The following is a 57,671-nucleotide window of genomic DNA, read 5'->3' as shown; positions in this document are numbered from 1 at the left end:
AGCTAATAGTCCACCACGTGAATGGCTTAGCAGATCCAATTCTATTCCCGCTGGGAGGTATTGAACTAGTTTATAAATATTCTCCAAAGGACTTGTTGTCAGTGTTCTATGCTGAAATGCCAGTAAATGATCCTCACCATATGCTTTATTTAATTTTTGCCATTCCTCGGATTCTTTCAGATCGCCAAAAGAACTTACTGTTGAGGATGCTGTACCGTGTAGCAAAAGCAAATACCGCCTATTTACATCCAGGTCAGCCACATTATCCTCTTTAAAGTTTAGCGTGCTTAGCTCGATATTAGGTGAACATGCCGCCAATACACCATAATCCACTTTATTGAAATTTTCACCTGGAAAAGCCAACTGCTTATCCTCCAGGTTTTTGGCCATTTCCCTAATCTTAGGCTGTATGACATTCTTTTTCACAAAGACCTTCAACAGCTTAATGCCCATCTTCTTGAATACACCTCTATCCTGCTCATCAGATTCTAATTCACTTGGTAGATACAATTCATCTCCATCTGCTGAGCGCTTGAGTTCTTGGGGGAAAAGAGTTTTTAGCGTCTCATTGTCTCCCATCCAAACGGCACCGTCTTCAAAATCAAACTCAATAATATGGTTATCTCCAAGTTCAAGAATCTGTTCTGGAACATCCCCTCTGGTGGGACTTTCTACAGTGTATGCATGATCAAATTGGTAGAGTTCAAACCCGCTGTCATCTCCTTTATGGAATGATGAATGATCTTGTCCTTTAAGTTTGATTTTCAAAGTAGCCATAGGTAAAAATTAGTATTAAATGGTAAAATATCCTTTCAACAATGGGAGGCAATACATGCTAAAAAAGCCTTGCATACTGCCCAGTCTGTAAGCTAGAGATGAGAAAAAATCATCTCGGAATTTTCAAAAACCTAATGATAGTTGACGCAAAATTCACTGTGCCTCTAAATCTGAAAACTCATTACAAATTAAAATTTATTAACGTAAAAAAATCATTATCACCAAATAATCTGGCACTTATAGAAAATCACGTGGAAGAATCAGTGGGTTGGTAAAAACAAAAAATCTCCCCAAAGAACAGCTCTATGGAGAGATTATTTTAATAGTCAATTATGTGATTTATCGCTTCTCATACCCTGGTCTTGCAGGTACTTTAAAGCGGTCACTGCTATTCAGCAAACGCATCACTTCTTGGATCGCTGCTTCTAATTGAGCGTCGGTTCCCTTTGCAAGACTTTCGAAGTCTTCCACCACTTCTATGTCTGGATCCACGCCATGTCCTTCTTTGAACCAAGTGCCATCAGGATCATACATTCTAAAGGTCGGCACAGTCACAGAGCCGCCGTCGATCAAACTTGGAGCACCAGAAATACCGATCAAACCACCCCAAGTACGTGTACCTATCAATGGACCGATTTCTCTCTTTCGGAAATAATCGGGAAAGGCATCTCCGCCAGAACCTGCGAAGCCATTGATCAACATCACTTTTGGACCAAAGTTGCCTGATTGAGGCCAAGCCCAATCCTCACCGTCCCTAACCGCCCAAAATGCCAGCGGCTTGCGATCCAAGAGTTCTACGAAGCGATCCGGAATTTGACCACCGTTATTAAAGCGCTCATCGATGATCATCCCTTCTTTCTCCATCTGTCCGTAAAACTGGCGGAAAAGCTCATTCTGTCCATCTACTCCAGTGCTTGGCACAAATATGTAACCGATTCTTCCATCTGTAGCTTCCTCCACTCTCTTTCGAAAATCATTAATCCAAGCAAGATTTCTCAATCGGGCTTCAGATCCAAGAGGCTCTACCAAAAAAGTCTTGGCTCCAGTCATGGAGGCTGAGCTATTTACGGTTAGCTGTATTGTTTTACCTGCTAATCCCTGCAGTGCTGCATAAATTGATTTATTAGTATCAATAGCCTGACCGTTGATAGCCAAAATATAATCGCCTTCTTTCACTTCCACACCTGACTTGAGTAATGGAGATCGAACTTCTACATCCCAAGGGGCTCCCTGAATTATTTTTTCAATTTTATAGGCACCATTTTCCAGTTCGAAATTTGCTCCCAAGTATCCTACAGACAAGGTAGGTCCAGACTCCAGATCTCCTCCTCCATTATAGGTGTGAGAAGCATTCAGCTCTGCAATTAGATCGCCAATGATGATGTTCACGTCTCGTCTCGAACCTGCCTGCGCGACCAAATCCCCATAGCGCTTGCGCATCAACTCCCAATCTACACCATGCATATTCGGGTCGTAAAAGTAATCCCGCTCAAATCTCCATACGTCATTGAAAATCTGCTTCCACTCTTCGGCAGGAACAACAGTCATCTGCATATCTCCTAGCGGTACTGTTTCTTCGATTTTCTGATCAGGAGCAGGATCAATCACTGCTAGTTTGCCCATAGAGAAGACCATCACTTTCTTACGGTCTGCAGAAAGTGAAAATCCATTTACTCCATCTATTACAGTTTTGGATTCTTTATCTTCTAAATCATACAGCTGCAAACTGCTTTTAGAATCTTCTCCCACACCGGTATTAGGATGGCGAACATATAGAAGTTTTCCTTCCAGCGTAGCCAGTCCTCCTATGTTTCCATTTGGGATTTCAAGCATTTCAATTCTGTTTTCGAAGGATGAAGTCTCAAATTCCACTGATTCTGGTTCTTCTTTCTTATCATCCTTTTTATCATCTTCCTTGTCAGACTTTTCTTCTTCTACTTTGATCTCATCATTTTTTAGCGAAATAAGTGACGGGATCGATTGATTGAGCGTACCTACCGCTACGCCGGTAGTATTGGAGTAGATGAAGGTATTATCTATGTCAGAATATTGAGGATCAAAATTCCGGTTTGTCCTGAAGAAGAGGTATTTTCCATCCTCACTGAATGTTGGGCTTTGATCAGCATAGAAGCCAGAGGTGATTTGTGAAGTCTTGCCTGACTTGGTGTCAAAAACAAAAAGTGTTGAAGTAGCTCTATTATTTTTCGAAAGGCTGTAAGAAATGTATCTGCTATCAGGCGACCAACTCACTCCAAAGCCTCGCAAACTGCCTTCAAACATATATTTACCATTATCAATCACTTGCACATCTCCTGAGACAGCATCGATCAACAATACTTCCATTGCCTGATTTACACTCACAATCTTTTTACTATCCGGTGACCAAAAGATATTGTAGCCAAAACCATCTTTAAAATTCGTAAGTGTTTTAGTTTGAGAATCAACCCCCAGTGTTTTAATAGTAAGTTGATACTCTCCCGTAGCGTCTGACCAATATGCGATCTTCTTGGCATCTGGAGCAATCTCAGGATAGCGCTCTGCTACTCCAGATGTGTTTGTAAGATTGGTAACAAAGCCTTCTTTTGCTGGTAAATTAAAAAGCTCGCCACGTGCGTTAGCTATCACGCGATTTCCGTCAGGAGAAAGACTGGCAGCCATTAGGTCAGATTCTAAGCTGACAATTTTTGGAATCATCGCCTTTTGATCAGAAATAATCTGAATTCCCACCCGCTTAGCTTCCCCAGAGGCAATGTCATATAGATACAAGCTTCCACCAGCTTCGAATACAATTTCTTTTTCGCTATTGGAAGGGAAGGTGATGTCAAAATCTTTGAACTCTGTTAATTGTGTATTCTGCTTGCTGGTCAGATCATATTTCCAGAGGTTGTTTCTTTGCTCAGGTCCATTGTCCGACATGTAATAAACCGCGTCACCGATCCACATTGGGAGTTCGTCGTTTGCTGTGTTGTTGGTAATATTTTCTGTTTTGTAATCTACCAGATCGAAGAGCAAAATATCCGGAGCTGTACCGCCTCGGTACCTTTTCCAGTTTCTATTTACCCGACTTCTATCGGTATACGCAAATCTTTTTCCGTCAGGAGAATAGGAAGCAAACTCTCCATAGGGCACAGGTAATTTGGCAGGAAGCCCCCCTGTCGAAGAGACTGTGTAAAACTGTGAAAATCGCTCTTTGCCACTTTCACGACCTGATGTAAATAATACGGATTTGCCATCTGGAGTCCAGCCCTGAACTACATTGGGCATGCCATGATAAGTCAGGCGGGTCGGAACTCCACCTGAAGTAGGCATCACATATACATCATAATTTCCGTTGTAATTGGCAGAAAAAGCAATCTGATTACCGTCGGGTGAAAACCTAGGATACATTTCCGGACCAGCCGGAGAAGTGAGACGCTGGGCAACTCCACCCTGCTTTGGCACTACCCATATATCATCGCCATAGGTAAAAGTTATCTGCGTCTCAGAGACATCTGGCAGTTGCATTAGCCGAGCATCGGTCTGAGCCTGGCTTAGCAATGGGGCTGTCAAAATCGACAAACCAAGAATAAATTTTCTCATAATTAAGTAAACTATTTGGATTAAAAACTGCTTATTTAAGTGGTTATAAAAGAAGTAAGATCCCTAACCCGATTCCTAAAAGCATATGGATCTTAATTGATAAAATAAGTGGTAGTGATGCGTAAGAATTCTTTATACAGAAAAAACAGTACCATCATATGAATATTCAAGTTAAGTGATTGATTTCAAGTATACTAAAAAACCACACTTAAATCAGACTGTCTCAAAATCGCACAGTTTTTTTGTTCGTTTTCAGTCAAATCAATTTTGCTCAAATATAATATTCTAGCCAATTTTTCGTCTTGAGAACAAATTAATTCAAAGACCATTTTCAAAATATAAGCAAATTGACTTTACGGTTTCTCTCAATTTCCCTGCTTCTATTCTCGCACTCATTGCTTGCCCAAACCTGGATCTCTTCTGATTACAAACGCTTTACGCCTGAACAATTTTTCCAACTAGCTGCTGTAAACCAAACCATCAATTACAAAAAGATAGATCGTGGATTGTTACAGGCGGCGATGTTCTATGTAACTAATGAAGAGCGAATCAGGTATGGACTTACACCTTTTGAGTATTCCGATTTAATAGAAAAAGTAGCTTCCGATCATGCCAATGACATGGTCAGTTATAACTTTTATTCTCATGTGAGTAGAGTAAAAGGCAAAAAAACAATTGGTGAACGATTTGCGCGCGAGGGTATTCAGCGCATGCTAATAGGTGAAAATATCAGCTCCAGTATAGGCTTGCAATATCAAACTGGCAGACAAATCAATATTCCACGCAGCGGCGGGATGTACACCTATGCAAATTCCCGACATGAAGTCATTCTCCCTCATACATATTTAAGCTATGCACGGGAAGTGGTGCAGCTCTGGATGAATTCCCCTTCCCATCGGAAGAGCATTCTCAATCCACATTTCGAGCTGTTGGGATGTGGGGCTCAAGTATTCAATAACCGCGAATTTTTCAACGTACCCTACTTGATGGGTGTGCAATGTTTTGGAAGTAAAAACTAACCTCAACTTCTCTAATAGAGCGCACTTTGTTCTAGAGAAAAGTATAATCTGAATATGTTATAATTTTGTAAAATCCATATTTCTTATTGGATTACTTTTTCAATTTCAAGAAATTACATCAAACAAACTTTTATAATTATGTTAGATCAATTGTTAAAAATGGCCGAAGGCCCGCTACAGGAAATGCTCGCCGGGATGAATCAAGATCAGGCAGGAGCTTCAGCGTCAGTACTGAAAGATTCGATTGCATCGAGCGTACAAAAACAAGTAGCTTCAGGAGACCTGAACGCTATTAAAGAGATGTTTTCCGGAAGTGAAACCTCTCCAGATGCTCCAGTGATCAATAATCTCCAAGGCGATGTGTCCCAAAACCTGATGGATAAACTAGGAATCTCTAAAGAACAAGCCATGGGAATAGCTGCCGCTGCGCTTCCTATGATTATGAATTTTTTCAATAAACGGGTGAATGATGCTCCTCAAGACAATAACGACATTATGTCCTCCATGATATCATCCATGCAGGGCGGTCAGGGAAGTATCATTCCTTCGGATTTACTAGGTTCACTTATGGGCGGTGGAAAAGGCGGGATGGATCTAGGTGGCTTGATGAATATGGGCAAAGGTTTATTTAAATAAGGTGAAATTAAGCCGACTGAATCACCAAATCTTACTATTCACGATAATTTAAAAATTATGCACAAATTGAAATCGAGTATGACAAGCGACACACGGATAAATGATTATCATTCAGGCGAGATTCCTCCCGATAGCTATCGGGATGGCAATAAAATCAATTATGATCATATGAAATTATACCTAGGCATTGCCCTCTTTCTTGTCCTATCGACTACTATAAATGCCCAAGATGTTAAGCTGAAAATGGATCTTCCTGAGATGGATCTCTCCACTCAACTATTGGGAATTCTAAATGCTACTGATGGCCTTGATTTAAACGCAGACCAAAAAGACAAACTGATGATGAACAATTCCAGCTTTGTAGATCAACTGATAGATATCAACAAAAGTGAAAAATCGGATGATGATAAAAAGACTGCTTTTCTTGGTCTAAAAAACAACAGAACCAAATTCCTGACAGAGCTTCTCGGAAATGATATAGTTAAAAAATATTCTGGCAAGGTTCTGAAATCCATCAATCCGCTCAAATCGAAATTAGGCTTGGCTGCGCTGGCCTTTTGAAAGAAAATCAATTAAAAATTAGCCATGGATAAACCATGGCTAATTTAAAAAACTCTCCAAATTTCTTCGCAGGCTCTCTACTCCTTCAATCGTATTTCCAATTTATATTTTCGGCAATTTCCATCCATTGTGATACTGAGCTTTGATCAACTGATTAGCCTCAGAATCTGTGAATTGATTTTTGTCTGCATTCCAATAGATTTTCTTGCCTGTTTTATAAGCGATATTTCCCATTTGGGCGTTGATCGCAGCGATGCTTCCTGTTTGGATAGCGCAATTTAAAAGTTTTGGGTCATTGGCTGTCACTGCCTCTACAAAATTTACTGCGTGAAGATCCAGCGCAGATCCTACCCCGGAAGTATGTGGTACTTCAGGTACTTTTGGCTCTCGCTTACCATCTACAGTTTCAGATTCAGGAATCACTTTCCATCCTCCTCTATTCACTACAAGCGTAGCATTATTACCAATGAAAGCAATTCCTTCTGTAGTACCATAATTCCCTCCATCTATACCCGTAGCATGCTCCCAAAGCATATTGAAGCCATCGTATTCATATACCGTCTGAAGTGTATCAGGCGTCTCCGAAGCATCATCAGGATAGGCAAACTTGCCTCCGGAAGCCATCACAGATTTCGGTGCAGTCACACCCATAGCAAAAAGTGCAATATCAATCTCATGTACACCCCAATCCGTCATCAGACCTCCTGCATAATCCCAAAACCATCTAAAATTAAAATGGAATCGGTTGGGATTAAATGGTCTTTCGGGAGCTGGTCCCAGCCACATTTTATAATCTACTCCCGCAGGAGGCTGTCCATTGGGAAGCACTGGAACAGGTTTCATCCAACCTTGGTACGCCCAGCATTTCACTAGACGTATCTGACCTAGTTTCCCTGATTTCACATAGTCGATTGCTTCGGCGTATTGTGAACCAGAACGTTGCCACTGCCCTACCTGAACAATTTTGCCGTAGCGCTCTTGAGCTTTTACCATGAGCTGGCATTCCTCAATCGTATTGGCAATTGGTTTCTCTACATAGACATTCTTGCCTGCTGACACAGCATCGCACATAATCAGACAATGCCAATGATCCGGTGTTCCAACAATCACAATGTCAATATCCGGATCTTCTAAAAGTTTTCTGTAATCCTTATATTGCTTTGGGCGAGTTCCACGAAGTTTGAATACATCTTCTGTTCTCTGGTCCAGTACACTTTGATCTACATCTGCCAAAGCCACACAGTTCACCTGAGGCATTTTAAGATGCGCATTCATGTTGGACCAACCCATCCCTTTACAGCCAATCAAGCCGTAATTCAATTGGTCTGATGGTTTAATTTTCCGGGTAAAGGTTCCGAAATCTGCAGCTGTCAGGATATTCGGCATGCCTAATCCCGCTCCTAGCAGCATTGTGTTTTGGATAAATTTTCTTCTTGAGGACATAGTATCTTGGGTTATTGGGTTATTGATAAAATAAAAAAAGAGCAGAATTAATAAATCCTGCTCCTTTTAAATAACTAATTAAAGCTCCCTCACCCAGATATTTCTGAATCTTACTGGGTTTCCGTGATCCTGGAGTTTGATCGGTAACTTCTCTGGATGTGCCTTGTAATTTGGTATACCTATATATTCGGTTGGACCTTTTAGAATTACATGGTTTTGAACCAATACACCATTCATCAAGACTGTCACTGTCGCGGGTGAAGTTACTATCCCATCCTTGTTGAAGCGTGGTGCTTTGAAGATGATATCGTAATAATTCCACTCTCCTGCAGGTCTCAAGGCCATCGCCAATGGCGGATGCTGCTTATAGATACTACCTGCCTGCCCATTCGTATAGGTTTTGCTTTCGTAGCTATCCAATACCTGCACCTCATAGATTCCCATCAAGAAAAATCCGGAATTGCCTCTGCCTTGACCTTCACCTACGATCTCGGTTGGTGCAGACCATTCTACGTGATATTGAGCATCGCCAAAAGGCAACTTGGATTGGATATCACCTTTTCCTTTGGTTACCACCAATTCACCATTTTCGACAGTCCATTCTGCTGGACTGGAACCATCTCTTGCACTTACAAATCCATTTAAGTTATTCCCATCAAAAAGCACAATTGCATCAGATGGTGGCGCAGTATTATTTGCTCCTGGAGTTACTTTAGGCGGAACTGGAGTATAAAATTCCGTCGCTTCTGGTTTCATCGCTGGCGGAGTTTTTTCTTGGGCGATAGCTAAAGGGCTCAAAGTTAATGCACTCGCCGTTACTGCTAGCGCGAATATTCTCTTTTTCATATGGGTATAATTTGATTTTTAATGGCCATATGGAATCTCACATTTATAAAAACCCTGTATGAAGTTTGTTGTCATGATCGATTTCATAGGTTAGATTATTTAGGGAAAAGAACTTAGTGGGATAAATTACTCCATTTTGTCCTCAATCAAAAAACCATTGATGGATTTTATAGCAATGAAGCAGATACTTTGCTTATAATCAAGCCATAAAAACTTCCCAAACGTGATTTTATCTAAGATAGGACAAGGTAATTGTCCCCACTAATTGACCTTTTGGAGTATCTACAGACACATCATGTCTTATGATCAATTCCTTGTCTGTGACTTTAAGCAGCAGGTAAACTAACTCATTTCCGCTTTCACCTCTTGTGATCAATTGGTCATCCTCCAACACCCAGGTCCCTTTTCCATTATCATATTCACCCACCAGCTTCTCATAAGTCCCATTTTCGTTTAAAACCAATTTGCTATTCAGTTGTCTTTCTAAGCCTCCATTTATAGTGGCGACCAAATCCGGGCCTTCCGTCTTTTGAAAAAGAAAATCACTTCCCTTCCAAGTTCCGACTAGTTTCCCTTCAAGTCCACTGGTGCAGGAAAAAAGACCAAGGGGAAAAACTAGGAAAAGAATACACCATAAAAAATTGATTCTATATTGACTTTTTAGGTTGGTTTTGGTCATTGATTGAATAGACTTTTTCTTTGAAATTCTTCGAAATTACCAGAATTAACCTTAATCATCAAAAGGCTGTAAATATTGCTACGCAAAATGTGGGTCATCACCCTCTGATCAAACTAAAACAAAAGCGACTAAGAAAATCTCAGTAGCTTTAATTTGTTAAAATCTACGAAATGATCGTAGATTTTGATAAATTTTTTAACGAGAATAAGTCAGCGTAATTTTCCCAGCAACAGTACCCATTGGAGTATCCATTGTTACTTCATGAACTGTTTGTAACTTATCAGAGCTTAATTCTGTAATCTCATAAACTGTTACATTATCTCCTGAATCAGTAGTTATAAGGTTGCCCCCTTCCAATTTCCATACACCACTTCCATTCACATCATTTTGTCCTACAACTATTTCGTAAGTCCCGTCTTCTCTGATGATTAGCTTACCATCCTTATGGAGTTGTTTGCCGCCTTCTATCACCGCAGTCATATCTGGTCCTGTGGATTGCTCAAAAGAGAAATCGCTGCCTATCCATATACCGACAATCTTTCTGTCATTCCCAGCCATATCGCAGGAAAAAAGCCCAATCATAAGTACCAGAAGAGGTACTGTCAGCAGAAATCTGCTTTTGAGCATACTGTTTGATTTTGTTTTGTTCATCATAATTATTCTTTTTTTAGTTTGAAATTGATTGAAATTATTCATGAATTGAAGCCCACAGTCAGCACTGAGTTGCTTCAATAAAAGCCTTGAATATGAAATTGGAGAATACGATTGTGTTACAATTTGGTCGGCTTGAAACTCATGAATTTCACGCAAATATTTCTCCAACCGATATATCAATGGATTAAACCAAAAAACCACTTTGGTTAGCTGAATCAGCATAACATCTATAGAATGCCGTAGATCCACATGCACTGATTCATGCAAAATAATTTGTTGGTGCTCCTCATTTTCCGGATCAAAAGATGGAAGTAATATGCGCTTAAAAAAGGAAGAAGGGACAAATTTCGGATTCACCATAATGGTCATTCCGGCATATTGAGCTATGAAAGAATAACGGATCATCAGCATCATCTTGGCTACTCCCAATATAAGTCTGGTGAAAGTAAATAACACTCCAACAAAATATCCCAACATCAGGACAGACTGCCAAGAGAATGCAAATTCTTCAGAATCTAAATTATTTGTAATGACCTTAGTTTCTACCCATTGCATAGAACTACTCAATGTTTCTACTGAAGTGGTGTCTAAAAAAGTAAAATCCAATGTGATCAAAGGCAAAAACAATGAAACAAACACAATCCCAAGTAGTACAGCCCGATTGCCCTGAAAGAAAGTCAACCTTTCAAAAAACAGCTTATAACTGATAAGTCCAATCCCTATCATCAAACTCCCTTCAATCAAGTAATTCAGTAATCCATTCATGATTTATTGTTTTTCTCATAACTGTTTATCAGGTTGTGCATCTCCTGAATATCCTTTTCAGATACCTTTTTTTCTTTAACCAAATACGAAAGCACATTCTCCACAGATCCCCCAAAGAAGTTCTTTACCAAGTGATTAAAGCTCTTCTTTCGATAATCATTTTCAGCAATTAACGTATAATACTCATTGGTTTTCCCGTAAGACTTATGTCCGAGATAACCTTTTTTCTCTAAGACCTTGACAGTGGAAGCCAGTGTGGTATAAGGAGGTTTGGGATCTGGAATCTCATGCAATACATCCCGAACAATAGCCCGATTAAGTTTCCAGAATATCTTCATGATTTGTTCTTCGTATGCTGTTAGTTCTTCCATGATCTTAATGTAGAAAATGAATAATAAAAAACCTACGATTATCTCGTAATATTACGTAGTTATCGTAAATTTTAACATAAAAAAACACTCGAAGAAGCTCCGAGTGTTTTTCTAACTAATTAAAACTTAATTACAATTTAAAATTCACAGGTAGCATCATCTGTGTTTTCACAATTTCCCCGTCCTTTTTTCCCGGTTTCCATTTAGGCGATTCCTTCACCAAGCGCATGACTTCCTCATCACAGCCTTTCCCAATTCCCCTGATTATTTCCACATTGGAAATCTCACCGGTTTCCTGCACCACAAATGCTACTACTACTTTACCCTCTACGTTCGCTTCTCTTGCGGCCTTTGGGTACTTCATGTTTTTAGCCAAGTAGCTATTCCATCCATTAATTCCATTAGGAGGGGTTGGCATTTCATCTACTTCTTTATGGACTTTCTCGGATTCTGTTTGGGCAAAAGCTTCCTGATTTGGAAGAGTTGCGAAGAAAAACAGCGCAACCACAAGTAATAGGGTTGCTTTAAGTGGTAAATTATGGGCTGATAGTTTCATAATATGTGGTTTAGATATTTTTATGGTCTCTTGAATTCTAGTTTGTTAGGAACATGAATTGCTCCTTAACTTGACTTAATCGTAACCTACAACAATAGCGGATACAGGAACTTCTTCTACTTTAAAATCAAGCTTTATATCTTTCTCCGCTTCATCCCCACCAAGCTTAAACCGTATAGGTAATCTCATTCTGGTATTAAGGCTTTCACCACTTTTGCGTTTGCCAGGTATCCAATTTGGTGCATTTTCAACAACTTGAATCGCCGCTTCATCAACGCCTCCCCCGATACCTCTGATAACTTCGAAATCTGAAAGACTGCCGTCAGTATTGACTACAAAGGCTACGATCACCGTTCCTTCGATCCCCATTCTCCTCGCTTGAGCGGGGTATGTCAAATTTTTGCTTAAGTAGTTATTCCATCCATCCATTCCACCCTTAGGTTCTGGCTGATGTTCTACTACGTCATAAATAAGCTCTCCATCCTTAGCTAGTTTTCTTGCTCCTAGGTCAGCAGGACCTATTGTAGCTGCAGTTGATTCTCCCATCATGGTCGGTCCTTCTATATCTTCTTCTGGTGTTATTTCACAGGAAAACACAAAAAATAAAGCTGCTAATACGGGAATTGCAAGCAAGAACCTACGCATTTCCTTTTTCTGGGATTGTGGTTTACTCATCATAATAATTCGTTTTTTGGTTTGAAATTGGTTGAAGTTATTCATGAAGTGCCAGCCCTGTCCCCCGGTAATCATCTGAAGCAAAAGCCCAGAATATTCTTTCCTAGAGTAGGTAGAGGTCACTCCCTGATCAGCCTGATATTCATGCACTTCTCTGAGTGATTTTTCAAACTGATAAATCAATGGATTGAACCAAAAAATGATTTTAGCAAACTGAACAAGCAGTAAGTCCCAGCTATGTCTCAAGCGTACATGCACTGACTCATGTAGGACTATTTGTTTCTGTTCGGATCTATTAGGATCAAAATCAGGAAGCAAAATGTAGCTGAAAAATGAGGCAGGAATAAACTGAGGATGTACAGCAATCCAATAATCCTGGTACTGCATCAATCTGGACTTGCCTAGTAAGCGCTGGGAGGTAAAAAAGCCAAAGACCAAATGTATAGTCATCATTATCACTCCCGCTAGATAAGTGTAAAAGAGGATTTCCTGCCACGAAAAGCTTACTGATTCCTGCACGACTTCCTTTCCTACCAAAAACTCAGGAAGAGTAATTTCTCCTGTGCCTATGGATGTGATACCTAGGTTGAAAGAAAGCATCGGAATAATAAAGGAAAGCATCAGCATACCGATCAAAATCACCCGGTTCAGTGTAAAGAATGTCAACTCACTCAATACAAATCGGTAAAAGAGCACTGTAATAGCAACGCAGATACTTGCTTCGGCTAAATAAATTAGGATTGAATTCATGACTCCGTGGGTTTGTCCATATCATCTATCATCTTCTGTAGATCTTCAATTTCCTTGTCAGAAATCTTATTTTCCTTCACCATGAAAGAGAGGAAATTCCCCACCGAGCCTTCGAAATAATGCTTTACCAATTGATTCACGCTTTTTTTGCTGTAGTCAGCCTGTGATACCAATGGGAAATACTGGTGTGTGGTGCCGTACGCTTTGTGATCTAAATAACCTTTCTTCTCCAGTAGTTTGATAGAAGAAGCCAACGTGGTGTATGGCGGCTTTGGATCTGGCAGCTCTTCAAGTACATCTCGGACCAGCGCTTTTTCAAGTTTCCAAAAAATACGCATGATCCTTTCTTCGTTGCTATTTAATTCATTCATATCCCTAAGGTAAAAACGAATTTTTAATAATCCTACGAATTTTTCGTATTACTACGGAAAAAGTACAAGAAAAGAGAAAGATTCAATCTTAGACCATCATCATTTAACCCGGACTATGCATTAGGATTCGTAGCGAGGGTTCAAACTGCAAGAAAATCAGTCACTTTGGAGATCGAGTCGTAGCACCGCTACGGTGAAAGCGAAAAGTGAAGCATGGCGACTGATTTTGAGGCGGTTTGAAACCGTAGTAGATTTGCTAATGCATAATGCGGGTTAAAGTTATAAACTATTATTTATCAGGAACTTGACGAAGTCTATGGAAAGTAAAAAATCAATTTAGCCGTAGGTACTTAGGGGATTGTAGCTTCTTGCCAAGACCCTTTCGGAAAAATGCTTTTCTGCAAAAACCTATTCTTCCTCTGGTTCGATCACGACAGTTCTTTTAAGTACTGGGGTTACACTAAAATATCCCAAAACATCTGAAGTTCCATTTATCACGCTAATATTTGAATCTGGATTTTGTGGGGGCGGCGAGAATAATCCTCCGTCATTATATAACAAATTGACTAATTGAGAAAGATAATTGAAGGCACTCTCATTTAATCTAAAGAGTTCAAGCCTTACCTTATCTCCTTCGTCGAAAGAGTAATTCAATTCCAGACCTTCCTCAAAAAACCTTAAGCCGAAAGTATCATCGAAAAGCAAATAATCATCGCGGTTGTTTTTCAACGTATCGTTTTCTATTACTCTGATTCTATAATAATTATTCTCTACGAACGGGATTTCACCATACACTTTTATGTAATATCCCTCCTTTCGAAAAAGGCGATCTTCCTGGTATTCATAAGTCACACTATCTACAATAGGAGGAGCCAAAAGGGTCCCGGAAGACGTGAATTCATTCTCATTCCAGATTACATGTAATTGATAAGTCTCTCCTACTTTAGCTACTTCTCCAGAATTTACCAGTAGGTACCTTTGGGAAGTAGTATTGAATTCAAAAGGAATCCTACGTGTAGACGTGCTAATAAAGACCTCTGCATCAGAAATCACCTTGGTATCAACCGAGTCAAAATAATTTCGTGCCAGCGAAACATTTACCACATTATAAAAAGAATCATCAGTCCACATGGCTTCGATTATGGGAATTTCACCGTCAATTGTAGCCAATGGAAGGTTGACTTCCTCTTGACAAGAAAAAGCCGCTATTCCTAAAATCACTATCCAAAGTATCCTCATATCAAAACTGAAAATTATAGGTAATTGATGGTAAAAATGTAAACAAATACGTCATTACGATACCTTGCTTCGTCGACATGATCGGACCATCTTCGTCATTATCGTATCGGAAATCATCATTGTAGATCTCTCTGAATTCATAGGCAAAAGGATTTTTCCGACCATATAAATTATAAACGGAGAAATTCCAGCTCCCTTTCCATTTTCTTCCTTTATCAGCATTTTTCCACGTGACTGACGCATCCATTCTATGATAATCCGGAAAACGATCCTCATTTCTAAAATCTGAATACAACGGGACGGATTGATAATCCAAGTCATACACTCCAATAGGAAATGAAACTGCCTGCCCTGTAGTGTAAATAAACGTAAGGCCTGCCGACCAAGTCGGTGAGAATTCATGATTTAGCACCAGTGTAATATCATGTGGTCTGTCGAATCTCGGATTGTATTTTTGTCCCAAAGAAATACCTGTGATTTTTCTCCATGTTCTGGAATAGGTGTATGCCAACCAGCCTGTGGTTTTACCAATATTTTTTCTGAGTAAAAACTCAGCTCCATAAGCCCAGCCATTTCCAGTTAGAAGTTCAGTTTCTACATTATCTGTAAATAATACCTGTGCCCCATTTCGCAGGTCGATTACATTCCTTAAATCTTTATAGTATCCTTCTGCAGAAAACTCCCATCGGTTTTCATTGAAATTACGAAATAGTCCAAGCGAAATCTGATCAGATCGTATCGGTGGCACATAGGTTCCAGCCAGAATCCAGCGATCTATCGGCAAGCCTGCAGAGCTATTTGATGCTATTTGCACATACTGGAAATTGCGATTATAGGCTGCTTTCACAGAAAACTCATCGTTGATCAAATATCGAAAAGCTATTCTTGGCTCCAGTCCCTGATAAAACTTAATGTTTTCCAGCGCCTTGTAATTCACCGTATCTGTAATCGGAATTTCTGGACCTATTTCGCTGCCTTCATAGATATAGTCAACACCCTTTCCTATTTGATTGAAAAAACCCCATCGAAGTCCGGCTTCCGTGCTGAGTTTAGGGGTGATTTCGTAAGTGAGTCCTGCAAAAGCACTATTGAGCAAGCCATTTTTTGGAGTAGTAAATACGGGTTCAATGCTGCTATTTTCCGCAGGGTTCAATTCTATTGGGGCAAAGTGATACAACTGACTCTGGAAGCCCCAATAGCTTTGAACTTTATCACTTTTAAGTAATGTCCACTGACCTTTTACACCAGTTTCAGAAAGTTTATTTTTCCATTCAAACCCATTATCAGGATCATCAAATTCTACGCGATAATTATATCTGGAATGATATCCTTGCAGATCGAAAAACAGCTTCTTAGAAATATTCCTACTCCATTGAGCTGAGGAAATCCAATTTGTCCAACCCAAACCAAATTGTTCATCAAGACCAAGGAAATCGCTTCCCTGATAACTGGAGACTGTCAGCTTATCCTTTTCGCTTAGAATAAAAGACAACTTCCCGCTTAAGTCATGAAAATTCAGTTTGTTGTTTTTAATATCTGGGTTAGTTGAAAGTTTCAAAAATAAATCCGCATAGGTTCTTCTGCCAGAAATAACAAAGGTGGACTTATCCGAAATAAGCGGGCCATCCAGAGTCAAACGTGAAGAAATACTGCCTATCCCTCCTTCACCATGAATCTGCTCATTATTTCCTTCCCGCAAAGTCACATCAATCAGAGAAGAAAGTCTTCCGCCAAAAGAAGCTGGCATATTACCTTTGTAAAGCTCCACCTGATCCAGCGCATCGGGATTAAATACTGAAAAGAATCCGAAAAAGTGAGAGGCATTGTAAATGGGCGCACCATCTAATTGCACCAAATTCTGGTCCGCAGAACCACCGCGTACAAATAATCCAGTGGTACCCTCCCCAGCTGTCTGAACTCCTGGCAGCAATTGCAAACTCCGCAACAAATCTACTTCCCCAAAAAGAGCTGGAATATTCTTAATAGTTGCAATTGGAATAGTTGCTTTCCCTGTTTCCATATTTCTGACTTGCTCATCAGGTCTTCTCTCCTGAATGATGATTTCATCAAGAGACATTTCTTCAGGTTTGAGGAAAAACCGTTGGGATTTCTCCAAGTCTTTCTCGGTGACTACTCGTATTGAAGTTTCAAAGCCTACATAAGAAACTACTAAGCGGGCAGGCAAGGATTTAATTTTAATCTGAAAAAAACCATCTGCTTCTGAAACTATTCCTGAAGGCACATCATTTTCCCAGTAGACACTGGCTCCTGGGAGCGGAGAAGAGTTTGTTACATCTAGTACTTGTGCCTTAAAAACCTTTGCTTCCTGCGCTGTAAGACGAGAAAAAGGTAAAATGGAAAGGACAATAAAAATAAATTTACTCAATATGGCAGTCGGCCTCATGCTGCATTAATTAAAATTGTTTTCCCAAAGCTAGACGAATCGTAAAAATTAATGTTTGTTAATTATCAAGAACATTTGAATTTAGCTTCACCACTTATGGCATTCTCCCTTTTAAAGTAATCTTTATTTTATAATTTCAGGCCATGATTTGGGCATATCCGGATGTAAAACTCACCCTCTTGCTAGCCGGCATTTTCGGCTTGCTGTATTTTATTTATCTATTTCGCTATTGGAACATCAACCGCAAGCTGGAAGTGGAGAAGCGCAGGCTATTCTCAAAAATGGTCATAAGGACAGTCTATTTTGTACTGTTTCTCATTGCATTTGCAGGCCCTTCCATCGGCACTTCAATGAAGGAAATCCAGGAAGAAGGTAAAGACATTTTCATCGCAGTGGATTTATCCCAGTCTATGAATGCTACAGATATAGGTCCTAGCCGACTTCAGCGCATAAAATTTGAGTTGAAGAATCTAACCAAAAGTTTTCCTTCAGATAGAATTGGATTGATTATTTTCAGTTCTGAAGCCTTCATGCAATGCCCCCTCACCTTTGACCAAAGTGTACTTCAATTATACATCGATGGTTTAAATACAGGTTTGGTTCCAAATTCCGGTACAGATCTCAATGGCCCGCTTAGAATAGCTGAAGAAAGATTCATGAATGATGAGAGCCAGGAAGTAAAATCTAAATCAATTATTCTGATCTCTGACGGAGAAAACTTTGGAGATGATCTGGATGAAATTGGATCCCGATTGAATAGTGAAGGAATAAAAGTCTTTTCATTAGGAATCGGAACAGAAGGAGGAAGCAGCATACCAAGAGGTAACGGATTAGTAATTGATCCGCAAACAGGTAAACCTGCGCAAACTGTTCTTGACCGTGCACCTCTTCAACAAATTGCAGCCGAAACTAATGGCCAGTATTTTGAGATTTCTGATGAAGTTCAAGAAATCGGTGAATTGACTGCTGCCTTGGAGCGGGTAGAAGGCGGAGTAACAGGGTCTAGAATTGTGGAAGCTTCTGCAAATAAGTATTTTTATTTCCTATTGGCAGGTCTAGTCCTCTCTTTGCTGGATATGATGTTGCCAATCAAAACCATCAAATTATAAATGAGCTGGAGTAAGCTAACCTTGGCAATTTTCCTTCTGATTCCCGCATCTTGGACACGAGTTTCCAGGTTGAATTCGGCCATTGATTTGGCAGGAGAAAGCTATGCCAAAGCTGAATATGAGCAGTCAATCACACATCATCAAGTTTTAATTGACGAATTTGGATATGCTTCGCCTGAGCTAGATTACAATCTCGGATTGAGTAATCAGTATGCAGAGAAAGTAGATGAGGCTAATGGTTTTTACGACAAAGCTTCAATTGCTCCAAATAAGGTGCTTTCTTCCTTTGCGTTTAATCAAGGAGGGGTGATTTTGGGAAATAAGAAGGAATATGAGCCTGCCTTGAGCAAGTTCAAATCTGCTCTGATTCAAGATCCTAATAATGAAGTCGCCAGACACAATTATGAATTACTGGCAAGATGGTTGCAACGGGATGAGGAACGCAAAAATGAAGATCAAAACAAACCTGAACCTTCTGAATTTGCGAAGCGCAAAAAAGCAGAGGCTGACAGGCTAGTGGAACAATTCCGCTTCAAAGATGCGTTGAACCTTATGAATGAAGCTATGCAACAAGACGAAACAGTTGCCGCTTACCAAGAATTTATCACAAGTCTTCAAGAAATCACTGAGATCGATGAGAAATAAATTTCTATTAATTCTGGGATTTGCTTTTACCCTAAGCCTATCCAGCAGCATCGCCCAAACTTCCGGCGAATACTTCAATCGTGCAGCTCGCTCGTATGTCAAAACTGAAAAGGATCAGGCTTTAGCGACTGTTAACGATGGTTTATCCAAATTCCCAGGAGACACTAAGCTCCAAGCTTTGAAAGAAAAGTTGGAAAAAGAACAAGAGGAACAGGAAAAGCAAGATCAGCAAAACCAAGAGAACCAAGATCAGCAGAACCAAGAGGAAAAACAGCAGCAGGAAGATCAGCAAAGCCAAGGAGAAGATGGTGAGCAGCAAGAATCCAAAGAGGATGGAGACAAAACCAATGAGGATAAAGCCGAAGAATCCCAGGCTGGGGATCCTACTGAGCAGAGCGACGAAGAGCCAGGTGAGAATGCCAATGATCAGATGGATGCCAATCTAGCTGATAAGCAAAAAGCAATGGAGGAGTTTAAGGAAAAGTTAAAAGCGATGAATTTAACTCCTGAGCAAGCTTCTCAAATCCTAGAAAGCATGAATGCAGCTGAATTACGGTACATCCAGCAAAACAAGAAAAAAGCCACAGAACGACCTAAAAGAGGTATTCCTGATTGGTAAAAAATGCCGGATGCTGGATGTTTGAAGACCGATGAACCATATACACCGGGCATCTTACATTGGTCACCTAACATCAACTAAACCCAAATAATCATGATCAAAGAAGTATATATCGTTTCAGCTGTAAGAACTCCTTTGGGAAGTTTTGGAGGCAAACTAGCCGGACTTTCGGCAATAGAACTTGGTAGTACAGCTATCAAAGGCGCCCTAGAAAAAGCAGGAGTAAAATCAGAAGCAGTACAGGAAGTTTTTATGGGAAATGTGATTTCTGCTAATCTTGGACAGGCTCCTGCCAGACAAGCTTCTATTGGCGCCGGAATTGGCTATAATGTTCCTTGTACAACCGTTAACAAAGTTTGCGCATCGGGTATGAAGGCGGTGATGTTTGGGGCTCAATCCATCATGCTAGGCATCAATGATGTGGTAGTCGCAGGTGGAATGGAAAGCATGTCAAATGTACCTTTCTATGTTCCTAAAGCAAGATTTGGCTACAAATATGGAAATGCAGAATTTGTGGACGGCTTGGTAAAAGACGGGCTTTTCGAAGTGTATTATAAATTCCCGATGGGAAACTGTGCTGATAATACGGCTAAGGAAATGAATATCTCCCGTGAAGCTCAGGATGCATATGCCATTCAATCCTACCAGAGATCTGCTGATTCATGGGCAAAGGGATACTTCAAAGATGAGGTGGTACCGGTAGAAATGAAAGGTAGAAAAGGCGAAACTATTGTTATTGACGAAGATGAGGAATACAAAAACGTAATGTTTGATAAGATCTCTTCACTTAGACCTGTATTTGATAAGGAAGGAACTGTCACTGCAGCCAATGCTTCTACGATGAATGACGGAGCTTCCGCCTTGGTTTTGGTGAGCAAAGAAAAAGCAGAGGAACTAGGAGTGAAACCACTGGCGAAAATCAGAGGATTTGCTGACGCAGCAACTGATCCGCTTTGGTTTACCACCGCTCCTGCCTTGGCCATTCCAAAAGCAATAAAACATGCCGGATTGACGGCAGAAGACATAGATTTCTATGAAATCAATGAGGCTTTTTCAGCCGTAGCCTTAGCAAATCAAAAAGAATTAAACCTGGACAACGATAAAGTCAACGTATTTGGTGGAGCAGTTTCCTTGGGACACCCACTAGGAGCTTCAGGAGCCAGAATTATAAGTACGTTAAATTCTGTCTTGCATCAGAAAAACGGCAAAATCGGAGTTGCAGGGATTTGCAACGGAGGTGGTGGAGCTTCTGCATTAGTAATTGAGAAAATGTAATTTTCACCCATTATTTAACCACAAGATTTTTTGTCTTGTGGTTTCTTTTTACCCATGAATAAAACACTCTTTCTTATCGCGATTGCGTCCAGTTTTCTAGCCAATTTAGCATTGGCTCAGGATACTATTCGCACCTATTATGATGAGGAAGAAACCCTGGTAAAGGAATTGTATTTCACTGTGAACGGCAAAGCGAATGGGGAAATCAAACGCTTTGACGAAGAAGGAAATCTTGTTCAAATTGGTCAATTAAAAAACGATCAAAGAAATGGTCTTTTTGCTGACCTAGATCCCGAGACTGGTGATACGCTTAGAATTATTCCTTTTATAGAAAATGTTAGATCAGGAGAATCAAAAAGTTTTTTCTCTGGAGGAAAGTTAAAGCAGACTTCTACTTATATAGATAATCAGATTGAAGGGGAAGTGATTACCTACTATGAATCTGGGCAGATTAGTGACAAAACCAACTTTAAAAACAACAAGCCTGATGGGCTCAGCGAAACGTTCTATGAATCGGGAAAGCAAGCGTCCAAAGTGAATTTTTCTGAAGGTCGGTACGATGGACTTTTTGAAGAATTTTCTGAAAATGGGCAGCTTATCGTCTCTGCTAATTATGCTGAAGGAGAATTGGATGGGCGGGAAACGCAATATTATGAAGATGGACAGGTACTTTCCGTGATAGATTACTCCAAAGGTCTATTGGACGGGATCTATGAACTGAATTATCCAGATGGATTACCCGAGCGAAGGGGTACTTATAAGAAGGGCTTACCGGAGGGAGAGCAAGTAGAATATTATGAAGATGGAACAATCCGAGAAAAGTCTGTCTTTAAAAAAGGAATCAATATTCAACCACATGAAAAGTATTATTCTACAGCTAAGATTAAACAAAAAACGACCTTTGACAAGTCAGGAAATTCAGTTTTGGAAATAAATTACTATGAAAATGGTCAGGTTTACTTCGCAATCAATTACTTAAACAATGAGCCTCAAGGTGAGGTAAGAATTTACAGAGAAGATGGTTCTTTGGAGGAAATCAGACGTTTTCAAGCTGGAAAACTACAGGGCGAGCGTGAGTATTTTGATGAAAGTGGAAGCCTCGTGAAAACGGAAACCTACGAAAACGGAAACAAAACAGATAAATAATAGAACTGGGAAGAGAAGAAAGGCAATGCTTTTTCTATTTTTGCCCAAACAATAAAAGGATGAGTAACGCAATCAAAGAAACCCATTTTCAATTTCCTGGACAGCAGGGATTTTACAAAGGAAAAGTTCGTGATGTCTATATGTTTGACAAAGAATTGGTTGTGGTTGCATCCGATAGGATTTCTGCATTTGATGTGGTTTTACCTCGCCCAATTCCTTTTAAAGGCCAAGTTCTGAATCAAATCGCTGCCAAATTCCTTGCTGCTACTTCCGACATTGTACCGAATTGGGTGACTTCTATTCCTGATCCCAATGTCACGATTGGTATCCGTTGTGAGCCTTTCAAAGTAGAAATGGTGATCCGGGGCTACATGTCTGGCCATGCTGCCAGAGAATACAAGGCCGGTAAGCGAAGCATTTGTGGAGTTGCGATGCCTGAACACATGCGCGAGAATGATCCTTTTCCTAGCCCGATCATCACACCTACTACCAAAGCGGACGAAGGGCATGATGAGGATATATCCAGAGAAGAAATCCTGAGGCAAGGAATAGTTAGTGAAGCTGATTATGTACAGTTAGAGAAATACACTAGATCATTATTCCAGCGAGGTCAGGAAATGGCCAATGAAATGGGATTGATCTTGGTTGATACGAAATATGAATTTGGTAAAGTCGGCGATCAAATTCTCCTGATTGATGAAATACATACACCTGATTCTTCTCGATATTTCTACGCGGATGGTTATGAAGAAAACCAGGCGAAGGGAATCGCACAGAAACAACTTTCCAAGGAATTTGTTAGACAATGGTTAATTTCAAACGGTTTTCAAGGCAAGGATGGACAATCTGTGCCAGAAATGACGGACGAAATTGTAGAAAGCATCTCTGATCGCTATATTGAGCTATTCGAAAAAATAACTGGAGAGAAATTCCAAAAAGCAAACACAACAGAAATTGAGTCAAGAATTGAAAAAGCAATCCTTTCACATCTGGACTTAAAGAACAACTAATTCATACTATTATAAACACATGAAATATTCAATTGATAAAAAAGAACAGTACGTCATCTTCACTCCACAGGAAGAAAAATTGGATTCTTTACTTGCTCCGGTTTTAAAATCTGAATTGTTGACGATTCACGCTGAAGGCTTCGAAAATCTTGTTTTGGACATGAGCGAAGTAAAATATGTAGATTCATCCGGACTAAGCGCATTGCTTGTTGGAGATCGGGAATTTGGTAAAAACGGGGGTGTTTTCATCATTTCAGGCGTTCAAGATCACGTAATGAAACTGTTGAAAATCTCAATGCTTGACAAAAAACTAAACTTGGTAAGTTCCCTTGAAGAAGCAAGTGAAGCCATCTTCATGCATGCAATCGAAAGCGGGGAAGAAGAAGAAGAAGAGGAAGAAGGTTGAGACCGGATTTTGAAGTCACCATATTAGGAAACACATCTTCCATCCCTGTGCATGGAAGGCACCATACTGCCCAAGTCGTTAGATTTGGGCAGGATTTTTTACTACTGGATTGCGGAGAAGCAATGCAACTGCAGGCCAGTGCTTTCAAGATTAAAGTCTCCAAGATCAACCACATTTTCATTTCCCATCTTCATGGGGATCATTATTTAGGCTTGATTGGTTTGCTCTCCAGCTACAATCTCGCGAAGCGAACCGCTCCCCTGACTATTTTCGGCCCAAAAGGACTAGATGAGATTATTACAACCAATTTTAGATATAGCAACACCAAGCTAAACTACCCATTGAATTTTGTGGAAACACAGGATGATGGGCTGCATTTGATATTGGAAGATGAACGCTACGATGTGTTTAGCTTTCCGCTCAAACATAGACTTCCCACCACTGGTTTTTTGATTCGGGAAAAACCAGGACTTCGAAGTATGATCAAAGAAAAGTTACAGCAGGCTCCTATCCCATTCGCTGCAATTCAGGCGCTACGAACAGGAGAGAATTTTAAGGATGAAAATGGGAAGATTTTCAAAGTCAAAGATTACACCTATCCGCTTCCTCCTTTGCGGACATATGGCTACTGCTCTGACACGATTTTCGATCCTGCTTTAAAACAATATCTGAAAAATGTAGATTTACTTTACCACGAATCTACATTTATGGAGGATAATTTAGAAAGGGCTAAAACCACCTTTCACAGCACAGCAAAACAAGCCGCTGAAATCGCAAGGATGAGTAAGGTGGGGAAATTACTTTTGGGTCATTTTTCGTCAAGATATGTACATTTAGACCCACTGCTTGATGAAGCAAAAAGTGTATTTCCAGCTAGTATTTTGAGTGAGGAAGGTCAGACTTATGCAATATGAACAAAACTCAAAGCTCCAAAAAGACTAATCTTTTCATCATACTGGGAAGTATCTTTCTGACCAATGCAATTTTGGCGGAAATCATCGGCGTTAAGATTTTTTCTGCTGAGAAAACACTTGGTTTTGATCCTGTCAACTGGACATTTTTCGGAGAATATCTTCTGGATTTCAACCTGACTGCTGGTGCTGTAATCTGGCCGGTAGTCTTTATTACGACTGATATTATCAATGAGTATTTCGGTAAAAAAGGGGTGAAGAAAATCTCTTTTATTACAGCTGGATTGATTGCCTATGCATTTATCGTAATCAGCTTAGTCACGGTCTTAACACCGGCAGATTTCTGGTTGGATGTGAATGCTACAACTCCTGAGGGAGAGCCTTTTAATATCAGCTATGCCTTCAATACCATTTTTCGCCAGGGACTTGGTATCATCATCGGCTCACTTACTGCATTTCTCCTTGGTCAATTGATCGATGTCTATGTGTTCCAAAAGCTGAGAGCTATCACCGGAGAAAATAAAATTTGGCTCAGAGCCACTGGATCTACTTTAGTCAGCCAGTTCATCGATTCATTTGTGGTACTGGGTATCGCTTTTTATGTGTTTGGAAACTGGAGTATCAGCCAAATCATCGCGGTAGGAATAATGAATTACCTCTACAAAATGACGGTTGCAATTATTCTTACTCCTCTCCTATACCTTGCTCATGGTATTATTGACCGATACTTGGGCAAAGAACTTGCTGAGGAAATGACCGTGGAAGCGAGTGAGAATACATCGTTTTTATGAAAAAAGGATTGGAAGATTGAAAGTTGCTTCGATTAAAAAATCGTTAAATAATTGATTAACTTTTCCAGGATGGAAACAATAAAGCTAGATATATCAATAACTCACTTAAAACAATCTCTGAGGCGACTATCCAAAGAAGAAAAAAAGGAGCTATATTTTTTCTTGGAAGAGGAACTAGGTAATGATAAAGTAGAAGATCCCATATTTAAGTATTTAATATCGGAAAAATCATTGTCCAAAGATTGGCTCTTGGAGGAAGAAGATGAACAGTGGAAGGATTTGTAAAAGGTGATATCGTTGTAGTTTCTTTTCCATTCTCTGATTTAAGTGCATCGAAAAGAAGGCCTGCTTTTGTTCTAGCCTATGCTGAAAACGGCGACTATTTACTATGCCAAATCACATCAAAATCTATTAAAGATAAATGGGCTTTGGAACTACCTGAAGATAGAATCATTGAGGGCGCACTAGTTAAATCAAGTAATATTCGTCCAAATCGAATTTTCACTGCAGATCAACGGATCATACTCTATAAATAAGGCAGGAAGCATTGATACAGCATTTAGAAAAATAGTAGTATAAAAAATAATTCAATTAATTTCTTAATTAAAATAATTCCTTGAAAAATTATTTCTACTATACCACAACCAAATATTTTTCTCCAAAAACCTCCAATTTTTCACGATTATTCTAAATACTTCTGGAAGTAGTTTGGTGTTCCAAATAATTAATCCTACTTTTGCACCGTCAATAAGACAAATAACAATTTTTCGTGCCGTGAATTCCTTACTGTCGCTTGTCGGGATATTTATTAGGACCGAATGGCAGGGAAATTAAGGAAACATCATGGATCAAACACTCAAGTTCTCAGACTTGGGAATTTCTGCGGAAATTCTTAAGTCAGTGGAAGAGATGGGCTATACCCAACCTTCCCCAATTCAAATTCAATCAATCCCTTTTATCCTACAAGGTAGAGATGTTATAGGACAGGCTCAGACCGGTACAGGTAAAACAGCTGCTTTTGGTATTCCAATCATCGATTTGGTAGATGCTGATTTAAATAAGCCTCAAGCAATCATTCTTTGCCCTACCCGTGAACTTGCTGTTCAGGTAGAAGGTGAAATACAAAAACTTGCCAGATATCACAGAGCAATCAATTCTGTAGCTATCTACGGTGGCGAATCTATTGATCGTCAAATCAGAGTTCTCCGTAAGGGAGTTCAGATCGTCGTAGGTACTCCAGGGCGTGTGCAAGATCATATCAACCGTGGCACATTGAAGCTTGACTCAGTAGGCATCCTTGTTTTGGATGAGGCTGATGAAATGCTGGACATGGGCTTCAGGGATGATATCGAGGCAATTCTTCAGGAAATGCCAAAAGAAAGACAGACAGTATTCTTCTCTGCTACTATGGCCAAGCCAATTATGGACTTGACTAGAAAATATCAGACGAATCCTGAAATTGTCAAAATCGACAAAAAGGAACTTACTGTTTCTAACATCGAACAAACATTTTACGAAGTCAAAAATCCATTGAAATTGGAATTGATGGCTCGTCTGATGAATGTCCACAACATTAACCTTAGCGTAGTATTCTGTAATACTAAGAGAATGGTAGATGAGGTGACTGAAGGCTTGATCGCTAGAGGAATATCTGCTGATGCACTTCACGGTGATCTTTCTCAAGCTCAGAGAGACAAAGTAATGGGCAAATTCCGTAAAGGACATTGCAAAGTGTTAGTTGCGACTGATGTGGCTGCAAGAGGTATTGATGTGGATAGTGTTGAAGCAGTATTCAATTTCGACCTTCCATTGGACGAAGAATATTACGTACACAGAATCGGTCGTACTGGCCGTGCTGGTAAAAGCGGTAAAGCAATCAGCTTCGTGACGGGTAGAAGAGATAGCTTCAAGATGAGAGATTTGGAAAGATATACCAAAGCGACTATCACGAAGATGTCCCCTCCTTCCGCTGCTGAATTGATCGAATTGAAAAAAGCGAAATTCGTAAAAGACGTTACTGAACAAGTAGAGAAAGAAGAAGACAATCAAATCTTCGAAGCAACTATCGGACAGATGCTTGCTGAAGGACTTACACTTGATCAAGTTGCTATTGGTTTGATCAAACTAGTAATGGGTTCTTCTATTAAAGAAATGGCTGATCAAAACTTTAGCATAGACACATCCGGTGGAGACAGAAGAAGAGAAGGTGGACGTGACGGTGGAAGAAGCGAGCGATTCGGAAGAGGCGAACGCAGTGAAAGAGGTGGAAGAAATGAAAGAGGTGGAGAAAGAGGCGGTGAGAGAAGAAGAGAATTCGGAAGCCGTGAAGGTGGATCCAGAGATGGTAGTAAAAGACCTGAAAGAGCTCGTGAAGCTAACATGACCCGTCTATTCTTAAATCTTGGTGCAAAAGACAGAATCCGTCCAAATGATATCGTAGGTGCAATCGCAGGTGAAACTGGCGTACCGGGACGTAGCATTGGAGGAATTGATATCTATGACAACTTCTCTTTCGTGGATGTTCCTTCCAAAGATGCTGATCAAGTGATCAACGGAATGAAGAACAATACCATCAAAGGCAAGAGTGTCAGCATGGAAGTTTCAAAAGGTTAATAGATTATAAGGTTTATATGGTATTAAGGCACATTTCCTGAGGAAATGTGCTTTTTTTGTGTCTTAGTAAATTTACCTATGCAGCTCTTTTTTCAAGAAAACATAATACCTCCCCTTATTACACTTGAGCCAGATGAATCAAAGCACCTCTGTAGAGTGCTACGCAAAAAGCAAGGTGATCATGTCTTTGTGACTAATGGAGAAGGAACACTTTTCGAATGTGTAATACTTGAAGCCAATCCTAGGAAGACAAGCTTAAAAGTTCTTCACACCACTGAAGTAAAACAAGATAATTTCCATATTCATTTAGCTATTGCTCCTACAAAAAGTCCTGATCGAATGGAGTGGATGGTGGAGAAAATCACAGAGATTGGCTTCCATGAACTCACACTTTTGGAAACCATGAATTCTGAAAGAAGCTACCTTAAAACTGATCGTTTGGAGAAAAAAATCATTTCTGCATGTAAGCAAAGCCTCAAGTACCGAATTCCTACTCTTCATTCTATTTCAAAGCTAAATGAAGTTCTGGAGTCAAAAGAATTTGAAGATTATCAGAAATTCATCGCATACGTGGATGAAAACCATGATCATCATTTGTTTGATTGCGCCGATCCTAACAGGAAATACCTCATTTTGATAGGACCAGAGGGTGATTTCGATCCAATCGAAATTCAGAAAGCTTTAGATTTAGGGTTCAAGCCAGTATCTTTGGGAAGAGCAAGACTACGTACTGAGACAGCTGGACTTGCCGCAATTCAGATGCTTCAAACACTAAATCGTTAAAATAATCGTTTTTTTCTGAGTCAGTTAAAGTTCTTCTTGAAGAAACTATTGCATTTTCATTAATTTAGAGTCAAAGACAATTTTTGCCGTGCCATACAAAGAGCGAGAAATAGAAAAGAAATATCATTCCATCGGGGAAGTAGCGCAGATGTTTAAAGTTGCGCCTTCTCTGATTCGATATTGGGAAGGTGAGTTTGACATAATCCGTCCAAAGAAAGACAGAAAAGGCAATCGTCGCTACACCAAAATTGATATCCAGAAGATCAAATACATCTATCATCTGGTAAAGGAAAAAGGATACACCCTACAAGGAGCGCAGGACGTTATCAAATCTGGTAAAGAACAGGGATTTGATAAAGTTCAGGCAGTACAAAGGCTCCAAGAACTCAAAGATTTTTTAATAAATATCCGGGACGAATTCAATGCAAAATCAGGCACATGACGATTTACGATATCATCTGGCATTAGCTCTAGCTCCAAAAATAGGTCCGGGAGTATTTAAAGCTATTATAGCCTATTCAGGATCAGCATCACATTTTTTTAAATTACCCAAAGGAAAAGTTGCCAAGACTCCAAAAGTCGGAGAGAAATTACTGGCACTTCGAAATCAGGAAGAGGAATTGCTCCGCACTGCAGACGAGTTAATCAATGATTGTGAGAAAAAACATTTTCATATCCTCACTTCTCTTCACCCAGATTTTCCTCAACGATTCAAAATGCAGGAAGATAGTCCTGTCATGATTTTTGCCCAAGGCAATACCAATTTGAATTTTGATCGCACTGTAGGGATAGTGGGAACTCGAAGTGCAACCACCTATGGTAAATCAGCTACCCGGAAGATCATAGATGATCTGGCAACATATCAACCCGCTATTATTTCAGGACTTGCCTATGGCATAGACATCGAAGCACACCGGGCAGCACTGGCTGCCGGTCTACCTACTATTGCTGTGATGGGATCTCCTATCGGCCGTATTTATCCAGCTATTCATAGAAAAACTGCCGAGGCAATTTTGGAAACAGGTGCTTTGATCAGTGAATATGCACCGGGCAGTCCCATGGTTCCAGGGAATTTTCCAGCAAGAAATAGAATAATAGCAAGCCTTTCAGATGCCATTATTGTGGTAGAAGCAGCTGAAAAAGGAGGAGCCTTAATTACTGCCGAGATTGCTTACAGCTATGATAAGGATGTCTTTGCTGTTCCTGGAAACCTACAATCACAGTACAGTGAAGGCTGTAATTTGCTGATCAAAAAAATGAAAGCAAATATTTACACTGGCCCAAATGATGTAGCTGAAGCACTTTTTTGGAGCAAACCTGGAGAAATAAAAACGCAGAAACCAAAAATTGACTTGGCAAATCGGAATGAGGAAGAACAAATGATTTTGAAGTTTTTGCAGGAAAAGGGAGAGATGGAAATTGACTCCCTAAGTCTAACTACAGAAATCCCGCTTGGACTTCTTTCTTCTAAACTTCTAACATTGGAATTTGAGGGAATCGTCAAGTCACTTCCGGGAAAAAAATATAAGCTCCTAGTTTAGCTATTAAACCCTTTTCATGTGTTTATAATTTGTTTTTATAGGTCACCCCGATTGGTCGGGGCAGGCTATGGAATCTCGTATGCATTATAATCATCCCAGTGTGTGACTTTTTAGTCATGCTCGATTTCACGGGTTAAACACAAAGTTGGCCAACTTCAAAGTTTCTGCGAATTCCGTTTTATTCAGGTTAAGTTCGAAGCCTCTTTCCTCTAAGGTCTCAATCATCACTTCTGTTGCCATATTGCCGACTAACTCATCATCTGCCATTGGGCAACCGCCATATCCTTTCAGCGCTCCATCGAATCTTCTGCAGCCAGCTTTTTCCCCAGCTATTACCTTAGCCGCAATATCTTCTGGCCTGCTATGAAGATGAGCCCCAAATTCAATATATGGAAAAGAAGATATTTGAAGGCTTAACAAGCTTGTAATCAATTCTGTGTCAGCTATTCCGACTGTATCTGATAAAGATATTATCTTCACTCCCAGCTGATCCAGCTTCTCAACAAACTCTGCAATTAGTTCTGGGGAATAGGGATCTCCATAAGGATTTCCAAAACCCATACTTAGGTAAGTAACCAAGGTTTTACCCTTTACTTCACATAGATTCTGAATCTCCTCTACAGTAGTTAAGGCTTGGTTGATGTTAGCATTTGTATTTCTCTTCTGAAAAGTCTCCGAGACTGAAAGTGGAAAACCTAAATAATCAATTTCCGGGAAGTCCATCGCATCTTCTGCACCTCGTACATTGGCAACTATCGCCAAAAGCTTGCTCTTAGAATTGTGAAGATCCAATAAACTCAATACCTCTGCGGTATCACGCATCTGGGGTATCGCCTTGGGGCTCACAAAGCTCCCAAAATCAATGGTATCAAAACCAACTTCGAGTAATTGATTGATATACGCAGCTTTGATAGCGGTATCAATAAACTGTGGGACACCCTGCATCGCATCCCTTGGACATTCTATCAATTTAATCATGGCCCAAGTTACCAAAGATCATCAACTCCCCCACTGATGTTAGGAAGGAAGTAAATTCTCTGTCTATAAGCCATGGATATTTTCGATAGAAAAAGCATTAGCTATCATTGTCAAAATGCACAGATAATGGAAAAATTGGGTAATAATTATCATAAACTGGGGAAAATGACAAATCGTAGCGATTGAACTAGTATTGATAAAAATGACGAATAGAACGATTGAAAGCACTTTTTAGAGTCCATTATCGATCTAATGAAAGCTTGGAAACAGTATTGCAACTGTATCGATAGATTTAACCATCAACACCTTTAAGTGTTAAAACCAAACCAATCGAGAAAATGAAAACTAAAGCAACCTTAATTATCGGAGCAGCCGTAGTCGCAATGTATTCTTGTGATACTAAAAACTACACCGAAGCAGATCGTTTACAGGCCACCGAGAACCTTGAAAATTACGTAGATAGTGTAGAAACTGCTGTCAAGGTTATGCCCGTTCATAACTGGTCATTAATAGATGAACGTTATGACAGCTTAGATTCCAGAGCTGAGAAAGTCTATAATGACCTTGAAGCAGAGGATGATAATCTTGAAATGATTGAAGAACGCTACGAAATCGTAGTGAAAAATGCTAAAGCAGAAGCTGAAAACTTTGAGAGAACAGCCAACATGCACTTGGAAAATGTGGAGACTTGGTGGGATAAAGCATCTGAAAACATGGAATCAGGAGCTAAAAACACCACTGAGGAAATAGAAGAAACTACTCAAGAAAGCCTGGATTGGCTAGAGCAAAATTTTGATAAATTAGGAGATGAAACCAAAAAGAAATATGAAGAAATTACGCTAAACCTCCGTAAAGACTAAAAACTACCAATCAACCAAAGTAAGAAGGCCGCAATTGCGGCCTTCTTTTTATTCTTTTAGTCAGTTAGTTTAAATAAAACCGGAAGTCTAGTGTTGCACATTTCCGCCTTACCATTCACCGTATATGGAGCCCACATGTGTGGATAATTTTTCACAGCTCGTAATGCCTCTTTACCCAAAGAAGGGTGAATCTCCTCAGGATTAGCTATTTCAGGGTTTATAATTTCACCTACTTCAGTTAATTCAAAAGCAATTATCACTTTTCCTTCTTGATTAGCAGCTCTAGCATCCAACGGATAACGAAGTGTTTTTGCCAAATAACTATTCCACCCTGAAATACCGTCTTTGGGTAATCCCTCACTAACAATAGGTTTTGAAATTATCTCTCCTAAATCTGAGTAATAATTCTCTGAAATCACATCGTCCTCGACACACTTAATTTCTGACTTCAGTTGACCATTTTTATAATAGGTCTTTACAAGTTCTTCAGAAGTAGTTAAATCCCTCTTGCAGTTACTTTGAAGTTTTCCATCCTCATAAAAACGAAGCAAAAGTTCATTTTTCTCAGTACCATTTCCATCCTTGATCAGTGTGTATTGAGAGATTTTCACCTTACCGTCTTTCGTGTAAGTTTGGGATTTCATGCTAACAGAATCTTCATGAATTATTTTGAGGAATACATACTCATATTCCATTGTATCATACACTTGGAAATGATGCTTATTCAAAAACTCCAAACGTTGGGCATTCAGCGAGTTAAAACAAGTTGCGACCAACACAAAAGAAAGTAAAACTAGTTTCATAGAAGCAAAATTTTGCCTCAAATCTAGAATATTTCTTTGGCAATTTTATAGGTAGTATCTGCTTTACTCATCGTGTAGAAATGCACTGAAGGCACATTCGATTTCACCAATTCCTTACACTGTTGAATAGACCACTCTATCCCCACTTGTTTGACGTCAGCATTGGTTTTACACTTTTCCAATTCGTCCATAAGAGGATCTGGTAGATCTAAAAAGAAAGTCCTGGGAAGCATAGTGATTTGTCCCAATGTCGTGATCGGCTTGATACCCGGAATGATGGGAACTGTGATTCCAGCCGCGCGTACCTGATCCACAAATTCAAAGTATTTCTGATTGTCAAAAAACATCTGAGTCACGATGTACTCAGCTCCTTTGTCAATTTTTTCTTTCAGATATTTCAGATCAAACCTCATAGAAGGTGCTTCAAAATGCTTCTCCGGATAACCCGCTACTCCTACACAAAAATCAGTTTGGAATCCTATTTCGGTTTCCTCATGAAGATACCTTCCTTGATTCATTTTTAATATCTGCTCCACCAATTCACTTGCATACCCGTGTCCTTCAGTCTCACGAACAAATTTCCCTTCAGACTTAGGTGCATCTCCTCTTAGAGCAAGCACATTTTCTACTCCAATGAAGTTTAGATCGATTAGCGCATTTTCTGTCTCTTCTTTGGTAAATCCACCACAAAGCAAATGCGGAACAGCATCAATGTGGAAACGATTCATAATCGCCGCACAGATACCTACAGTTCCAGGTCTCTTCTTAGTACTGATTTTTTCAAGCAGTCCATTTGGATGCTTTTTGTAAATGAATTCCTCTCTGTGATAGGTCACATCTACAAATGGGGGCTTGAAATCCATCAGAGGAGCGATTCCTTCCAGTAATTCTTTCAGACTTTGGCCTTTCAGCGGAGGTAATATTTCAAAGGAAAACAGCGTGTTTTTGGTATTCGCTAAGTGTTCGGTTATTTTCATCTATTAATAATTGCTTTTTTAAGGTCAGATAGCCTGTCCCGAACTAGTTTCGGGAGAATCTCGCAAGGTAGATAATCATGCCGTTGGGTGGCATCTTTTTCATGCTCGATTTCATTCAGTAGGTTCTACTAGGGTTAAATTAGGTTGATAAGCTAGGTTTGGTGAGAGCAAACGCTCCGCATCCTTGAGAGATATTCCTTTTCGCTCCGCATAACTCGCCACTTGGTCCTCTCCTATTTTTCCTAGACCAAAATACTTACTCTCAGGATGACCGAAGAAATATCCGGAGACTGAGGAAGTGGGATACATCGCAAAGCTGGATGTCAATTCGATTCCAATTTCCTTCTCCATATCTAGCAGTTGGGAAATTGTAATCTTTTCCGAATGTTCTGGGCAAGCCGGATATCCTGGAGCCGGTCTGATACCGGGATATTCTTCTCTGATCAAAGAATCATTTTCAAGATTTTCATCCTGAGAATAGCCCCAATATTCCTTTCTCACCTGCTCATGGATGTATTCAGCAGCAGCCTCTGCCAGCCTGTCAGCGATGGATTTGAACATGATGTCATTGTAATCATCTCCATCTTTCTGAAATTCAGCAAGTTTTGCTTCCATGCCGATACCTGAAGTCACCGCAAAGCATCCCAAGTAATCTGTCTGTGTAGGATGTAAATAATCAGCTAATGAACGGTTCGGTACGCCTTTACCTTTTTTGCCTTGCTGACGCAAAAAATGAAAAGACGCTTTCTGATTACCTGCAACATCAAATACAGCTGCATCATCATCGGTTCTTTGTACTGGATAAAGGCCAAACACGGCATTCGCAGAAAGCCACCTCTCAGCAATCGCTTTATCTAGCATTTCATTCGCTTCATCGTAAACTTTCTTTGCTTCAGCTCCAACTACAGGATCGGAAAATATCTTTGGGAATTTCCCACTTAACATCCAAGTGCTGAAGAATGGAGTCCAATCAATGTAATTGCGGACTACATTCAAATCCAAATCCTTAAGGACTGTTCTTCCAAGTTTTTTAGGAACAACTGGCACATAGGATTCCCAGTTTATCTCTACTGGATTGGCTTTAGCTTCAGTATATGACACTAGTTGCTTTAAGGATTGTTTAGCTTCATGCTCTACACGGAGTTGCCTATATATTTCTTTATACTTTAACCGATAAGCTTCTTTGGTTTCTTCAGAAATAGCTTCTCCAGCGATAGGAACAGACTTACTTGCATCCATCACATGGATAACTGTACCGCTATACACTGGGTCAATCTTCACAGCTGTATGGATTCTGGAAGTAGTAGCACCTCCGATAAGCAATGGAATCTTGATTCCCTGACGCTCCATCTCAGAAGCCACATTCACCATTTCATCTAATGACGGGGTGATCAAGCCGCTAAGCCCGATGATATCCACCTTATTCTTCACGGCTTCGTCTATTATCTTCTGGGCATCTACCATTACTCCCAAATCAATGATTTGGTAGCTATTACATGCCAAAACCACACCCACGATATTCTTTCCAATATCATGCACATCGCCTTTTACAGTTGCCAAAAGAATCTTTTTCAAGGAAGACGCTTCCTGTCCTTCTTCAGGTAAAGGCATAAATGGTTCCAAATAGGCTACAGCCTTTTTCATCACCCGGGCAGATTTCACCACCTGAGGAAGGAACATTTTTCCCTCACCAAAAAGGTCTCCGACCACATTCATTCCATCCATCAATGGACCTTCTATTACCTTGAGCGGATTTTTAAGTTCTATTCTTGCTTCCTCTGTATCTTCTACAATGAAATCCAAAATCCCCTTCACTAAGGCATGTTCCATTCGCTTAGAGACAGGGTCAGAACGCCAAGCTTCATTTACTACTTCCTTCTTATCGGCCGATTTTACAGTTTCTGCAAAATCAAGCATACGCTCGGTAGCATCTTCTCTTCTATCAAAAAGAACATCCTCTACTCGGTCTAGCAAATCCTTTGGAATATCATCATAGATTTCTAGCATGGTTGGATTCACAATCCCCATGTCCATCCCACTTTTGATCGCATGATATAAGAATGCCGCATGCATAGCTTCCCTCACCGGATTATTACCTCGGAAAGAAAAACTAACATTACTTACTCCTCCACTAACTTTGGCACCAGGAAGATTTGCTTTAATCCATTTGGTGGCGTTAAAGAAGTCCAACGCATTTTTCCTATGCTCATCCATCCCGGTTGCTACAGGAAAGATATTTGGATCAAAAATGATATCCTGAGGATTAAACTTCACTTGATCCACAAGCACCCTATAGCTTCTCTCACAAATTTCTATACGTCTCTCGTACGTATCAGCCTGTCCGTCTTCATCAAAAGCCATAACTACTACAGCAGCACCAAATTTCTTTACGGTCTTGGCTTGCTGGATGAATTCTTCCTCTCCATTTTTCAAAGAGATCGAATTCACTATTCCTTTTCCTTGCACGCACTTCAGCCCTGCTACAATGATCTTCCATTTGGAACTATCAATCATAATCGGGATTCGGGAAATTTCCGGCTCTGAAGCAATCAGATTCAGGAATTTGACCATTGCAAATTCACCATCAAGCATTCCTTCGTCCATGCAGACATCCAGCACCTGAGCACCACCTCTTACTTGATCCAAAGCTACTTCTAGTGCTTCATCGTAATTCCCGTTCAATATCAATCGGGCAAACTTCTTCGAACCAGTGATATTGGTTCGCTCGCCTACATTGACAAAATTGATTTCAGGGGTAAAAACCAAAGGCTCTAAGCCTGATAGTTTCATGTAATTATTTCTTACCATCTTCTCAGTCCAACGTTTCTTCTAATTCTTCTTCTTGTAATTTTCTAGGCTGAAAATTGGCAGCCATATGTGCTAAAGCTGAAATATGCTCGGGCGTAGTGCCACAGCATCCTCCCAGGATATTTAGCATACCTTCTTTCAAAAAGTCTCTAACCTGATCGGCCATTTCATTGGCTCCTTGATCGTATTGGCCAAATTCATTTGGTAAGCCTGCATTGGGATAGGCACTCACATAGAATGGTGCTTTTTGCGCAAGCACTTTCAAATAAGGTCGTAATTCTTTGGCTCCCAAAGCACAATTCAATCCAACTGAAAGCAATGGTACATGAGATATTGAAATCAAAAATGCTTCTGTGGTCTGTCCTGAAAGTGTGCGTCCTGAAGCATCTGTGATTGTCCCAGAAATCATTATTGGAATTCCTCCATCTTTGGGATCTAAGGGAATATTTCTTTCCTCATATACATCTTGAATAGCGTATAATGCTGCTTTAGCATTCAGTGTATCAAAAATTGTTTCCACCAATATTATATCAACTCCACCATCTAGCAAGCCTCGAACTTGCTCAGCATAAGCTTCTGCCAGCTGATCAAAAGTAACCGCACGGTACCCTGGATCATTTACGTCAGGAGAAAGTGAGGTAGTTCTATTTGTTGGGCCAATAGCTCCAGCTACAAAGCGGGGTTTCTCCGGATTTTTGGTTGTGAATTCGTCTGCTACTTCCCTTGCCAGCTTCGCAGATTCGAAATTTATAGTATAAGCCAAATGAGAAAGCTCATAATCTGCTTGAGCTATGGTAGTTGCAGAGAAGGTGTTGGTTTCTATAATATCTGCTCCTGCCTTGAAGTATTCAGCATGAATATCCTTGATGATCTGAGGTTTACTCAAAGACAACAAGTCATTGTTTCCCTTTAAAGATTTAGGATGTGAGGCTAGTTCGGGTGTACGAAAATCCTCCTCAGTCAATGTATATCGTTGAATCATGGTCCCCATGGCTCCATCGAGTATCAAAATTCGCTGAGAAAGTTGTTGAAGTAGGGATTCTGTTCTGTTTTGCATACTAATTTTTTGTTTATCAAAAAGCTTGTCGAGCAAAACACGGAGAGAAGTACAAAGTACTAGTCCGCTCATCTGTTCCCGATGAATCGGGATGGGAGTTAGCACCTTGGCTACAGGTTGCTAAGACGTCATTGGGCCCTTCCCTCAGTCTTTCTCGATAAGCTGCCCAAAGTTAATATCATTTTGATAATAAAACAGGAGTTTTGCTTAAAAGGACACACTAAAAGTAGATTCGGATTAACCAAAGGAAAAAATCATGGCCTAACTCCTATTCCAAAACTCAGATAAGACCCTGACATATAATTTGCCATACTTAAATCGCCAAGTTTGTAGTTTGCCAAGGGAATTTCATACCCGGCAGCTGCTGTAAATACAAGTTTAAAAAGTTTTCGTTTTGTCATTGGGACACCATAGTCTACAAAGACCTCTGGCTTTAGCATTAGCCCGTTATTCTTCAAATATCCGTCAAACTCTCTTTGCTCAAATAGCTCCGGAAAATCGGGTTTCTGTTCTTTCAAAAGGGAGTACCGGATATTGCCAAAGCCAAGACCTGCTAATGCACCTAATCCAAAATTCCTATATTCAATCAAATTGTACCCCATATTTCCATAGACTCTTAAGCTATTTAAGGAGTGTTCTTTTTCAGCGTTTGCATTTTCACTAAGTGCAAGGTTATAGAGCTCTGCGCCATAAAGGAACCGCTCCGTATTTCCTAATATCCTCAAGCCCCAGTTGGACGGAGAACCATTCAATGGATTAAGACCAGCCTCTTCTAGCTTTTCATTGAATTGCTTAGCCGAGGTAAAGTGAATACTGCTAATCAATGAAATCCCAATGCTAGCATCTTTGTAAAAAAAGTTTCGATCTGGCAGTGAAATCCCAGCCCCTACTCTTACAAAAGCTCCATTTTGGGTATTATCAAATGAAATTCCATTCATATTCCATTTTCCTTCCAAAGGGCTGAATGCATACCCCACTTTGGTGATAAGTTGCAATGCCTCTGGTCTGCCGGGCAGATCAAAATCATAGCTCAACTGAAAGCCGATCTCAGTAAGGAAATTGCCATAATTGAATGTTCCCTGTTGAATATCCTTTTTTCTCAGTACAAACCCCTGCTCTGGATTAGCTAAAAAAGCACCCAAATCTTCACTACGCTCGGATGGTAACATTTGAAAGTTGAGAAAGCCAACCCCTAAAGACATGTAATGGATCAGCTGAAATCGAGATTCTTCTGTAAATGCGTAGCCAATGTTTAATAAGGCCCTTGAAGTCCTGTATTTTATCCTAAAATCATCCAACTCACTCACTCCACCTCTATTGTGCAATAAATCCATCCCAAGAACAAAATCATTTATTCTAGCTTGATAGCCCAATCCAATAGTCTGATATCTATTTCTTAGTCCCGACAATCCCCTTTGCGCAAGCAAATCATCAAATTGATTGAGTTTTCCTCCTGAAGTGCCCAATACCGCATAGAAGGTTGTTCGTTTGGTTATTAATTGTTGCCCGTCTGCTTTGGCAACAACAAAAAAGATAAACAACAGGACTATGTATCTATTAAAAAGGGGCATTGAATGGTCGATTTGGAATAAGCGGGGGAAAACCTACAGCTCTCAGGCAAAAGTAATGCTAAACCACTATCAACTGATATCTTTCGAATTAAGATATTCAGCTAATTTCCCATATAAATCTTCCGAAGTAAATGGTTTTTCTATAAAACCGTTAATTCCAAATCCCCCCATCTCTTCCTTAATCTCATGATAAGAAGAAGCAGATAGAATTAATATGGGTATTTGACTTTTGCTAGAATTCTTATTTTCACGAATTAATTTGGCTACAGAAAAACCATCAAGTAGAGGCATCTGAATATCCAAGAGTACAATATCAAATTCACCTTGATCAAACTCTTCAAGCGCCTCTTGACCGTCTGATGCAATAACTAAGTTGCCAACATGCCATTTTTTAAGGAATTTCTTAATCAAAATCTGATTCACCATATTGTCTTCTGCCACCAAAATCGATGCCTCCTCTATGGGTTTTTCCTTGTATTCTAATTGCTGAGTATGATCAAAATTATTTCTCTCCACACTAATAAATTTCATTTTAAACTCAAAGATAGTTCCTTTGTTCAGAGTTGTCCAGAAGTTAATTTTCGAACCATAAAGTTCAACTAATCTTCTTACAATAGCTAATCCAAATCAAGCACCTTTTAATTTTTAAGGCATCAAATCCTTAATAAATCACATTCCTTGTAGCACCTTGACAGATCAAAAGAAGTAATACAAGTTTTCCCGTAAACCTTTTTCCATAAATATTCGTGAACTCCGACAACAAAATATATTTTAAAACTAACAACACATCACTATGATAGTAACTACCACGAACACACTTGATGGCTACAGCGTGGATCAATACTTAGGAATTGTTTCTGGAGAGACCATTATTGGAGCCAATGTCTTCAAAGATTTTTTCGCAAGTATCACCGATATTGTCGGCGGTCGTTCATCTGCTTATGAGCGTGTTTTACGAGAAGCAAAAGCTACTGCAATGGCGGAAATGGAAATGCAAGCTAGAGCATTTGGAGCGAATGCTATAATCGGAATTGATCTGGATTATGAAACTATCCGTGACGGAATGCTGATGGTCACAGCAAGTGGTACTGCGGTGAAAGTGCTAAAACACTAAAATCTAGTCCTGAATTTTCAGGACTTTTTTATTTGTCCTAAGACTTTTTCAGCTGTTGTCTTTTTACAGAAATGATCTCCTACAATTACATTTGGAGCTGTCTTGCACATATCCATACACTTCGTTTTGATGAATTTACAACTCCCTTTCAGAGGAGCTTCATCTGTAATCTCCTTCAATTCTTTGTACAGCTTTTTGGCTCCGTCTTTCTTACAATCAGATCCATTGCATATAAAAACTAATTTTCTAGTATGTTTCATTACCCTATTGAAATAGCCTGCATCATCAATCCACAAAGATATGCACCATACGTACCCGCTGCATATCCTAACACTGCCAAAAGCACACCAACTGGTGCCAGAGAAGCATCAAAAGCTGCTGCTACTATCGGTGCAGATGCTGCGCCTCCTACATTTGCCTGAGACCCCACTGCTACATAAAAGAATGGAGCCTTGATAATAAATGCTACGATAAGCATTATGATGATATGGAAGAACATCCATACAATGCCAATTAGAAATAATACTGGATTATCCAATACGGCTCCCAAATCCATTTGCATACCCACTGTAGCTACCAACACATAGAGTAAGACACTTCCCATTCGAGAAGCTCCCGCTCCCTCAAGATTACGGGCTTTGGTAAACGATAATAGTAATCCTACTGTAGTGGCTATTACCACTATCCAGAAAAAAGTTGAATTCAGGGAATACTGTTCTAACTCCGGATAATTTTCTCCAATGTATGGAGCCACAAAATCAGCAATCAAGTGTGAAAACCCTGTAACCCCAAATCCAATTCCCAAAATAACCATCGTGTCTTTCAAGGTCGGAATTCGCATGATTCCCGCTCTGAATTTTTCTATTTTATCTCTCAGCTCATAAATAGCAGAGTTATCAGCCTTGAATATCTTATCTATCTTATCTGGTTTAGCAGCCCAATATAAAAGAAAAGCCATCCAAACATTGGCTACTAACACATCCACAGCGATCATCTGACTGAATAAAACCGGGCTTGGTTCGAATACTCTCAGCATTGCAGTCTGATTGGCACCTCCTCCGATCCAAGAACCTGCTATAGTGGATAATCCTCTCCAGATCTCATCGGGACCATTTCCTCCCAATAAATCAGGAAAGAAAAACCCTACAGTGAACAGGGCAAGAGGCCCACCGAGTATAATCCCCAATGTTCCTGAAAAAAACATGATAATTGCCTTTGGGCCAAGTTTGGAAATACCCTTGATGTCAATACTAATAGTAAAAAGAACTAAGGATGCCGGAAGAAGATATCTGCTGGCGACATCGTATAGTTTAGAGGTTTCCCCTGAAATCAGCCCAAAAGAATTAGCAAGTGCTGGTATGAAATAACAAAGCAAGACGGTGGGAATTACTCCGTAGAGTTTCTTCCAAAAAGGTTTATCACTGGCTGAAGTAGCAAAAATGAGTGCGAGTATTGCCATAAGCAACCCAAAAACTACAGCATCATTTGTAAGCAAGGGAGTATTTTCTTCCATTATATCTGGGATAATCGATTGCAACAATAGCAACAATTGTCCAAAAAGACCAGAACTCTAATTCTTTCCGTTTTCCAGAATCTGCAAAAACTCACTTAAAATCATAGCTGTAGCTCCCCAGACCATCTCTTGATCCACTTCAAAATATGGCGTATCCAAGCGGAAATTATTGCTGAATTCTAATATTTTCTGCTTACGAATAGCTGGCTCATAAAGTGTACTAACGGCTGTTTGGATGATTCTTGCCACTTCTTTTTCTTCTGGAACAAAATCCGGGACCACCTCAGAATAACCCAAAATAGGACTTACTAAAAAATTGCTGGTTGGTATAAACAAATCACTCATCCGGCCAATCAATTTGACTTGCTCAGGAAGGATCCCTACTTCTTCCCAAGCCTCTCGAAGAGCAGTTTCTATTTCGTCCTCGTCTTCTACTTCCATTTTCCCCCCAGGAAAAGCAATCTGTCCACTGTGAACACCAGGGTAAACAGGCCGTTTGATCAGAGGGAAAAATGCTTTGTTCTCATAAGGATAAATAAGTATCAAAACAGAACTTTTGCGATGATTTTTTGGAAGTTTTGGATCAAACCTCCTCATATCGACAGGATTGGGAGACATGGAAAGCTGCGCTTCTTGGCCGGGCAGTGGATGTTTCATTCCATTTTCCAACAAACTCAAAACGCTTCTAAAATCCATTTTTACCCTAAATCTATTTGTTTGATCTTCTTATTAATGTAGGATTGGGATTCATATGATGGAGACACTTTGTCAAATTGAAATTGCCTTAGCATATGATTTTCCACATTGATCAGCCAGGCCATTGGTCTATATCCAGACTCTTCCTGAAAAAATCCAAATACTAAGAACTCTCTTTCATTTAACCACATACCATCCTCAAACATCCCCGATGGGCCCATGAAAAGTAAGCGTTCCTTCATCCCATCTTCCTTATACCAAACTACCTCTGAATCTGGGTTTAAAAATGGATAATCAATTGTCTCTTGGGCTTCAATTTTATAACTATAAATATCTATAGTTCCATTACCAGTCGGATGAGGAAACTGATAAGGATAAAGTGGATCCCCCTTCAGGATAGGGTTTTTCTCAGGCATTTCCATGGGATCTATGGAATCAGTCATCACTAATTCAAATTGTGAAGCATCAAACAAACCAAGATCGGTACTCCAATGGCTATACCAGTTTTTATTTTGAGCTAATGCTAAATCTATAAGCGCTCTATTCCGGGTTATTTCTTCTTCAATATCCGAAATGTTTTCAATACGCTCATTAGCTTGTTGATCTTTAGAATCACAAGCTAAAAGAGACATGAAAGCAATGCCAACTGTAGTCAAATAATTAAACGTGGATTTTGGACTCCTCATAGAAGATTAAATTGAGAAGGTTAAGCTAAGTCAGGATGACTAAAAAACAAAAAAGGTTGGGACATTGACCCAACCTTTTCCTGCTCTCAAACCTATTAAACCTATTGTAGATATTCGTTTTATGAATACCTCCGAAAAGTATAAAATGTTTTCATATCCTCCAAACAATCGATTGCGAAAGATTTTCAAAATTTTATTTCCCCAAAGATTTTCTTTTATAAACCCTTAAAAATCAATGAAATTATATCTTAGCTAAACATTAAAATTTTATTAAATATTTTTTTGAATTTGCTCATCCCCTGAACAGTTTACTTTCTATGATCTTAACACTATCGCAACAAGTCGCCAAAAAAATTTATACCGGCTTCATTACTTACATGGAGCGTTTCAATACCTATACTCGATTGGCTCCAAAATATTTCAGCGAAAAAGCCTGGCATGACACACATCTTAACAATAAACAGCGACTTCGTCTATACAAGGATTTGCTATTTCCCCTTGCTAAGGAATGCTCAGAAATCTTGGGAGAGCAAGCATCTGATTCTTCCAGTTGGACGGAGATAAAACACATGTATCAATTGCTGATTTCTGAAAGACCTGACATGGAATTAGCTGAAACATTTTTCAATTCAGTAATCAGAAAAAGCTTTCCGAAAATGACCATTGATGAGGAATTGATGTTTGTCATGGAGGGTTTTGATTCCTGTGCCGTAAGAGAGTCAGATGAACTCCTGAGAACATACCCTTCTTTTTTTGGTTTGGAAAAAAACATCCGCCAAATCCTCGATGATTACGATTTTGGAGCACCTTTTATGGACAAAGAGCAAGACATCAAATTTCTGATAGCTGGTGTTCGCAAGGTGATTTTGACAAGGTACACGGTTGGTCCAGATACAAAAACCCAGATTTTGAAATCTGTCTTTTATAGAAATAAAGCAGCTTATTTAATCGGGAGAACATTTCTAGGGCATAAATGGATGCCTTTTATCATTCCTGTGCTGCACGGAGAAAAAGGTGTGTTTGTAGATACACTGATTTTTGATCCTAATCTTATGAGTAGTATGTTCAGCTTTACACGTTCATACTTTATGGTCGAAGCTGAGGTCCCTTCACAAGTAGTAGGCTTTCTCAACTCTGTCATTCCACACAAGAAAATCCATGAACTCTATAATGCCATCGGATTCAACAAACATGGGAAAACTTTATTCTATCGAGATTTTCTTCACCACCTGGATGCCAGCGATGATCAATTCGAAGTATCTGCTGGAATTAAGGGAATGGTGATGACTGTGTTCACTTTGCCATCGCTTAATATAGTTTTCAAGTTGATAAAGGATCATTTTGAACCGCCAAAAACCATGACTCGGCAAGAGGTTCGCGGTAAGTATAAACTGGTTTCTCTCCACGATCGTGTAGGGCGAATGGCAGACACCCATGAGTTTGAATACTTCAAAATCCCAATTGAGCGAATCAGTGGCGAGTTGATGATTGAACTGAGGAAGACAACTAATTCACTTTTGAAGGTTACCGATTCTCATTTAATTATCAAACACTTATACACAGAGAGAAGAATGGATCCTTTAAATATTTTCTTAGAGGATTGCAGTACGGAGGAAGGCATGAAAGCAACAGAAGACTATGGAAGAGCGATTTTACAATTGGCGCAGGCAAATATTTTCCCGGGTGACATGATGACCAAAAACTTTGGACTTACCCGTCAGAAGCGTGTGATTTTTTATGATTATGATGAGATCGAGTTTTTGACTGATATGAATTTCCGGGAAAAGCCAAAGGCACAAACTTATGAGCAAATTTACGCTCCTGAGCCTTGGTACTCCATTGCAAAAAATGATGTTTTTCCAGAGGATTTCAAGCGATGGATGATTGGTAGAAAGGATATTAAAGATCATTTTCTCAATTATCACAAAGATCTTTTTGATCCATTGTATTGGCAGGAAGTTCAGCAAAGAATTACAGATGGCGAACTAATTCATGCCTTCCCCTATCCAGATGAAATCCGTTTCAGACCTGAGGAAAAAATTTAAGATTTTAAGTTTATTTCATTGGTATGCCTGCAAAAGTTATTTTTGCAGTCTGGGCTATGCCCATAATCACCCACTGAATGAATTCTGAATCACAAGAAAATACATCCCTCACGGAAGTAAGCAATACGAAAACCATAATTCTGAACACCCCAGATGACGATCAAAGACCTGTTTATATATCAGGTAACTTCAATAACTGGATGACTCAAGATCGCCGTTTTCTAATGAAAAAAGTAGCAAAGGGAAAGTATGAATTTACTTTTCCCATTGGTGATAAGTTTGAAAAGGAGCTAATCTACAAGTTCACCAAAGGTGACTGGTCCGAGGTAGAAATTGATCAATTTGGAAACAGAACTCCAAACAGGCATTGGTATGACGGCAATGAGACCAAAGTAGAAAAAGTAGCCAAATGGCGTAAAAACTGGCTACCCTACCGACCAAGTCAATTACCTGAAATACATTTGATTTCTGAGGAATTTGAAATTCCGCAACTCAATAAAACCAGGAGAGTGTGGGCGCTATTACCGCATGATTATAGTACTAGCCAGGAAGAATACCCAGTTCTTTATTTACATGATGCCCAAAACCTATTCAACGAAAATGCTGAATTCGGGAACTGGCAAATAGACAAGAAACTAGCCGTAATGTCCGACTATGGAATTGGCAAAATCATAATCGTCGCTGTAGAACATGGGGAATCGGAACGCCTTCAAGAATATAACGTGGGCAAAACAGTACTCGGCGTAGGCAGTGGCAAGAAATACATTCGATTCATCACCGATACACTCAAACCCTTTGTAGATAAAACGTACAGAACAAAACCTGGGCGGGAATTCACAGGAATTGGTGGAAGCTCGATGGGGGGATTGGTGAGCATTTTCTCTGGCCTGATTTATCCAGAGGTTTTTGGAAAGTTGATGGTCTTTTCACCCTCGCTGTGGGTGATTCCAAAAATCAAACTGGGATTTCTTGATATTTTTGAACCTCAGGATACCAGACTTTATCTATATGCCGGTGGTGATGAAAGTGAAACGATGGTAAAGCATGTCACTAAATTCCGGAAGCGCTTACTCAAAAGAGAGAACCTGAAGGGAAAAATGAAAGTACATCTGAGCATCAATGAAGAAGGGAAGCACAACGAGATATACTGGAGCGATGAGTTTCCCAAAGCCATAGAATGGCTATTTTTCAGTACTAAAGAAGACTAAATCAGCGAAAGCGACCACTATGCAATTCAATATCCCTACCGAAACGAGTGAGAAGTCAGGACTTTTGATTATCCCCATCTTAGGTGATAATTATGAAGATACTTTAAAAGAAAAACTCAACGGCTATTCAGTTAACGCCTCACTTTTCAAAGGAAAAAAAGACTCTTCCTACCAGTTGGACATCAATGGAAAACTAGTTTTGCTTATTGGATTGGGAGACAAAACAGATGTTTCCAGCATTGAAAAGTCTTTCCGGAGAATACTATCTAAAAATAAAGAGCTGGTAGAAAACACTGTTACAATTGATTTTCCCGATGATTTCCCTTCAGAATTAATTGAAAGTGCTTTAGTAGGTATTCAACTTGGAGCCTATAGTATTGGCTTTTTCAAGCAAAAGAAAGAAGATCAGAAAGACTTTGAGAACTTAGAAGTAAATGTGATTTCTACAATCACTAATCTCCAAACAACATTTGATCGTGCAGCTAAAATTGCTGCCGCAAAAATTGAAGGATTCAAATTAGTTGATCTTCCCCCAAACGTAATTACCCCAGAATACTTGGCAAACTGGGCTGTGGAGAAGGGAGCTGTACATGGCTTTTCCGTTAAGGTTTTTGATGAAGGAAAAGCAAAATCAGTAGGTTTAGATGCCTTTTTGGCCGTTTCTCGCGGAAGTGCAAAGGCGCCAAAGTTCATCATCATGGAGTATAGAAGTCCAGATGCCAAATCTCACTTAGGCTTGGTGGGAAAAGGAGTTACATTCGATACTGGAGGTCTGAACATCAAAACTCAGGGCATGGTATATATGAAATCCGACATGGGTGGAGCTGCGGCAGTACTAGCTGCCACCCAACTTATCGCTTCGCTAAAACTTCCGGTTAATCTCACCGCCATCGTTCCAGCTGTAGAGAACTCAATAGATAAGGATGCTTACCTTCCATCGGAGGTCATAGGTTCACATGCCGGATTGAGTATTGAAGTGATCGATACTGATGCAGAAGGCCGTTTGATCTTGGCTGATGGGTTGTCTTATCTGGTGAAAAATTATCAAGTGGATCAGCTCATCGATCTGGCAACATTGACAGGAAGCAGTGTGGGTACCTTTGGCTACGAATGTGGTGCGCTTTTCTCCAATTCTGATGCTATTTCAGATGCCCTAAGGAAAGCCGGAATGCAATCCGGCGAGAAAGTATGGCCTCTCCCAATGTGGGAAAGCTACCGCTCCGAGATGGACTCTGAGATTGCAGATATCAAAAATTATCATGGCAAACCAATAGCGGGAGCCATTACCGCTGCCAAATTCCTTGAAGCTTTTATTCATGAACATCCTTCTTGGGCACATCTGGATATTGCAGGTGTGGCATTTGGGGATAGCGAATTTTCAAAAACCAAATCAGGGACTGCTTTTGGAGTCCAATTATTACTTAAATTCATCGAAAATCAAGTGTAATTATGGACGATCAGGGCAAGACTTTTCTTTGTATTTCTAATTTTTTCAAAGGAAATGCATTTTTGACTCAGCTAAAAAAACAAGGCAATCGGGTGTTTTTAGTAACGTCTGAAAAGTTGAAAAACAAGCCTTGGGCATTTGAATACATTGATGAGATATTCTATATGCCTGGACAGGATTTAGACTGGGATCTTGATCTATTGATTAAAGGCATCGGAGGATTGATGAAGAATCACAAAATAGAAAGTATAGTCGCCCTAGATGATTATGATGTAGAAAAAGCCACCTATCTACGTGAGAATCTTAGAATTCCAGGAATGGGCCAAACTACGGGACGATTTTTCCGTGATAAGCTAGCAATGCGTATCAAAGCACATGATTCAGATATAAAAGTACCCGCATTTGCTCCGCTATTCAATGACGACGACATCAATCAATTCGCTGACCATATCCCGGCTCCTTGGGTGCTAAAACCTCGATCTGAAGCCTCTGCTCATGGAATCATCAAAGTTAATGACAAAGAATCACTTTGGGAGAATATTAATGAATTAGGAGATAATAGACTGTTTTATCTGGTGGAGCAATTCAAACCAGGGGATGTTTATCATGCCGATGGATTGATGCTAGACGGGAAGAACCTCTTCTGCTCGGTATCGAGATACTTATCTACGCCAATGGAAATTTCTCAAGGTGGTGGGATCTTCCGTTCGGCAAATTTGCAGTATGGATCTGACGATGAAAAGGCAATCAAAAAAGCAAATGCTGCGATAATGAAAGCATTTGGGATGAAGTCAGGAGCTACACATACAGAATTCATCAAAAGCCGTGAAGATGGTGAGATTTACTTCTTAGAAACCTCCTCCCGTGTAGGTGGAGCACATTTGGCAGAAATGGTAGAAGCCGCCACAGACATTAATCTATGGGCCGAATGGGCCAAAATTGAAGATTCTCTGGCTAAAAACTATACATATCAATTACCAAAAGTTGCCAAAAACTACGCTGGTATCTTACTCACACTTTCCAAATATGAACATCCTGACTTGAGCAGTTTTGATGATCCAGAAGTTTATTTTCGAGTGCCGTTAGAATACCATGCTGGCCTAATCGTGAAGTCAAAAAACCAAGATAGAGTGATGCAGCTCTTAGATGATTATGCAGAGCGAATTGCTAGAGAATTCTCTACTGTGGCTGATTCGCCAGAAATCAAGAAGTTTCACTAAATCAGTTGACGAGAAACACCGTCATCCGTTCAAAACTTCTCCTCTACTCCCAAACCAAAAAGGGCAAAGTCGTACTTGACAGGATCTACCGGATCAAACTCCCGGAGTTTCTGGGTCAGTTCTAGCGCAGTCTGCCAGTCTGTTTGCTTTCTGGTGATCATCCCCAACTTCCTTCCCACCCGATCCACATGCAAATCGCAGGGACAAATCAGCTGTGCTGGTGAGATTTTCTTCCAAAGTCCAAAATCAACTCCCTTATCATCATCCCGCACCATCCACCGCAAGTACATGTTGATACGCTTGCAGGCAGCCTTACGACTCGGGGTAGCAATATGCTTTCTTGTTCGATGTGGAGAATCCGGTAATGAAAAGAAGAATTCCTGAAACTGCGTTAAGATCGATCCCATAGCATCTATCCCGCCTGTTTGTCCCAGTAAAAAAGCTTCCTCTAGAGATGCGTGCTTTTTATAATACCAACTCAAAAAGTGGATAAAATATAAAGTGTCCACATCATTGAAAGTTCGGTGCTTGAAGTTTAGAAAAGGTTTCAAATCATCTTCTTCATGATTCAGTAAAAAGTCATGTGGAGCATTGTCCATCAGTTGAAACAATTCTATGCATTTATTAATGATGGTTTTGCGCTGTCCCCAAGCTAAAATAGCAGCAAAAAATCCTGAAATCTCGATATCCTCTTTTTTGGAAAATCGATGTGGAATTGAGATCGGATCAAGCGTAATGAAACCGGGGCGGTTGTATTGCTCAACTTTCTCATCTAAAAAATCCTTGAGATTTTGCATCAAAGGGCAACTTTAACTTCGCCTCCCTGAGTACCATCAAACCATTTGAAGCAAAGCTCATTTTCTATTTTCTCTGAAACGTGCCAATCAAAACATTTGATATTCGTAAGTGAGCGGAGTGAATCCTGGTCTGGATCATACAAACAGATATCAAAATCCGGCAAATCCCTAGATTCTGTGCTATTCCATTTCTCCAGAATAAACCCCTCTTCGAGTACTCGGACTTTTCTCCCAAAAACATAATCTGAAAGAACAGAAGGAACACCATCTTTTCTCCTAAACTTAAATCCAGATGGCCCAAAAACGATTTGCTTGATCAATTTGGCCTCCAATAAACCTCCAGAATAAGGTAAATCCTCCCACTCTGATTCCAACAAAATTACCTTTTTCCCTTCAGGACGAAGCCTAGTCAGAAATCTGGAAAGCAACGAAAATACGTAGGTCACACCAATAAACAGCAAGCCAAAACTCGCCAGAATCGGGTAAGAAATAATAAAAATCAGATTCCAAATGAATCGGAAAATGTAGTGGAAAATGAGTTGGACTTTATTCATAGCTCGAATGCAAAATTAGCAGTGGCTTAGCGGAAACCAAAATTCAATCTTAAAACCTAAGGAGCTAACTATAGGTTCAAAACGAAAGAAGACCGCCATTTTTGACGGTCTTCCAGTTTTATTTAGATCCTGACTATTAGTACATCACCTCTACAGGGAATCTGCCATTCACAGCTTTCAACTGATCAAAAGCTGCCTGAGAAAGTTTGATTACCAATTTACCATTGTCTCCAGTTTCTGGAAGCGTCCCGACTACTCTAGCGAAAATCGTCACGTCATTCTCCTCATTTTTTACTCGCATGATCGTGCCCACTGGAGCAGTTCTATGAAGCACCAAGTATTTTTTGTGTCCACCAGTACCTTCAATAAGTTCAGCCTGACCGGTTTCCTTAATATTCTTAAAGCCGCCAGAGGTATTTGTGTCTGCAGGCTCCACCATCATTTCATCTACACTGGAAACAACTCTTGGAGTTCCTATTACAGGCACAGTAGATTCTTGCATTGCTCCGCGACCCACTTTCAATACTTGACCTTGCTGTAGATTATTTGATGTCAATGCATTCCAAGTAATGAGATCTTCTACCCGAGCGGAATATTGATTAGCTATAGAAAAAAGTGTCTCACCACTCTGAACAGTATGTGATCTCCAATCACCCGGTACCATCGGCTTACTGGTTTCCACAGCAGCCTCAGAGATTTCTGTTTTGATCGTCTCGGGCTTAGGTGATGGCTCTATTTTCTCATTAACTTTTGGAGTTTCTTCAGCTTTCTTTGCTGCTTTTTCTTTAGCCTTAGTTTCTGATTTACTTGTTGTTGTGGTTGTAGCAACGGCGATAGCTGGTTCAGGCTCCTTAGTCACTGCAATTGGCACCGCAGGCTCAATAATCAAAGACTGACCAACACTTAGATCATTTCCTTTCAAACCATTCTCCTTCATCACACTTTCTACAGATACTCCATACTTTTTGGAAATGGAGAAGAGTGTTTCCCCTGGAACTACATTATGCAGCACAGATCCAGCAGGAAGCTCAGCCATGGATACAAACGGAATTTTTATTGTCTGACCGATTTTCAATCCTTGTTTTAAGACAGGATTTGCTTCAATGATTTCACCTACTGGAGATTTATAGCGACGGGAAATCCCGAAAAGAGTCTCCTTTGGATCCACTTCATGCAAAATAAATGACTGATCTCCGATGCGCTGAACTCCTACCGAATCGACAGAAATAAGCTCGGAAGCCATTGACAATGAAGCCGAAAGCGAGAAAACAAGAAGAAAGGACCAGAAAAATTGTGATCTATTATTCATAGGGATTTACTGAGTTGTGAATAAACGAATTAGAAATACAAGATGATTTTCCAAAGTCAAGAAGCGCAAGAATTATGCTAGAAATCGAGCATGACGCAAGCAAAACTGAGAAATAGGAATGATTACAATTCCTGCGAGATTCCATAGCCTGCCCCGACTAATCGGGGTGGCCTTTTAAAGAAAGTTATAAACACATGAAATCGAGCATGACTCAAGCGTCACACACTGGGATGATTATAATGCATGCGAGATTCCATATGGCCTTTGAAAGAAAATTATAAACATATGAAAAGAAATGGAATAATATAGGTCATGAATTCCAGGCAAAGATCGAAGAATAGTCCAAGAATCGGAATTTATGCTTCAAAAATACTTACACTAATCGCAGCTATTTAAAGAAAACAATCACTTTTTGTGTCTATTTCGTATCTTTTATCATTCGAACCTGCATACCACAAATGAAAATCTATTTCAGCGCATTCCTCATCTTCCTTTTATTTTCTTCTCAACTAGTTCTGGCCCAAACCGATACTGGAATTGACAAGAAGGTTTTTACCTTCAAAATCGACACGGACATAGATCCTGCGATGACTCGTAGGGTAAAATTGGCGCTGGAGCAAGCAGAGCAAGACGATGTCGACCTGATAATTATTGACATGGATACATATGGGGGTGCGGTAAATGATGCAGATGAAATCCGGACCATGATACTCAATTCGACTATCCCGATTTATGTATTTATAAATAAAGATGCTGCATCAGCTGGAGCGCTGATTTCCATTGCCACGGACAGTATTTATATGGCTCCAGGAGCAAGTATAGGTGCTGCAACAGTCGTAAATGGTGCAGATGGAGCTGCGGCTCCTGACAAATATCAATCCTACATGCGCTCGATGATGAGAAGTACAGCGGAAGCTAAAGGACGTGATCCCAAAATCGCAGAAGCGATGGTAGATGAGAAAATCGAGATTGAAGGAATATCAGAAGCTGGATCAGTGATTACATTTTCTGTTTCCGAAGCTGAAAAGTATGGCTTTTGTGAAGGTCAATACAATTCGATTCAAGCAATTCTAGCTGATCAAAACCTGGCAGGGGCTGAATTGATTGAGTATGAAATTGGCGTTACAGAACAGATAATCGCCTTCTTCTTAAATCCCGCAGTGAGTGGATTTTTGATCTTGATTATAATCGGGGGTTTATACTTTGAGCTGCAAACTCCTGGGGTAGGTTTCCCTATTCTTGCTTCTGTAGTAGCAGTGATACTCTATTTCATTCCATTCTATTTGAATGGCCTTGCTGAGAATTGGGAGATTTTGGTCTTCTTCATTGGAGTAATTTTATTAGCTGTAGAACTGTTTGTAATACCTGGTTTCGGGATATTCGGCGTGCTCGGAATCATAGGGATTTTGGCGGGATTAGTTCTTGGCATGATTCCCAATCAAAATTTCAACTTTGATTTTGTCCCTGCCACCGATCTATTCGTTGCCCTACTCACAGTTATTTTAGCTGCAATCGCTTCAGTCGGCTTAGTTTTCTGGCTTACACCAAAGGTCAATGAATGGGGAGCATTCAAAACCATCACACTTGCTTCGACTCAGCAAAGAAGCGAAGGCTACACCTCTTCTTCCTACGCAGATACCCTTAAAGGAAGGACAGGCGTAGTTCACTCTAGATTAAGACCCAGCGGGAAAATTGAAATCGATGGTGATATTTATGACGCATATTCCCGAGGAGATTTTATAGATCAAGGTGAAAAAATAATTGTCATTTCCACAGAAGGCACTTCCCTGAAAGTGAAAAAATGGGAGGCTTAATAGAATTTGGTAAGTTTGCTCCATGAATACCTCTCAGACGATATACGACCTGATCGGCGAAGAACAAATCCGCATACTTACCAAGTATTTCTATCAAGAGGTCTCCAAAAATGAAGCCTTGAAAAATCTCTATCCCAAAGATCTGGAGCCTGCTGAAGAACGACTTTTCCTGTTTTTGCTTCAAGTATTCGGAGGACCTGAGACTTACTCACAACAACGAGGTCATCCACGTCTGAGAATGCGGCATGCAAAATGGAAAATTGATTCTGCTATGCGTGATCATTGGATGAATGCAATGCTTGTTGCACTCGATCATCTAGACTTAGATCCTACTATTCGCGAAGCTATGATGAGTTACTTTGTGAAGGCGGCTAATCACATGATCAACCATGAGTAACCTGCTTGCAAGGCTGTACTCAATTTATGCCATACTAATCTTTGCTCTTAGCTTTCTGCTCATTTTTCCATTTATTCTGATTTGTATCTGGATTCCCGGTTGGAAAAAATACGGTAGAAAGATCAATCGATACTGGGCAAGAGGATATTTCACTTGTATTTTCCTTCCTGTGAAGATTGAGAAAAGTGAAAAGATAGAAAAAGACAAGCCTTACATCTATCTGGCAAATCATTTCAGCTACCTAGACATTGCCATGATGGGATTTATTTCTGGAGATGTACTATTTGTAGGGAAAGCTTCCATTCGCAAAGCTCCTCTTTTCGGCTATTATTTCAAGAATCTTCATATTGCCGTGGATCGAGACAGAATGAAAAGTCGTGCTGAGACGATGAAACGTACAGATGAAGCACTGAATTCTGGTAGTAGTGTAATAATTTTCCCTGAAGGAGGAATCTTTACCAAAAATCCTCCTGAGATGATTCCCTTTAAAAATGGGGTCTTTCGATTGGCCAAGGAGAAACAAATCCCAATTATCCCTGTCACTTTATCCTATAATCACCTAATTTTACCCGACGACGGGAAATTATTACTTCACTGGAGAGCTGCGAAGATGACCCTCCACGAGCCATTACTTCCTGAGAGGTATGATTCTGAAAAGGCATTGAAAGAACAATGCTTTCAAGTAATTCAGTCTCAACTCAACCTAGATAACTCAAACATATGAAAATAGATACTAATTCAATCAAGAAAATCGCTCATTTGGCAAGATTAGAATTTGACGAAAGCAGTGCTGAGAAAATGTCAAAAGACATGAGTCAAATCCTCGACTGGGTAGAGCAATTGAACGAAATTGACACGGAAAATGTCGCCCCACTGACTACCATGTCTTCAGAGGTAAATGACATGCGTGAGGATAAAGTAGGACATCAGTTGGATCATGAAGCTGGGCTTAAAAATGCACCTAAGAGAGACTCTGACTATTTCCGTGTACCGAAAGTAATGGAATAGCACCTTTGAAAAACACCTTGAAAATCTCCATAATATTTAAAATAGTAGCCCTCCTATTCATTAGTTCAGGAGGGCTTTTTGCGCTGTATTACTTGATTTTTGACCCACAGCCTTACATCAATATTCAGGCAGGGTCATTTCTGGATACGATTGCAATCCCATTTGACTGGGTACAGATTGGGCCTATTTCATTCCCTATTAAAGTAGATAATTATCTTGTATTTCAGGAGTTTAAGGCTCTATCCGCAGAAATTCATTTAACAGAATCTTACATCTATGCTGGGATAGTCTGGCTCGCATCGGTGTCAGTATTAACCTTACTGTCTGAATTTAAAAAAGTCCCCTTCATAGTTGGAGGAATTATTTGGATTGTATTGCTCACCTTTAGCAATTTCAATGGTCTAAATATCGGAGGCCAAAGTGCCAATTATCCCTTGATCATTCTTCTTGCTGGGACATTAATTCCTTTGATCTACTTTCACCTCTGGGGTCAAAGAGTGCATCTGTTTGTCAAATGGCTTTCAATTTTCATCGGCACATTCTCTTCTCTTGCTATCCTTTTCACACAAAGTCCGCTAAGCAGTCCCGAAATCTACATCGCTGAGCATAGCTTAACTATTGGTTTTGCTCTTGCGCTGGCATGGGTCTTTTGGAATGGGCATGGAATACTTTCTGGGGTTTATATTTTGCTTGCCAGAGCCAATAGAAATCTCAACCTGAATATAACGGTCCAGATTAGTTTCATCGCTCTGATTTATCTAAGCACACTTTTCTTCATTTTTTTGGACTTGCAGGGAGATTTAAACATCTCTTTTCCTGCCTTCTCCCCTTTATTCCTCCTTTTGCCACTTGGTCTGTTTGGGTGGATTTCCATCGGAGAAAAAGTGACCCAAAGTGACAAATTAATTTCAACTCCAGCTGTCATCAAAGCGCTTCATTTAATTGGATTTGGACTTGCGTTATGGCTTGTTTGGAAATTGAAAATGTCCGGAAATCAACCTGCAGAAGAGCTTTTCAAACATCTGTTTGTCTATTCTCAACTTGGTTTTTCTCTATTTTTCTTCATCTACCTATTAGCAAACTTCTTGGATGTCATGAATTCAGGAAAGGCGATTGAAAAAATTCTTTACAAGCCATATTCTCTTGTATATTACCACATTAGGATAGGTGGATTAATTGTAATTCTAGTCATCACTACCTATGCTGGGGGAATTGTGGGTGTTCAGGCAAATGCCATGACCAGTAATATTTTAGCTGATTATTACTATCAGACTGACAAGAAACTTGAGGCGAGCATTCTATATGAAAATGCCTGGATGCGCTATCGCAAAAATCCAAAGGCCAAGTTTGCTACAGCCAAATTACTTCTAGATCTTAAGCAACCGACTTTGGCTAAGCAGCATTTGGAGGAGAGCTTTACAGAAAACCCACAAGTAGATAACATCCTGCTATTGAGCGAAAGGCTTCATGAAGAAAATAAGGTTTTCGAAGCTATATATTACTTAGAAAATGGGCTCAATATTTTTCCCAATGAACCTCATTTGCTCAATAATCTAAGTTTGCTGTATACCAAAGTCAACAAGTCAACTGAAGCGTTAGATTTGATGTCTAAGTCTGAAAGTGCTGATCCAATTTTAAATTCAAATCTCAGTGCTTTAAAAACCAAGCTTGGTCAGCCAGAAGTCAATCCAACCCATTCTTCAGATTTGATTTCTCAACTCAATGAGCTGGCTGCATCAAATGCATTAGCCAATATTCCATCTGAAGAACTCGTACAATCCATAAAAGATAAATTGCAGGCAGAGACCTCCCCCATGCTTATTAATGCTGGATGGAGGAATTTAATATCAGAGATTAATAGAAATGACCCGAGTAATGACTTAGAATTATTAGATAGTTTGGGGCACAAACCTGAAATGACAGAATATCTAATGGATCTTCAGGAAACTGCTGTGATTAGAAGCTTGTCAGCTGGAAGAGTAACCGAGGCAGTGAAAAACCTAAATGGCTTGGCCTTTAGAAACCCAAATGACGCGGCTTACTATTTGCAACTCTCCGGAAGCATTTTAGCTCAAAATCTTGATTTCCAAAAAGCAGCCAATGAATTTATAGCTGCAGAGGAAAAAGGCTTCCAAGGATTCAGTACACATCACTGGAGTATTTTTGGACTTGCTGGAATGCCTGAAAAAGCAGTAGAAATGCGAGAAAAGTATCAAATTCAACTACCAACTTATCTAGCTAATAAGGATACTGCAATTCCAGATTACTTGAAAATCATCAGTAGATTTCACCAATCCTTGCCTCAAAATTCACTGTCTCAATGGCGGGCACTAGCTGAAAGTGAATTGAAAACGGACATAGCAATTCGCCTGATTGCCTACAAGGCCCATGGCTTGGCAAAGCAAGATTTAATCGAATTAGAGAAGTTTATTTCTGCTAAAATAGGTACTCAAGCAGACCTTAAAGCCTTTGTAGATAATCCAGATTTAAAGAATAAAAGCTCAGCAAACTCATTTATTGCTTGGATCAAAGCTAGCGATGAACTGACTGCAAACCCATACCTTAGCCCACTGATTATTAGCACAGTAGAAATAATAAGCGACCCATTAGATCAATATGAAATCTTGAATTCTGC

Annotated in this window: 55 protein-coding genes and 1 riboswitch (2 of these 56 cut by a window edge); of the genes, 29 read left to right on the top strand and 26 right to left on the bottom strand. The window is 39.9% G+C overall.

Going from position 1 to position 57,671, the window contains the following annotated elements; genetic code table 11:
- Together SYJ56_RS17940 and SYJ56_RS17935 are read right to left on the bottom strand one after the other, a co-directional pair.
- On the bottom strand, positions 1–777 hold the 5' portion of the coding sequence (locus tag SYJ56_RS17940; protein WP_323836493.1) for a DUF7379 domain-containing protein. It extends 4,566 nt beyond the left edge of the window; 777 of the gene's 5,343 nt are visible here — the first part of the coding sequence; it begins with the start codon at positions 775–777; its stop codon lies beyond the left edge, outside the window.
- A 339-nt stretch (positions 778–1,116) separates the two neighbouring features.
- The gene (locus SYJ56_RS17935; protein WP_323836491.1) at positions 1,117–4,356 is read right to left on the bottom strand and encodes a S41 family peptidase; all 3,240 of its coding nucleotides are present in this window, start codon (positions 4,354–4,356) and stop codon (positions 1,117–1,119) included.
- 347 nt (positions 4,357–4,703) lie between these two features.
- Here SYJ56_RS17935 and SYJ56_RS17930 point away from each other — a divergent pair, with 347 nt between their 5' ends.
- The 3 genes from SYJ56_RS17930 (at position 4,704) to SYJ56_RS17920 (ending at position 6,572) form a co-directional block, all read left to right on the top strand.
- A complete protein-coding gene (locus SYJ56_RS17930; RefSeq protein WP_323836489.1) occupies positions 4,704–5,375 on the top strand; it encodes a CAP domain-containing protein in 672 nt (223 codons plus the stop codon).
- 138 nt (positions 5,376–5,513) lie between these two features.
- Positions 5,514–6,011: a hypothetical protein gene (locus SYJ56_RS17925; RefSeq protein WP_323836487.1), complete on the top strand. Its 498-nt coding sequence runs from the start codon at positions 5,514–5,516 to the stop codon at positions 6,009–6,011.
- Positions 6,012–6,068: 57 nt separating this feature from the next.
- Positions 6,069–6,572, top strand: a complete 504-nt coding sequence (locus SYJ56_RS17920) for a hypothetical protein (RefSeq protein ID WP_323836485.1) — start codon at positions 6,069–6,071, stop codon at positions 6,570–6,572.
- Positions 6,573–6,674: 102 nt separating this feature from the next.
- On the opposite strand, the gene SYJ56_RS17915 is transcribed toward SYJ56_RS17920, so the two are convergent.
- The 10 genes from SYJ56_RS17915 to SYJ56_RS17870 all read right to left on the bottom strand — a co-directional run bounded on the left by SYJ56_RS17915 (position 6,675) and on the right by SYJ56_RS17870 (position 17,325).
- Complete coding sequence (locus SYJ56_RS17915; RefSeq protein WP_323836483.1) at positions 6,675–8,015, bottom strand: Gfo/Idh/MocA family protein; 1,341 nt, start codon at positions 8,013–8,015, stop codon at positions 6,675–6,677.
- Between the two features lie 78 nt (positions 8,016–8,093).
- A complete protein-coding gene (locus tag SYJ56_RS17910; protein WP_323836481.1) occupies positions 8,094–8,861 on the bottom strand; it encodes a 3-keto-disaccharide hydrolase in 768 nt (255 codons plus the stop codon).
- 229 nt (positions 8,862–9,090) lie between these two features.
- Complete coding sequence (locus tag SYJ56_RS17905; RefSeq protein ID WP_323836479.1) at positions 9,091–9,540, bottom strand: hypothetical protein; 450 nt, start codon at positions 9,538–9,540, stop codon at positions 9,091–9,093.
- Between the two features lie 195 nt (positions 9,541–9,735).
- Entirely contained in the window at positions 9,736–10,959 is a 1,224-nt protein-coding gene (locus SYJ56_RS17900; RefSeq protein ID WP_323836477.1) for a M56 family metallopeptidase, read from the bottom strand.
- On the bottom strand, positions 10,956–11,330 hold the full coding sequence (locus tag SYJ56_RS17895) for a BlaI/MecI/CopY family transcriptional regulator (RefSeq protein WP_323826344.1): 375 nt from the start codon (positions 11,328–11,330) through the stop codon (positions 10,956–10,958). Before SYJ56_RS17895 ends, SYJ56_RS17900 begins: the two co-directional genes overlap by 4 nt.
- Positions 11,331–11,460: 130 nt before the next feature.
- Positions 11,461–11,886 (bottom strand): energy transducer TonB, encoded by a 426-nt coding sequence (locus SYJ56_RS17890; RefSeq protein ID WP_323836475.1) that lies wholly within the window; start codon positions 11,884–11,886, stop codon positions 11,461–11,463.
- Positions 11,887–11,961: 75 nt separating this feature from the next.
- Positions 11,962–13,311 (bottom strand): M56 family metallopeptidase, encoded by a 1,350-nt coding sequence (locus SYJ56_RS17885; RefSeq protein ID WP_323836473.1) that lies wholly within the window; start codon positions 13,309–13,311, stop codon positions 11,962–11,964.
- Positions 13,308–13,682: a BlaI/MecI/CopY family transcriptional regulator gene (locus SYJ56_RS17880; RefSeq protein ID WP_323836471.1), complete on the bottom strand. Its 375-nt coding sequence runs from the start codon at positions 13,680–13,682 to the stop codon at positions 13,308–13,310. Before SYJ56_RS17880 ends, SYJ56_RS17885 begins: the two co-directional genes overlap by 4 nt.
- A 408-nt stretch (positions 13,683–14,090) precedes the next feature.
- Positions 14,091–14,921: a DUF4249 family protein gene (locus SYJ56_RS17875; RefSeq protein WP_323836468.1), complete on the bottom strand. Its 831-nt coding sequence runs from the start codon at positions 14,919–14,921 to the stop codon at positions 14,091–14,093.
- A 1-nt stretch (position 14,922) separates the two neighbouring features.
- On the bottom strand, positions 14,923–17,325 hold the full coding sequence (locus SYJ56_RS17870; RefSeq protein WP_323836466.1) for a TonB-dependent receptor: 2,403 nt from the start codon (positions 17,323–17,325) through the stop codon (positions 14,923–14,925).
- Positions 17,326–17,468: 143 nt separating this feature from the next.
- Here SYJ56_RS17870 and SYJ56_RS17865 point away from each other — a divergent pair, with 143 nt between their 5' ends.
- From SYJ56_RS17865 to dprA, 15 genes are all read left to right on the top strand, one after another.
- A complete protein-coding gene (locus SYJ56_RS17865) occupies positions 17,469–18,434 on the top strand; it encodes a VWA domain-containing protein (RefSeq protein ID WP_323836464.1) in 966 nt (321 codons plus the stop codon).
- Complete coding sequence (locus SYJ56_RS17860; protein WP_323836462.1) at positions 18,435–19,079, top strand: hypothetical protein; 645 nt, start codon at positions 18,435–18,437, stop codon at positions 19,077–19,079. It abuts the gene before it with no gap.
- Positions 19,069–19,698 carry a hypothetical protein gene (locus tag SYJ56_RS17855; protein WP_323836460.1) on the top strand — a complete coding sequence of 210 codons (630 nt, stop codon included), beginning with the start codon at positions 19,069–19,071 and terminating at the stop codon, positions 19,696–19,698. Before SYJ56_RS17860 ends, SYJ56_RS17855 begins: the two co-directional genes overlap by 11 nt.
- A 96-nt stretch (positions 19,699–19,794) precedes the next feature.
- On the top strand, positions 19,795–20,973 hold the full coding sequence (locus SYJ56_RS17850; RefSeq protein ID WP_323836505.1) for an acetyl-CoA C-acyltransferase: 1,179 nt from the start codon (positions 19,795–19,797) through the stop codon (positions 20,971–20,973).
- A 54-nt stretch (positions 20,974–21,027) separates the two neighbouring features.
- Entirely contained in the window at positions 21,028–22,119 is a 1,092-nt protein-coding gene (locus SYJ56_RS17845) for a toxin-antitoxin system YwqK family antitoxin (protein ID WP_323836458.1), read from the top strand.
- A 59-nt stretch (positions 22,120–22,178) separates the two neighbouring features.
- Positions 22,179–23,129 carry a phosphoribosylaminoimidazolesuccinocarboxamide synthase gene (locus tag SYJ56_RS17840; RefSeq protein ID WP_323836456.1) on the top strand — a complete coding sequence of 317 codons (951 nt, stop codon included), beginning with the start codon at positions 22,179–22,181 and terminating at the stop codon, positions 23,127–23,129.
- A 19-nt stretch (positions 23,130–23,148) separates the two neighbouring features.
- The gene (locus SYJ56_RS17835) at positions 23,149–23,535 is read left to right on the top strand and encodes an STAS domain-containing protein (RefSeq protein ID WP_283414366.1); all 387 of its coding nucleotides are present in this window, start codon (positions 23,149–23,151) and stop codon (positions 23,533–23,535) included.
- Positions 23,532–24,449, top strand: a complete 918-nt coding sequence (locus SYJ56_RS17830; RefSeq protein ID WP_416377811.1) for a ribonuclease Z — start codon at positions 23,532–23,534, stop codon at positions 24,447–24,449. Before SYJ56_RS17835 ends, SYJ56_RS17830 begins: the two co-directional genes overlap by 4 nt.
- Positions 24,446–25,237, top strand: a complete 792-nt coding sequence (locus SYJ56_RS17825) for a queuosine precursor transporter (protein WP_323836451.1) — start codon at positions 24,446–24,448, stop codon at positions 25,235–25,237. The genes SYJ56_RS17830 and SYJ56_RS17825 overlap by 4 nt, the downstream gene beginning before the upstream one ends.
- Positions 25,238–25,306: 69 nt before the next feature.
- On the top strand, positions 25,307–25,522 hold the full coding sequence (locus tag SYJ56_RS17820) for a hypothetical protein (RefSeq protein ID WP_323836449.1): 216 nt from the start codon (positions 25,307–25,309) through the stop codon (positions 25,520–25,522).
- Positions 25,507–25,773 (top strand): type II toxin-antitoxin system PemK/MazF family toxin, encoded by a 267-nt coding sequence (locus SYJ56_RS17815; protein ID WP_323836447.1) that lies wholly within the window; start codon positions 25,507–25,509, stop codon positions 25,771–25,773. The genes SYJ56_RS17820 and SYJ56_RS17815 overlap by 16 nt, the downstream gene beginning before the upstream one ends.
- A gap of 307 nt (positions 25,774–26,080) precedes the next feature.
- The gene (locus tag SYJ56_RS17810) at positions 26,081–27,850 is read left to right on the top strand and encodes a DEAD/DEAH box helicase (protein ID WP_323836445.1); all 1,770 of its coding nucleotides are present in this window, start codon (positions 26,081–26,083) and stop codon (positions 27,848–27,850) included.
- 78 nt (positions 27,851–27,928) lie between these two features.
- Positions 27,929–28,633, top strand: a complete 705-nt coding sequence (locus SYJ56_RS17805) for an RsmE family RNA methyltransferase (RefSeq protein WP_323836443.1) — start codon at positions 27,929–27,931, stop codon at positions 28,631–28,633.
- 88 nt (positions 28,634–28,721) lie between these two features.
- Positions 28,722–29,075, top strand: a complete 354-nt coding sequence (locus tag SYJ56_RS17800) for a MerR family transcriptional regulator (protein WP_323836441.1) — start codon at positions 28,722–28,724, stop codon at positions 29,073–29,075.
- On the top strand, positions 29,056–30,174 hold the full coding sequence (dprA, locus tag SYJ56_RS17795) for a DNA-processing protein DprA (protein ID WP_323836439.1): 1,119 nt from the start codon (positions 29,056–29,058) through the stop codon (positions 30,172–30,174). Before SYJ56_RS17800 ends, dprA begins: the two co-directional genes overlap by 20 nt.
- Before the next feature lie 126 nt (positions 30,175–30,300).
- Here dprA and SYJ56_RS17790 read toward each other — a convergent pair whose 3' ends face one another.
- Positions 30,301–31,152 carry a hydroxymethylglutaryl-CoA lyase gene (locus tag SYJ56_RS17790; protein ID WP_323836437.1) on the bottom strand — a complete coding sequence of 284 codons (852 nt, stop codon included), beginning with the start codon at positions 31,150–31,152 and terminating at the stop codon, positions 30,301–30,303.
- A gap of 338 nt (positions 31,153–31,490) precedes the next feature.
- Between SYJ56_RS17790 and SYJ56_RS17785 the strand changes: the two genes are divergently transcribed.
- Positions 31,491–32,012, top strand: a complete 522-nt coding sequence (locus SYJ56_RS17785; protein WP_323836436.1) for a hypothetical protein — start codon at positions 31,491–31,493, stop codon at positions 32,010–32,012.
- A gap of 56 nt (positions 32,013–32,068) precedes the next feature.
- Here SYJ56_RS17785 and SYJ56_RS17780 read toward each other — a convergent pair whose 3' ends face one another.
- The 6 genes from SYJ56_RS17780 to SYJ56_RS17755 all read right to left on the bottom strand — a co-directional run bounded on the left by SYJ56_RS17780 (position 32,069) and on the right by SYJ56_RS17755 (position 39,759).
- Positions 32,069–32,815 carry an energy transducer TonB gene (locus tag SYJ56_RS17780; protein WP_323836435.1) on the bottom strand — a complete coding sequence of 249 codons (747 nt, stop codon included), beginning with the start codon at positions 32,813–32,815 and terminating at the stop codon, positions 32,069–32,071.
- A 23-nt stretch (positions 32,816–32,838) separates the two neighbouring features.
- The gene (gene metF / locus SYJ56_RS17775; protein ID WP_323836433.1) at positions 32,839–33,792 is read right to left on the bottom strand and encodes a methylenetetrahydrofolate reductase [NAD(P)H]; all 954 of its coding nucleotides are present in this window, start codon (positions 33,790–33,792) and stop codon (positions 32,839–32,841) included.
- Between the two features lie 111 nt (positions 33,793–33,903).
- Positions 33,904–36,600 (bottom strand): methionine synthase, encoded by a 2,697-nt coding sequence (metH, locus tag SYJ56_RS17770; protein WP_323836431.1) that lies wholly within the window; start codon positions 36,598–36,600, stop codon positions 33,904–33,906.
- A gap of 4 nt (positions 36,601–36,604) precedes the next feature.
- Positions 36,605–37,657, bottom strand: a complete 1,053-nt coding sequence (locus SYJ56_RS17765; RefSeq protein ID WP_323836429.1) for a homocysteine S-methyltransferase family protein — start codon at positions 37,655–37,657, stop codon at positions 36,605–36,607.
- A gap of 65 nt (positions 37,658–37,722) precedes the next feature.
- Positions 37,723–37,821: riboswitch (SAM riboswitch) on the bottom strand.
- A 90-nt stretch (positions 37,822–37,911) separates the two neighbouring features.
- Positions 37,912–39,228 carry a hypothetical protein gene (locus SYJ56_RS17760; protein WP_323836427.1) on the bottom strand — a complete coding sequence of 439 codons (1,317 nt, stop codon included), beginning with the start codon at positions 39,226–39,228 and terminating at the stop codon, positions 37,912–37,914.
- 69 nt (positions 39,229–39,297) lie between these two features.
- Positions 39,298–39,759 carry a response regulator gene (locus SYJ56_RS17755; RefSeq protein ID WP_323836425.1) on the bottom strand — a complete coding sequence of 154 codons (462 nt, stop codon included), beginning with the start codon at positions 39,757–39,759 and terminating at the stop codon, positions 39,298–39,300.
- A gap of 262 nt (positions 39,760–40,021) precedes the next feature.
- On the opposite strand from SYJ56_RS17755, the gene SYJ56_RS17750 reads away from it, so the two are divergent.
- Entirely contained in the window at positions 40,022–40,342 is a 321-nt protein-coding gene (locus SYJ56_RS17750) for a YbjQ family protein (protein WP_323836423.1), read from the top strand.
- 17 nt (positions 40,343–40,359) lie between these two features.
- Here the strand turns inward: SYJ56_RS17750 and SYJ56_RS17745 are convergent, their stop codons facing one another.
- From SYJ56_RS17745 to SYJ56_RS17730, 4 genes are read right to left on the bottom strand one after another with little or no spacing between them, the layout of a single operon-like run.
- Complete coding sequence (locus tag SYJ56_RS17745) at positions 40,360–40,602, bottom strand: (2Fe-2S) ferredoxin domain-containing protein (protein ID WP_323836420.1); 243 nt, start codon at positions 40,600–40,602, stop codon at positions 40,360–40,362.
- Positions 40,602–41,855 carry a DUF819 family protein gene (locus tag SYJ56_RS17740; protein WP_323836418.1) on the bottom strand — a complete coding sequence of 418 codons (1,254 nt, stop codon included), beginning with the start codon at positions 41,853–41,855 and terminating at the stop codon, positions 40,602–40,604. Before SYJ56_RS17740 ends, SYJ56_RS17745 begins: the two co-directional genes overlap by 1 nt.
- A 57-nt stretch (positions 41,856–41,912) precedes the next feature.
- The gene (locus SYJ56_RS17735; protein WP_323836416.1) at positions 41,913–42,551 is read right to left on the bottom strand and encodes an NUDIX hydrolase; all 639 of its coding nucleotides are present in this window, start codon (positions 42,549–42,551) and stop codon (positions 41,913–41,915) included.
- 2 nt (positions 42,552–42,553) lie between these two features.
- Positions 42,554–43,237 (bottom strand): hypothetical protein, encoded by a 684-nt coding sequence (locus tag SYJ56_RS17730; RefSeq protein ID WP_323836414.1) that lies wholly within the window; start codon positions 43,235–43,237, stop codon positions 42,554–42,556.
- A 317-nt stretch (positions 43,238–43,554) separates the two neighbouring features.
- On the opposite strand from SYJ56_RS17730, the gene aceK reads away from it, so the two are divergent.
- The 4 genes from aceK (at position 43,555) to SYJ56_RS17710 (ending at position 49,157) form a co-directional block, all read left to right on the top strand.
- Positions 43,555–45,282, top strand: a complete 1,728-nt coding sequence (gene aceK, locus SYJ56_RS17725; RefSeq protein ID WP_323836412.1) for a bifunctional isocitrate dehydrogenase kinase/phosphatase — start codon at positions 43,555–43,557, stop codon at positions 45,280–45,282.
- 77 nt (positions 45,283–45,359) lie between these two features.
- Positions 45,360–46,490, top strand: coding sequence for an alpha/beta hydrolase (locus tag SYJ56_RS17720; RefSeq protein ID WP_323836410.1), 1,131 nt, complete (start codon positions 45,360–45,362; stop codon positions 46,488–46,490).
- A gap of 19 nt (positions 46,491–46,509) precedes the next feature.
- Positions 46,510–47,937, top strand: coding sequence for a leucyl aminopeptidase family protein (locus SYJ56_RS17715; RefSeq protein ID WP_323836408.1), 1,428 nt, complete (start codon positions 46,510–46,512; stop codon positions 47,935–47,937).
- 2 nt (positions 47,938–47,939) lie between these two features.
- Complete coding sequence (locus SYJ56_RS17710) at positions 47,940–49,157, top strand: ATP-grasp domain-containing protein (protein ID WP_323836406.1); 1,218 nt, start codon at positions 47,940–47,942, stop codon at positions 49,155–49,157.
- Between the two features lie 29 nt (positions 49,158–49,186).
- Here the strand turns inward: SYJ56_RS17710 and SYJ56_RS17705 are convergent, their stop codons facing one another.
- The 3 genes from SYJ56_RS17705 to SYJ56_RS17695 all read right to left on the bottom strand — a co-directional run bounded on the left by SYJ56_RS17705 (position 49,187) and on the right by SYJ56_RS17695 (position 51,817).
- Complete coding sequence (locus tag SYJ56_RS17705) at positions 49,187–49,954, bottom strand: TIGR02757 family protein (RefSeq protein WP_323836404.1); 768 nt, start codon at positions 49,952–49,954, stop codon at positions 49,187–49,189.
- Positions 49,954–50,508: a hypothetical protein gene (locus SYJ56_RS17700; protein ID WP_323836402.1), complete on the bottom strand. Its 555-nt coding sequence runs from the start codon at positions 50,506–50,508 to the stop codon at positions 49,954–49,956. The genes SYJ56_RS17705 and SYJ56_RS17700 overlap by 1 nt, the downstream gene beginning before the upstream one ends.
- A 136-nt stretch (positions 50,509–50,644) precedes the next feature.
- Positions 50,645–51,817 (bottom strand): LysM peptidoglycan-binding domain-containing protein, encoded by a 1,173-nt coding sequence (locus SYJ56_RS17695; RefSeq protein WP_323836400.1) that lies wholly within the window; start codon positions 51,815–51,817, stop codon positions 50,645–50,647.
- Positions 51,818–52,275: 458 nt separating this feature from the next.
- On the opposite strand from SYJ56_RS17695, the gene SYJ56_RS17690 reads away from it, so the two are divergent.
- The 5 genes in view from SYJ56_RS17690 to SYJ56_RS17670 are tightly spaced (at most 22 nt apart) and all read left to right on the top strand, a layout consistent with a single transcriptional unit that may run on beyond the window.
- Positions 52,276–53,631 (top strand): NfeD family protein, encoded by a 1,356-nt coding sequence (locus tag SYJ56_RS17690; RefSeq protein WP_323836398.1) that lies wholly within the window; start codon positions 52,276–52,278, stop codon positions 53,629–53,631.
- A 22-nt stretch (positions 53,632–53,653) separates the two neighbouring features.
- On the top strand, positions 53,654–54,028 hold the full coding sequence (locus tag SYJ56_RS17685; RefSeq protein ID WP_323836396.1) for a globin domain-containing protein: 375 nt from the start codon (positions 53,654–53,656) through the stop codon (positions 54,026–54,028).
- On the top strand, positions 54,021–54,752 hold the full coding sequence (locus SYJ56_RS17680) for a lysophospholipid acyltransferase family protein (protein ID WP_323836394.1): 732 nt from the start codon (positions 54,021–54,023) through the stop codon (positions 54,750–54,752). Before SYJ56_RS17685 ends, SYJ56_RS17680 begins: the two co-directional genes overlap by 8 nt.
- Complete coding sequence (gatC, locus tag SYJ56_RS17675) at positions 54,749–55,036, top strand: Asp-tRNA(Asn)/Glu-tRNA(Gln) amidotransferase subunit GatC (protein WP_323836392.1); 288 nt, start codon at positions 54,749–54,751, stop codon at positions 55,034–55,036. The genes SYJ56_RS17680 and gatC overlap by 4 nt, the downstream gene beginning before the upstream one ends.
- 17 nt (positions 55,037–55,053) lie before the next feature.
- On the top strand, positions 55,054–57,671 hold the 5' portion of the coding sequence (locus SYJ56_RS17670; protein ID WP_323836390.1) for a tetratricopeptide repeat protein. 154 nt of this gene lie beyond the right edge of the window; the window shows 2,618 of its 2,772 coding nt (coding positions 1–2,618); the start codon lies at positions 55,054–55,056; its stop codon lies off the right edge, out of view.

The organism is Algoriphagus aurantiacus (assembly GCF_035156405.1).
Classification (GTDB): Bacteria; Bacteroidota; Bacteroidia; order Cytophagales; family Cyclobacteriaceae; genus Algoriphagus; species Algoriphagus aurantiacus.
Note: the sequence above shows the minus strand (reverse complement) of the source record. Positions and strands in the feature narration are given on the sequence as shown.

Bases quoted from the DNA above. Each gene is read 5' to 3' on its own strand.
- SYJ56_RS17720 (WP_323836410.1), top strand. From the start codon at position 45,360: ATGAATTCTGAATCACAAGAAAATACATCCCTCACGGAAGTAAGCAAT.
- SYJ56_RS17710 (WP_323836406.1), top strand. From the start codon at position 47,940: ATGGACGATCAGGGCAAGACTTTTCTTTGTATTTCTAATTTTTTCAAA.
- SYJ56_RS17820 (WP_323836449.1), top strand. From the start codon at position 25,307: ATGGAAACAATAAAGCTAGATATATCAATAACTCACTTAAAACAATCT.
- SYJ56_RS17810 (WP_323836445.1), top strand. From the start codon at position 26,081: ATGGATCAAACACTCAAGTTCTCAGACTTGGGAATTTCTGCGGAAATT.
- SYJ56_RS17890 (WP_323836475.1), bottom strand. From the start codon at position 11,886: ATGAAACTATCAGCCCATAATTTACCACTTAAAGCAACCCTATTACTT.
- SYJ56_RS17740 (WP_323836418.1), bottom strand. From the start codon at position 41,855: ATGGAAGAAAATACTCCCTTGCTTACAAATGATGCTGTAGTTTTTGGG.
- SYJ56_RS17875 (WP_323836468.1), bottom strand. From the start codon at position 14,921: ATGAGGATACTTTGGATAGTGATTTTAGGAATAGCGGCTTTTTCTTGT.
- SYJ56_RS17760 (WP_323836427.1), bottom strand. From the start codon at position 39,228: ATGCCCCTTTTTAATAGATACATAGTCCTGTTGTTTATCTTTTTTGTT.
- SYJ56_RS17895 (WP_323826344.1), bottom strand. From the start codon at position 11,330: ATGGAAGAACTAACAGCATACGAAGAACAAATCATGAAGATATTCTGG.
- SYJ56_RS17705 (WP_323836404.1), bottom strand. From the start codon at position 49,954: ATGCAAAATCTCAAGGATTTTTTAGATGAGAAAGTTGAGCAATACAAC.
- SYJ56_RS17865 (WP_323836464.1), top strand. From the start codon at position 17,469: ATGATTTGGGCATATCCGGATGTAAAACTCACCCTCTTGCTAGCCGGC.
- SYJ56_RS17905 (WP_323836479.1), bottom strand. From the start codon at position 9,540: ATGACCAAAACCAACCTAAAAAGTCAATATAGAATCAATTTTTTATGG.
- SYJ56_RS17685 (WP_323836396.1), top strand. From the start codon at position 53,654: ATGAATACCTCTCAGACGATATACGACCTGATCGGCGAAGAACAAATC.
- SYJ56_RS17870 (WP_323836466.1), bottom strand. From the start codon at position 17,325: ATGAGGCCGACTGCCATATTGAGTAAATTTATTTTTATTGTCCTTTCC.
- SYJ56_RS17910 (WP_323836481.1), bottom strand. From the start codon at position 8,861: ATGAAAAAGAGAATATTCGCGCTAGCAGTAACGGCGAGTGCATTAACT.
- metF (WP_323836433.1), bottom strand. From the start codon at position 33,792: ATGAAAATAACCGAACACTTAGCGAATACCAAAAACACGCTGTTTTCC.
- dprA (WP_323836439.1), top strand. From the start codon at position 29,056: ATGCAAAATCAGGCACATGACGATTTACGATATCATCTGGCATTAGCT.
- SYJ56_RS17780 (WP_323836435.1), bottom strand. From the start codon at position 32,815: ATGAAACTAGTTTTACTTTCTTTTGTGTTGGTCGCAACTTGTTTTAAC.
- gatC (WP_323836392.1), top strand. From the start codon at position 54,749: ATGAAAATAGATACTAATTCAATCAAGAAAATCGCTCATTTGGCAAGA.
- SYJ56_RS17915 (WP_323836483.1), bottom strand. From the start codon at position 8,015: ATGTCCTCAAGAAGAAAATTTATCCAAAACACAATGCTGCTAGGAGCG.
- SYJ56_RS17750 (WP_323836423.1), top strand. From the start codon at position 40,022: ATGATAGTAACTACCACGAACACACTTGATGGCTACAGCGTGGATCAA.
- metH (WP_323836431.1), bottom strand. From the start codon at position 36,600: ATGGTAAGAAATAATTACATGAAACTATCAGGCTTAGAGCCTTTGGTT.
- SYJ56_RS17790 (WP_323836437.1), bottom strand. From the start codon at position 31,152: ATGATTAAATTGATAGAATGTCCAAGGGATGCGATGCAGGGTGTCCCA.
- SYJ56_RS17835 (WP_283414366.1), top strand. From the start codon at position 23,149: ATGAAATATTCAATTGATAAAAAAGAACAGTACGTCATCTTCACTCCA.
- SYJ56_RS17690 (WP_323836398.1), top strand. From the start codon at position 52,276: ATGAAAATCTATTTCAGCGCATTCCTCATCTTCCTTTTATTTTCTTCT.
- SYJ56_RS17925 (WP_323836487.1), top strand. From the start codon at position 5,514: ATGTTAGATCAATTGTTAAAAATGGCCGAAGGCCCGCTACAGGAAATG.
- SYJ56_RS17745 (WP_323836420.1), bottom strand. From the start codon at position 40,602: ATGAAACATACTAGAAAATTAGTTTTTATATGCAATGGATCTGATTGT.
- SYJ56_RS17885 (WP_323836473.1), bottom strand. From the start codon at position 13,311: ATGAATTCAATCCTAATTTATTTAGCCGAAGCAAGTATCTGCGTTGCT.
- SYJ56_RS17765 (WP_323836429.1), bottom strand. From the start codon at position 37,657: ATGCAAAACAGAACAGAATCCCTACTTCAACAACTTTCTCAGCGAATT.
- SYJ56_RS17880 (WP_323836471.1), bottom strand. From the start codon at position 13,682: ATGAATGAATTAAATAGCAACGAAGAAAGGATCATGCGTATTTTTTGG.
- SYJ56_RS17755 (WP_323836425.1), bottom strand. From the start codon at position 39,759: ATGAAATTTATTAGTGTGGAGAGAAATAATTTTGATCATACTCAGCAA.
- SYJ56_RS17695 (WP_323836400.1), bottom strand. From the start codon at position 51,817: ATGAATAATAGATCACAATTTTTCTGGTCCTTTCTTCTTGTTTTCTCG.
- SYJ56_RS17730 (WP_323836414.1), bottom strand. From the start codon at position 43,237: ATGAGGAGTCCAAAATCCACGTTTAATTATTTGACTACAGTTGGCATT.
- SYJ56_RS17825 (WP_323836451.1), top strand. From the start codon at position 24,446: ATGAACAAAACTCAAAGCTCCAAAAAGACTAATCTTTTCATCATACTG.
- SYJ56_RS17860 (WP_323836462.1), top strand. From the start codon at position 18,435: ATGAGCTGGAGTAAGCTAACCTTGGCAATTTTCCTTCTGATTCCCGCA.
- SYJ56_RS17680 (WP_323836394.1), top strand. From the start codon at position 54,021: ATGAGTAACCTGCTTGCAAGGCTGTACTCAATTTATGCCATACTAATC.
- SYJ56_RS17785 (WP_323836436.1), top strand. From the start codon at position 31,491: ATGAAAACTAAAGCAACCTTAATTATCGGAGCAGCCGTAGTCGCAATG.
- aceK (WP_323836412.1), top strand. From the start codon at position 43,555: ATGATCTTAACACTATCGCAACAAGTCGCCAAAAAAATTTATACCGGC.
- SYJ56_RS17855 (WP_323836460.1), top strand. From the start codon at position 19,069: ATGAGAAATAAATTTCTATTAATTCTGGGATTTGCTTTTACCCTAAGC.
- SYJ56_RS17700 (WP_323836402.1), bottom strand. From the start codon at position 50,508: ATGAATAAAGTCCAACTCATTTTCCACTACATTTTCCGATTCATTTGG.
- SYJ56_RS17935 (WP_323836491.1), bottom strand. From the start codon at position 4,356: ATGAGAAAATTTATTCTTGGTTTGTCGATTTTGACAGCCCCATTGCTA.
- SYJ56_RS17735 (WP_323836416.1), bottom strand. From the start codon at position 42,551: ATGGATTTTAGAAGCGTTTTGAGTTTGTTGGAAAATGGAATGAAACAT.
- SYJ56_RS17715 (WP_323836408.1), top strand. From the start codon at position 46,510: ATGCAATTCAATATCCCTACCGAAACGAGTGAGAAGTCAGGACTTTTG.
- SYJ56_RS17900 (WP_323836477.1), bottom strand. From the start codon at position 10,959: ATGAATGGATTACTGAATTACTTGATTGAAGGGAGTTTGATGATAGGG.
- SYJ56_RS17840 (WP_323836456.1), top strand. From the start codon at position 22,179: ATGAGTAACGCAATCAAAGAAACCCATTTTCAATTTCCTGGACAGCAG.
- SYJ56_RS17845 (WP_323836458.1), top strand. From the start codon at position 21,028: ATGAATAAAACACTCTTTCTTATCGCGATTGCGTCCAGTTTTCTAGCC.
- SYJ56_RS17805 (WP_323836443.1), top strand. From the start codon at position 27,929: ATGCAGCTCTTTTTTCAAGAAAACATAATACCTCCCCTTATTACACTT.
- SYJ56_RS17920 (WP_323836485.1), top strand. From the start codon at position 6,069: ATGCACAAATTGAAATCGAGTATGACAAGCGACACACGGATAAATGAT.